This is a genomic window from Hallella seregens ATCC 51272 (assembly GCF_000518545.1).
GTDB classification, from domain to species: domain Bacteria; phylum Bacteroidota; class Bacteroidia; order Bacteroidales; family Bacteroidaceae; genus Prevotella; species Prevotella seregens.
This window is the reverse complement of the sequence record NZ_JADU01000012.1, coordinates 1-57671: the sequence shown is the minus strand read 5'-3', so window position 1 is coordinate 57671 and position 57671 is coordinate 1. Positions and strand designations below refer to the sequence as shown.

The 57671-nt window shown below is 59.1% G+C and carries 48 protein-coding genes and 3 tRNA genes (1 of these 51 running past the window's edge); 26 read left to right on the top strand and 25 right to left on the bottom strand.

Annotated elements, in window-relative coordinates; genetic code table 11:
• Positions 1 to 183, bottom strand: the 5' end (the start) of a protein-coding gene (locus tag L888_RS0105550) for an AAA family ATPase (RefSeq protein WP_027952161.1). The gene continues 936 nt to the left of window position 1, outside the view; 183 of the gene's 1119 nt are visible here — the first part of the coding sequence; the start codon lies at positions 181 to 183; its stop codon lies off the left edge, out of view.
• Positions 184 to 334: 151 nt separating this feature from the next.
• Positions 335 to 1825 carry a leucine-rich repeat protein gene (locus tag L888_RS0105545; protein ID WP_027952160.1) on the bottom strand — a complete coding sequence of 497 codons (1491 nt, stop codon included), beginning with the start codon at positions 1823 to 1825 and terminating at the stop codon, positions 335 to 337.
• A 297-nt stretch (positions 1826 to 2122) separates the two neighbouring features.
• Here L888_RS0105545 and L888_RS0105540 point away from each other — a divergent pair, with 297 nt between their 5' ends.
• Positions 2123 to 3487: a UDP-N-acetylmuramoyl-tripeptide--D-alanyl-D-alanine ligase gene (locus tag L888_RS0105540; protein ID WP_027952159.1), complete on the top strand. Its 1365-nt coding sequence runs from the start codon at positions 2123 to 2125 to the stop codon at positions 3485 to 3487.
• A gap of 434 nt (positions 3488 to 3921) precedes the next feature.
• On the opposite strand, the gene L888_RS0105535 is transcribed toward L888_RS0105540, so the two are convergent.
• Positions 3922 to 3994: transfer RNA gene (locus L888_RS0105535), tRNA-Phe, on the bottom strand.
• Positions 3995 to 4143: 149 nt separating this feature from the next.
• Between L888_RS0105535 and L888_RS0105530 the strand changes: the two genes are divergently transcribed.
• Positions 4144 to 4219 (top strand) — tRNA-Pro (locus tag L888_RS0105530).
• A 48-nt stretch (positions 4220 to 4267) separates the two neighbouring features.
• On the opposite strand, the gene L888_RS0105525 is transcribed toward L888_RS0105530, so the two are convergent.
• The 10 genes from L888_RS0105525 to L888_RS13430 all read right to left on the bottom strand — a co-directional run bounded on the left by L888_RS0105525 (position 4268) and on the right by L888_RS13430 (position 13921).
• The gene (locus L888_RS0105525) at positions 4268 to 5182 is read right to left on the bottom strand and encodes a ComEA family DNA-binding protein (RefSeq protein ID WP_027952158.1); all 915 of its coding nucleotides are present in this window, start codon (positions 5180 to 5182) and stop codon (positions 4268 to 4270) included.
• Between the two features lie 26 nt (positions 5183 to 5208).
• Positions 5209 to 6552: a sodium-dependent transporter gene (locus L888_RS0105520; protein WP_027952157.1), complete on the bottom strand. Its 1344-nt coding sequence runs from the start codon at positions 6550 to 6552 to the stop codon at positions 5209 to 5211.
• 57 nt (positions 6553 to 6609) lie between these two features.
• Positions 6610 to 7968, bottom strand: coding sequence for a sodium-dependent transporter (locus tag L888_RS0105515; protein ID WP_027952156.1), 1359 nt, complete (start codon positions 7966 to 7968; stop codon positions 6610 to 6612).
• 160 nt (positions 7969 to 8128) lie between these two features.
• Positions 8129 to 8629: a CYTH domain-containing protein gene (locus L888_RS0105510; protein WP_005845763.1), complete on the bottom strand. Its 501-nt coding sequence runs from the start codon at positions 8627 to 8629 to the stop codon at positions 8129 to 8131.
• The gene (locus L888_RS0105505; RefSeq protein ID WP_027952155.1) at positions 8626 to 8817 is read right to left on the bottom strand and encodes a hypothetical protein; all 192 of its coding nucleotides are present in this window, start codon (positions 8815 to 8817) and stop codon (positions 8626 to 8628) included. The genes L888_RS0105510 and L888_RS0105505 overlap by 4 nt, the downstream gene beginning before the upstream one ends.
• Positions 8818 to 8862: 45 nt before the next feature.
• Positions 8863 to 9990: a peptide chain release factor 2 gene (gene prfB, locus L888_RS0105500; RefSeq protein ID WP_027952154.1), complete on the bottom strand. Its 1128-nt coding sequence runs from the start codon at positions 9988 to 9990 to the stop codon at positions 8863 to 8865.
• A 126-nt stretch (positions 9991 to 10116) separates the two neighbouring features.
• Positions 10117 to 11925, bottom strand: coding sequence for an AMP-dependent synthetase/ligase (locus L888_RS0105495; protein ID WP_027952153.1), 1809 nt, complete (start codon positions 11923 to 11925; stop codon positions 10117 to 10119).
• A 71-nt stretch (positions 11926 to 11996) separates the two neighbouring features.
• The gene (locus L888_RS0105490; protein WP_005845759.1) at positions 11997 to 13127 is read right to left on the bottom strand and encodes an AraC family transcriptional regulator; all 1131 of its coding nucleotides are present in this window, start codon (positions 13125 to 13127) and stop codon (positions 11997 to 11999) included.
• A gap of 165 nt (positions 13128 to 13292) precedes the next feature.
• Entirely contained in the window at positions 13293 to 13661 is a 369-nt protein-coding gene (locus L888_RS0105485; RefSeq protein ID WP_027952152.1) for a nucleotidyl transferase AbiEii/AbiGii toxin family protein, read from the bottom strand.
• On the bottom strand, positions 13616 to 13921 hold the full coding sequence (locus L888_RS13430) for a DUF6922 domain-containing protein (protein WP_044248762.1): 306 nt from the start codon (positions 13919 to 13921) through the stop codon (positions 13616 to 13618). Before L888_RS13430 ends, L888_RS0105485 begins: the two co-directional genes overlap by 46 nt.
• Before the next feature lie 154 nt (positions 13922 to 14075).
• Here L888_RS13430 and L888_RS0105480 point away from each other — a divergent pair, with 154 nt between their 5' ends.
• Positions 14076 to 15158: a M20 family metallo-hydrolase gene (locus tag L888_RS0105480; RefSeq protein ID WP_044248759.1), complete on the top strand. Its 1083-nt coding sequence runs from the start codon at positions 14076 to 14078 to the stop codon at positions 15156 to 15158.
• A 424-nt stretch (positions 15159 to 15582) separates the two neighbouring features.
• Here the strand turns inward: L888_RS0105480 and L888_RS0105475 are convergent, their stop codons facing one another.
• Genes L888_RS0105475 through dut form a run of 4 tightly spaced genes read right to left on the bottom strand, consistent with a single transcriptional unit; the run spans position 15583 to position 20533 of the window.
• Complete coding sequence (locus tag L888_RS0105475) at positions 15583 to 17349, bottom strand: murein hydrolase activator EnvC family protein (protein WP_027952150.1); 1767 nt, start codon at positions 17347 to 17349, stop codon at positions 15583 to 15585.
• Complete coding sequence (locus tag L888_RS0105470; protein ID WP_027952149.1) at positions 17350 to 18249, bottom strand: DUF4292 domain-containing protein; 900 nt, start codon at positions 18247 to 18249, stop codon at positions 17350 to 17352.
• Between the two features lie 20 nt (positions 18250 to 18269).
• On the bottom strand, positions 18270 to 20084 hold the full coding sequence (locus tag L888_RS0105465) for a tetratricopeptide repeat protein (protein ID WP_027952148.1): 1815 nt from the start codon (positions 20082 to 20084) through the stop codon (positions 18270 to 18272).
• Positions 20085 to 20095: 11 nt separating this feature from the next.
• On the bottom strand, positions 20096 to 20533 hold the full coding sequence (dut, locus tag L888_RS0105460; RefSeq protein WP_027952147.1) for a dUTP diphosphatase: 438 nt from the start codon (positions 20531 to 20533) through the stop codon (positions 20096 to 20098).
• Positions 20534 to 20663: 130 nt separating this feature from the next.
• Here dut and dgt point away from each other — a divergent pair, with 130 nt between their 5' ends.
• Entirely contained in the window at positions 20664 to 22001 is a 1338-nt protein-coding gene (gene dgt, locus L888_RS0105455) for a dGTP triphosphohydrolase (protein ID WP_027952146.1), read from the top strand.
• Positions 22002 to 22078: 77 nt separating this feature from the next.
• On the opposite strand, the gene L888_RS0105450 is transcribed toward dgt, so the two are convergent.
• Both L888_RS0105450 and L888_RS0105445 read right to left on the bottom strand, forming a co-directional pair.
• The gene (locus L888_RS0105450) at positions 22079 to 23095 is read right to left on the bottom strand and encodes a GNAT family N-acetyltransferase (RefSeq protein ID WP_005845747.1); all 1017 of its coding nucleotides are present in this window, start codon (positions 23093 to 23095) and stop codon (positions 22079 to 22081) included.
• Between the two features lie 19 nt (positions 23096 to 23114).
• Complete coding sequence (locus L888_RS0105445; protein WP_027952145.1) at positions 23115 to 24005, bottom strand: glycerol acyltransferase; 891 nt, start codon at positions 24003 to 24005, stop codon at positions 23115 to 23117.
• Between the two features lie 303 nt (positions 24006 to 24308).
• Between L888_RS0105445 and L888_RS0105440 the strand changes: the two genes are divergently transcribed.
• The 14 genes from L888_RS0105440 to L888_RS0105375 all read left to right on the top strand — a co-directional run bounded on the left by L888_RS0105440 (position 24309) and on the right by L888_RS0105375 (position 40671).
• Positions 24309 to 24767: a division/cell wall cluster transcriptional repressor MraZ gene (locus L888_RS0105440; RefSeq protein WP_005845744.1), complete on the top strand. Its 459-nt coding sequence runs from the start codon at positions 24309 to 24311 to the stop codon at positions 24765 to 24767.
• Positions 24764 to 25702 (top strand): 16S rRNA (cytosine(1402)-N(4))-methyltransferase RsmH, encoded by a 939-nt coding sequence (rsmH, locus tag L888_RS0105435; RefSeq protein WP_027952144.1) that lies wholly within the window; start codon positions 24764 to 24766, stop codon positions 25700 to 25702. Before L888_RS0105440 ends, rsmH begins: the two co-directional genes overlap by 4 nt.
• Positions 25699 to 26139, top strand: a complete 441-nt coding sequence (locus L888_RS0105430) for an FtsL-like putative cell division protein (protein ID WP_005845741.1) — start codon at positions 25699 to 25701, stop codon at positions 26137 to 26139. The genes rsmH and L888_RS0105430 overlap by 4 nt, the downstream gene beginning before the upstream one ends.
• Before the next feature lie 6 nt (positions 26140 to 26145).
• Positions 26146 to 28326: a penicillin-binding protein gene (locus L888_RS0105425; RefSeq protein WP_027952143.1), complete on the top strand. Its 2181-nt coding sequence runs from the start codon at positions 26146 to 26148 to the stop codon at positions 28324 to 28326.
• Positions 28327 to 28370: 44 nt separating this feature from the next.
• A complete protein-coding gene (locus L888_RS0105420) occupies positions 28371 to 29828 on the top strand; it encodes a UDP-N-acetylmuramoyl-L-alanyl-D-glutamate--2,6-diaminopimelate ligase (RefSeq protein ID WP_027952142.1) in 1458 nt (485 codons plus the stop codon).
• A gap of 44 nt (positions 29829 to 29872) precedes the next feature.
• Positions 29873 to 31141, top strand: coding sequence for a phospho-N-acetylmuramoyl-pentapeptide-transferase (mraY, locus tag L888_RS0105415; RefSeq protein ID WP_005845738.1), 1269 nt, complete (start codon positions 29873 to 29875; stop codon positions 31139 to 31141).
• A 110-nt stretch (positions 31142 to 31251) separates the two neighbouring features.
• A complete protein-coding gene (gene murD, locus L888_RS0105410; RefSeq protein WP_027952141.1) occupies positions 31252 to 32583 on the top strand; it encodes a UDP-N-acetylmuramoyl-L-alanine--D-glutamate ligase in 1332 nt (443 codons plus the stop codon).
• An 18-nt stretch (positions 32584 to 32601) separates the two neighbouring features.
• Complete coding sequence (locus L888_RS0105405; protein WP_027952140.1) at positions 32602 to 33876, top strand: FtsW/RodA/SpoVE family cell cycle protein; 1275 nt, start codon at positions 32602 to 32604, stop codon at positions 33874 to 33876.
• A gap of 96 nt (positions 33877 to 33972) precedes the next feature.
• On the top strand, positions 33973 to 35088 hold the full coding sequence (gene murG, locus L888_RS0105400; RefSeq protein ID WP_027952139.1) for an undecaprenyldiphospho-muramoylpentapeptide beta-N-acetylglucosaminyltransferase: 1116 nt from the start codon (positions 33973 to 33975) through the stop codon (positions 35086 to 35088).
• 30 nt (positions 35089 to 35118) lie between these two features.
• Complete coding sequence (gene murC / locus L888_RS0105395) at positions 35119 to 36498, top strand: UDP-N-acetylmuramate--L-alanine ligase (protein ID WP_027952138.1); 1380 nt, start codon at positions 35119 to 35121, stop codon at positions 36496 to 36498.
• A gap of 3 nt (positions 36499 to 36501) precedes the next feature.
• A complete protein-coding gene (locus L888_RS0105390; RefSeq protein ID WP_005845733.1) occupies positions 36502 to 37296 on the top strand; it encodes a hypothetical protein in 795 nt (264 codons plus the stop codon).
• Between the two features lie 16 nt (positions 37297 to 37312).
• On the top strand, positions 37313 to 38761 hold the full coding sequence (ftsA, locus tag L888_RS0105385; protein WP_027952137.1) for a cell division protein FtsA: 1449 nt from the start codon (positions 37313 to 37315) through the stop codon (positions 38759 to 38761).
• Between the two features lie 66 nt (positions 38762 to 38827).
• Entirely contained in the window at positions 38828 to 40186 is a 1359-nt protein-coding gene (gene ftsZ / locus L888_RS0105380) for a cell division protein FtsZ (RefSeq protein WP_084567342.1), read from the top strand.
• A gap of 32 nt (positions 40187 to 40218) precedes the next feature.
• Positions 40219 to 40671, top strand: a complete 453-nt coding sequence (locus tag L888_RS0105375) for a GatB/YqeY domain-containing protein (protein WP_005845727.1) — start codon at positions 40219 to 40221, stop codon at positions 40669 to 40671.
• Between the two features lie 130 nt (positions 40672 to 40801).
• On the opposite strand, the gene recO is transcribed toward L888_RS0105375, so the two are convergent.
• Entirely contained in the window at positions 40802 to 41524 is a 723-nt protein-coding gene (gene recO / locus L888_RS0105370) for a DNA repair protein RecO (RefSeq protein WP_027952135.1), read from the bottom strand.
• A gap of 108 nt (positions 41525 to 41632) precedes the next feature.
• Between recO and L888_RS0105365 the strand changes: the two genes are divergently transcribed.
• The 7 genes from L888_RS0105365 (at position 41633) to L888_RS0105335 (ending at position 49811) form a co-directional block, all read left to right on the top strand.
• A tRNA-Glu gene (locus tag L888_RS0105365) sits at positions 41633 to 41707 on the top strand.
• Between the two features lie 26 nt (positions 41708 to 41733).
• Complete coding sequence (gene rpsT, locus L888_RS0105360; RefSeq protein WP_005845723.1) at positions 41734 to 41988, top strand: 30S ribosomal protein S20; 255 nt, start codon at positions 41734 to 41736, stop codon at positions 41986 to 41988.
• Between the two features lie 209 nt (positions 41989 to 42197).
• On the top strand, positions 42198 to 44171 hold the full coding sequence (gyrB, locus tag L888_RS0105355; RefSeq protein ID WP_005845721.1) for a DNA topoisomerase (ATP-hydrolyzing) subunit B: 1974 nt from the start codon (positions 42198 to 42200) through the stop codon (positions 44169 to 44171).
• A 246-nt stretch (positions 44172 to 44417) separates the two neighbouring features.
• Positions 44418 to 45431: a hypothetical protein gene (locus L888_RS0105350; protein WP_027952134.1), complete on the top strand. Its 1014-nt coding sequence runs from the start codon at positions 44418 to 44420 to the stop codon at positions 45429 to 45431.
• Between the two features lie 155 nt (positions 45432 to 45586).
• Positions 45587 to 47941: a glycoside hydrolase family 95 protein gene (locus L888_RS0105345; protein WP_027952133.1), complete on the top strand. Its 2355-nt coding sequence runs from the start codon at positions 45587 to 45589 to the stop codon at positions 47939 to 47941.
• Entirely contained in the window at positions 47941 to 48897 is a 957-nt protein-coding gene (locus tag L888_RS0105340) for an alpha-L-rhamnosidase N-terminal domain-containing protein (RefSeq protein ID WP_027952132.1), read from the top strand. The genes L888_RS0105345 and L888_RS0105340 overlap by 1 nt, the downstream gene beginning before the upstream one ends.
• An 11-nt stretch (positions 48898 to 48908) precedes the next feature.
• A complete protein-coding gene (locus L888_RS0105335; RefSeq protein ID WP_027952131.1) occupies positions 48909 to 49811 on the top strand; it encodes an AraC family transcriptional regulator in 903 nt (300 codons plus the stop codon).
• Here the strand turns inward: L888_RS0105335 and L888_RS0105330 are convergent.
• The 5 genes from L888_RS0105330 to L888_RS0105310 all read right to left on the bottom strand — a co-directional run bounded on the left by L888_RS0105330 (position 49777) and on the right by L888_RS0105310 (position 56318).
• The gene (locus L888_RS0105330) at positions 49777 to 50415 is read right to left on the bottom strand and encodes a DUF3109 family protein (RefSeq protein WP_027952130.1); all 639 of its coding nucleotides are present in this window, start codon (positions 50413 to 50415) and stop codon (positions 49777 to 49779) included. The genes L888_RS0105335 and L888_RS0105330 overlap by 35 nt on opposite strands.
• Positions 50416 to 50450: 35 nt before the next feature.
• Positions 50451 to 51113 carry a uracil-DNA glycosylase gene (ung, locus tag L888_RS0105325; RefSeq protein WP_005845710.1) on the bottom strand — a complete coding sequence of 221 codons (663 nt, stop codon included), beginning with the start codon at positions 51111 to 51113 and terminating at the stop codon, positions 50451 to 50453.
• An 87-nt stretch (positions 51114 to 51200) separates the two neighbouring features.
• Positions 51201 to 52718, bottom strand: coding sequence for a 2,3-bisphosphoglycerate-independent phosphoglycerate mutase (gpmI, locus tag L888_RS0105320; RefSeq protein ID WP_027952129.1), 1518 nt, complete (start codon positions 52716 to 52718; stop codon positions 51201 to 51203).
• Between the two features lie 105 nt (positions 52719 to 52823).
• On the bottom strand, positions 52824 to 54086 hold the full coding sequence (locus L888_RS0105315) for an SGNH/GDSL hydrolase family protein (protein WP_027952128.1): 1263 nt from the start codon (positions 54084 to 54086) through the stop codon (positions 52824 to 52826).
• 12 nt (positions 54087 to 54098) lie between these two features.
• Positions 54099 to 56318, bottom strand: a complete 2220-nt coding sequence (locus tag L888_RS0105310; protein WP_027952127.1) for a M6 family metalloprotease domain-containing protein — start codon at positions 56316 to 56318, stop codon at positions 54099 to 54101.
• A gap of 158 nt (positions 56319 to 56476) precedes the next feature.
• Between L888_RS0105310 and L888_RS0105305 the strand changes: the two genes are divergently transcribed.
• Positions 56477 to 57671, top strand: a 1195-nt coding sequence (locus L888_RS0105305) for an ATP-binding protein (protein ID WP_027952126.1), incomplete at its 3' end; no start/stop codon positions are given.

Sequence of the window (57671 nt, the reverse complement as noted above, 5' to 3'; positions counted from 1 at the left end):
CTGTTCCACTTGGTGGAACACGTGCCTGATGAGCCCCGTTTTGCCCATGCGACGGGGACTGACGAGGGTCACATTGCGGCCGTTTCGCAGGGCGGAGGCCAGCTTGTCTGTCTCCTGCTCACGGTCGCAGAAATAGGCCGGCGACACATAACCGGACAGCAGAAAGGGATTGACAATGTCCATAAACACAAATCTTCAAGTCGTTGCGAAGCGTCGTTGCGAACTTCTCGTTACGAACTTTTCGCAATGCAAAGATAGGCAATTCCGGCTTATCCCGCAAGCACGGCGGGCAAAAATCGCTCCGCCGGGGCTGCATACAGACTTTCGGGGCCTCTCACTCCTCCACAATTTCGCTGGCCCGGTTCCAGCCCGGAGCCGCGCGATAGAGGGCGGCCGTGCCGCGAGGCACGCAGAGCACCGACGTCTTGTTCACGCCAAAGCGGCCCAATGCAGGCGGCACCAGCCACTTCACGTGGATGCGGCGGGCCGTGAAGTTGCCCTTGAATCCCTGGTCGGGGCCCATCTGCAACGTGGCCGGATAGCTGATTTCGTCCAGCCGCGCGCCCGTGTGGAAAGCCTCGTCGCCGAGCGTCTCCAGCTGCGAGTCGGCAGGAATATGGATTTGCGAGAGCTTGGAGCAGTTGAAGAAGGCATAGCTGCCCACACTGCGCACGGAGGCGGGGAAGTCCACCTCGCAGAGCTCCAGACAGAGATGGAAAGCGCGATGGCCGATGGCCGTGAGCCCACGGGGTAGCACCACGCGCTGCAAGGGCGTGCGGGTGATGCTGAATGCACCGTCAGCCAGCACGTCGGGCCTGCGGCTGACGTAGGCGTCGAGCGTGGTGCCGATGGCCTTTTCGGCGTATGTGCCACACGTCACGAGGCTGCACTCGCCCAAGTCCACCTGCTGCAAGTTCAGGGGAATGCCGTGGTGCGTCGACACGACATTACCCTCAGCGTTGGTCCATCGCCACGACACCTCGGGGCAAAGCAGCGTGCGCAGTGCCTGCATGTCGGCGTCGTTGAGCTGCCCCGAGAGCTTCAAGCTCCGCAGTTCACGCCACTTTCGTGGGTCGCTGCCCAGCAGCGTGCCCAGCTCTCCGGGCTTGTCCACCCGCATTTCCTCCTGCTCGCGCAGCGTACGGGGGCCCTGGTGCACGGTCACCGACACCGGCACGGCCCCGGGAGCCGCAATCGTCAGCTCGGCCGCACGGCCCAGTCCGCGGTTGGGCTCGCACCGGAGGCGGTAGATGAACGTGGCGTAGGGCCGTGTCGGGCCTCCCCACTTTTCCGCCATCCTCGACTCCACCTTGAGCCATGAGGCCTCGGCGGGCACGGTGACGGTGTGCTCCAGGTTGGCCGTGACGAAGACATAGGCATTGGTGCTGTCGGTCGCCACGTCGATGTGCGTGCTGCGGAGGCGCAGCTGCGGGGCGAAGTGCTGGCGCAGGGTCACCACGTAGCGCCGCTCGCCCTGCGTCAGCGTGAGCTGTGCCCGCCGCCACCCCATCTCCGGGTTGCGTGTCACGTGTATCTGTACGGTGCTTGTTTCGCCGGCGTTGGCCACGGTGGCGGTGCACCAGGGGCTCTCGCCCTCGGCTGTTTCGCCATTGTCCACCGTTGCCTGCCAAGGCTCGTCGCCCGACCGCAACACCAAGGCAAGGGTGGTGTCGGCCGCACCCGTGAGTACCTCCTGCTGTTCCAGTATCTGCCGCGTGGCCGGATCGGTGGTGGGTTGCGGCTGCTCGCTGTCGCTGCCACAGGCCGTAAGCAGCAGCAAGGCGCACGTGGCCAGCCAGGCGTTTACAAGTCTCAATCGTTTCATGCGTGTTTCAAGTTTACAGTCCTGCCGGTTTGCCGGCTCTCGCAAAGTTAAGCAAAATCTGCCAACCCGCGCGGATCGGAGTGCAAAGGAGTGGCTTTTTTCGTATATCTTAACAGTAGCCGCAGCTTCCGGCTACACCTTATTATATAAGGGGCACTCGGCACACGCCCCACCGCGGCGGGCCGCACATTCTGCCACGGCGGCCCACATTTCCGCCCAAAACATTTGGAGGTTTAGCCCGAAACCGCTATTTTTGCGCGCGGACAGGGGGCTCTCCCTCCACGTCCGTCAAGAATCATGAACAGCAAAGCACTATACCAGCTCTACCTACAACACCCGCAGGTAACCACCGACAGCCGCAACTGTCCGGCCGGAAGCATCTTCATCGCCCTGAAAGGGGCCTCGTTCAATGGCAACAAGTTTGCCCGCGCCGCCCTCGAGCAGGGTTGCAGCCACGCCATCGTCGACGAGGCGGACTGTGCCGACCCCGCCGACCCGCGCATCATCCTCGTGGACGACTGCCTCACCGCCTTCAAAGAGCTGGCCCGCGAGCACCGCCGCCAGTTCCGCATCCCCGTCATCGGCATCACCGGCACCAACGGCAAGACCACGACCAAGGAGCTCGTCTCGGCCGTGCTGGCCGAGAAATACCGCGTGATGCACACCGAGGGCAACTTCAACAACGACGTGGGCGTGCCCAAAACACTGCTGCGCCTCGCCCCCGAACACGAGATTGCGGTGGTGGAAATGGGGGCCTCGCACCCCGGCGACATCCGTAAACTCGTGGACTATGTGGAGCCCACCTGCGGCCTCATCACCAATGTGGGCCGTGCCCACCTGCAGGGATTCGGCTCGTTCGAGGGCGTGAAGCAGACCAAGGGCGAGCTCTACGACTATCTCAAGGCCCACGGTTGCCTCGCCTTTCTCAACACCGGCAACGACCATCTGGTGGAGATGGCCCGCCAGCGCGGCCTCGACCGCGTGCTGAGCTACGGTCAGGACAACCAGGCCCGTGTGCAGGGCCGCGTCACGGGCTGCACTCCGTTCCTGGGGCTCGAGTGGTGGCAGGACGACGCCCTGGCCGACGGCGATGCCGCCACCGACGACCCTACCGGCCCGCAGCCCGGCATGCAGACACCGAGGCATGCCGTCCGGACGCAGCTCATCGGCGCCTACAACCTCGACAACGTGCTGGCCGCCGTCGCCATAGGCCTCCACTTCGGCGTGACGCCCGGGCAGATAGGACACGCCCTGGAGCACTATGTGCCCAGCAACAACCGCTCGCAACTGGAGCAGACGGCCCACAACTGGCTCATCATGGACGCCTACAACGCCAACCCCACAAGCATGGCAGCCGCCATTGACAACTTTGAGCGTACCGAGGTTTCCATGCCCAAGATGGCCATTCTGGGCGACATGCGCGAGCTGGGCGACGTGAGCAACGAGGAGCACCAGCGCGTGGCCGACATGCTCACCACGGCCCGCTTCGACTGCGTGTGGCTCGTGGGCGAGGAGTTTGCCAAGACCCGTTGCAGCTTCCGCAAGTTCAGAAACATCGACGAGGTCAAGGCCGCCATAGCCGCCAACCGCCCCGAAGGCCACTGCATCCTCGTCAAGGGGTCCAACGGCATCCGCCTGTTCGAGCTGCCCGCCCTGCTCTAAGGGCGGAGCGTGCGGCGGCCGGGGCCATGCCGCCATACGGCCATGGCTGCCCCGCCACATGGCTGGGATTGCGCCGCTACACGGCCGGGACTGTGCCTCGACGGCCCGAACGAAAAACAATAACGGTGAAAACGCCTGGCGATTGCGGCGTAGACGCACTGCGTTTACAGCGTAATCGCCGGGCGTTTGCGGCATAAAAGACGGGCGGGCACGCGATGGCGGCAGGGCCAAGGGCCCGTCGCCGCCCGTGCCCCACGGTGCGACGACCTCTATGCCACGGCGTGGCGGCCCCTGCCCCATCCGCCAGCGGTGCAGACACGAAAGGGTGGCGGTGCATATACGGAGGGATAGCGGTGCGCGCGCGGACGGGCGACGACAACGAAAAAGTCCGGCACCGCACGAATGCAGTAACCGGACCGAATGAAAGGAGGAAGTGGTACCACCAGGAATCGAACCGGGGACACAAGGATTTTCAGTCCTTTGCTCTACCAACTGAGCTATGGCACCTTAGGCTTGTTTGCGGGTGCAAAGGTAGTGGTTTTTTGGCGAATGCCCAAATTTTTCCCTGCAAAAATGCGTGCGTTTCGGAAAAAAGGCGTACCTTTGCACCGTCAAAAGAGGAACGCCCCCAGGGGTGCCGACTCTTGAGATGGCAGCGGGATGTAGCGCAGTTGGTAGCGCACTACGTTCGGGACGTAGGGGTCGGGCGTTCGAGTCGCCTCATCCCGACCAGCCAAGAGGGTTGCTTCGTGCAGAAGCAACCCCTTTTTGTTTCCTCTTTCAAAATTCCACATAGGGCCGCAGCCGGTCAATGTCGGCCGCGGTGAAGTCGTCGAGCAGCCGCAACTGGTCCAGACTGGTGAGCGGGCCGTGCAGCCGTCGGTAGTCGACGATGGCCTTGGCCTGATAGTAATTGATGTAGGGGTGGCGGCGCAGCTCCCCCAGCCGCAGACGGTTCACCTTGAGCCGCTGCACGCCGCCGCCCGTCACGAAGTAGCCGAGGGCCTGTTCGGGAAAGTCGTCTATCTCGCGCAGCTGTTCCGTGTGGGCGTAGCCGCCCAGCCGCTGCCGGTAGTTCACGATGCGGGCGGCAAAATACGGGCCGATGCCGGGCACCCGCATGAGCAGCGTGGTGTCGGCCGCGTTCAGGTCCACACGCTCCGTGGGGCCCAGCTTGGCCGGGTGGCGGCGGACGGTGTCGGCCGTAACGGGAGTGGCGGTGGCGTAGCGCGTGGCGGCGGGCAGGTAGTCGTCGGAGATGCGGATGTAGGGCTCGAGCTCCCGATACTGCCGGCGCGTGAGTCCGTAGAGTCGGGCAAAGTCGGCCGGCCGGCGATAGATGCCGCCGGCGGCACGGTAGCGGTAGATGTTGCGCACCTGCCAGGGCTGCAGCCCGAGCCGCAGCAACTGGCTGCTGTCGGCCGTGTTCGGGTCAAAGGGGAAGCGTTCGGGAACATGGGCCGGAGCCACGGCATAGGGCTCGTAGGCCTTGGACGGGTGCGCTTCGTCCGTGTCGGCGAAACGCGGCTGCGGTCGGTCGGTCGCGGCTGTGGAGTCTACGGAACCGGCGGCACCACGGCCCCCGCCTCCGCCCAGCCAGCCCATCAGGGCGAGGCCACCCACCAGCAGCAGCAGGAAGAAGAGGAGCACGCCGCGGTCGGAACGGTTGAAGAAGAACAGGTCTTTGGGTTTCATGGCAAAAGAAAGGATATGGGGGCCGGCTAAATAACACCCAGCTGATGCAGGAACACGGCGACGATGCAGAGCGGCGAGACGTAGCGGATGAGGAAAAGCCACACGGCAAAGAGCACGCCGGACAGGGTGCCCCAATTGGTAAACTCGTCGCGCACCACGCGCCGGGGCACCACCCATCCCAGCAGGATGCAGGTGAGGAACGAGCCCAAGGGCAGCAGGATGTTGGAAGTGAGGTAGTCACAGCAGTCGAGGAAGCTCTTGCCCAGGATGCTGATGTCCGCCGCACCGCACGAAAGCGAGCATGCCACGCCGATGGCGACGGCACAGAGCGTCTCCAAAACTGCACCGCGCGGCCGCGAAATGTGGAGTTGCTCGTAGAACATGGCCGTGCCAATCTCGTGCATGGAAATGGTGGACGTGAGGGCGGCCAGGGACAGCAGGGCATAGAACAGGATACCGACGATGTAGCCCAGCGTAGGCGTGAAGGCCTGTTGGAACACTGTGGGCAGGGTGATGAAGATGAGCGAGGGCCCGCTGTCGGGGTTCACGCCTACGGAGAAAGCCGCCGGAAAGATCATCAGTCCGGCCAGGATGGCTATCAAGGTGTCGATGCCGGCAATCTGTCCGGCCGAGCGCAGCAAGTTGGTCTGACGGCTGAAGTAGGAGGCATAGGTGCACAGACAGGCCGTGCCCAGCGAGAGCGAGAAGAAAGCCTGGCCCAGCGCATCAAGCAGGACACCGCGCGAAATCTTCGTGAAGTCGGGCTTGAAGAGGAACGCCACCCCACGCCCGGCGCCGGGCTGCAGGCACGAAGCCACCACGACGATGAGCAGCAGCACGAAGAGTGTGGGCATGAGCAGGTTGCTGAACCGCTCGATTCCCCTGCGTACGCCGCGGATAACGACGAGGTGGGTCAGCAGGATGAAGGCCACTGTCCAAAGCAACGGCTTCACGGGATGCGACGAAAACTCCTGGAAGTAGCGGGCCACGTAGGCGGCATCGCCGTTCAGTCCGCCCAGCAGCGAGGCCATGAGGTACTGCAGGCACCAGCCCGCCACGACCGAGTAGAAGCCGAGAATGATGATCGACGTCACGGAGCCCATGTAGCCTACGGCCGCCCACCACTTGCCGCCCAGCAGGTGATAGGCCCGCGCTGCATTGGATGCACCGTGGCGGCCCACGATGAATTCGCCCACCATGCCCGGGATGCCCAGCAGCAGAATGCACACCAGATAGAGCACGATAAAGGCCGCGCCGCCGTCCTGTCCCGTCATGTAGGGGAAGCGCCAGATATTGCCAAGTCCCACGGCCGAGCCGGCCGTGGCCAGAATAACGCCTATCTTGGTTCCGAAATTTCCGCGTTCGCTCATGGTCTTGGGGTATTGATGGTGCGGCGGCGACAGGGTGCAGGGCCGCCGCGTTGTGTTTTAAATAATGCCGAATTGGTGCAGGAAGATGCAGAGAATGGCCAGCGGACACACGTAACGCACCAAAAAAAGGTATGCGCCGAAGAAGCGGCCGCTCAGCGTTCCCCAGTTGGTAAACTCGTCGCGCACCAGCCGGCGCGGCACAAACCAGCCCAGAAACAGGCAGGTGAGGAAGCCGCCGACAGGCAGAAACACCTGTCCGGTCACAAAGTCGAAGAGGTCGAAAAGCGACCGGCCGGCCACCTGCAGCCCATCCACAGCCCCCAGCGAGAGCGAGCAGAAGCCGCCAATGACGACGGTGGTGGCGGTGACGAGCATGGCTCCGCGCCGACGGGTGATGTGCAGCTCCTCGTAGAAGAACGAGGTGCTCACCTCGTGCAACGAAATAAGCGACGTGAGCGCTGCCATGGAGAGCAGGGCATAGAACAGCAATGAGACGATCCAACCCAGCAGAGGCATGCCTACAAAGGCCTGGTTAAACACGTTGGGCAGGGTGATGAAGATGAGCGAGGGGCCGCTGTCGGGGTTCACACCCACGGAGAAAGCCGCCGGAAAAATCATCAGTCCGGCCAGCACGGCCACGGCCGTATCGACCAGCGACACCTGCAGGGCCGAGTTGAGCAGGTTGGTTTGACGGCTGTAATAGGAGGCATAGGTACAGATGCAGCCCATGGCAATGCTCAGCGAGTAGAACGACTGGCCCAGCGCACCGAGGAAAACGCCCTTGTCCACCTTGGTGAAATCGGGCCTGAAAAGGAACTCCACACCCCGCGAGGCATCGGGCAACAGGCATGAAGCTACCACGATGACCAGCAGCAACACGAAGAGTGTGGGCATCATCAGCTTGGATGCACGCTCTATTCCGCCCCGCACGCCATGGATAATGACAAAGTGTGCAAAGAGCAAGATGGCCGCTGTCCAGAAGATGGGGCGCACGGGATCAGTGGAGAATGCCTCAAAATAGGTCTTCACAAAGGCCGGGTCGCCCCGCAGCTCGCCCATCACCGAGGCGTAGACGTACTGCAGGCACCAGCCCGACACCACGGCATAATAGCCTGTAATGAGGAAGCCTGTGAGCACGCCGAGCAGCCCTACGTACTTCCACGCGCTGCCGTCCGACACCTTGGCATAGGCCCGGAACGTGTTGGACGCACCGTGACGACCGATGATAAACTCCGAGATCATGCAGGGAATGCCCAGCACCAACACGCAGCACACATAGATAAGAATGAAAGCAGCACCACCGTTCTCGCCGGTCATATAGGGGAAACGCCACACATTTCCCAGGCCCACGGCCCCGCCGGCCGTGGCCAATATCATGCCCATCTTGCTCCCAAAATTGGATCTTTCTTCTGACATAAGCGTCCTTTCTTGTTGCTTCGGCTTGCAAAATTATAAAAAATAATCCGCTTTTGCGGGTACGATGAAAGCAAAAATCCGGAAATTCTTTGATTTATAAAGCAACAGACAGGCATGTTCTCGGCAAGCCTCCACGGCCCCGCCGCCATGCGGCCACCTGTCAGCGGTAATCCTCCGGCACGTTTTCTTTCCAGCGTTCGTAGGGATTGGACAGCAGGTGGGAGTTGTAGAAATGCTTGTCACCCGTCACTTCGGGCCCGATGAAATCGGGCTTTTCGTAAGCCTCGGCCTCGTTGCCAAGTTCCACCTCGGCCATCACCAGCCCGTCGTTGGCCCCGTGAAACTCATCGATCTCGAAGACATGCGCCCCGCTCCGCACCAAGTAGCGGTGCTTATCTATCACTCCTCCCCGGCAAAGCTGCATCAAATGGGCGGCCTCGTCGAGGGTAATCTCCTTCTCAAATTCGTAGCGAGTCATGCCGCCATTGACGCTGCGGCCCTTGATGGTCAGGAAAGCGCGGTCGTCGCGGACACGGATACGCACCGTGGCGCCGTCGGCAGGGATATAGCCCTGCTGGATATGGCTGCACGAAAAGGCGGCGCGCCTGTACGCGCCGCCCCTCTTGACGAGAAACTTTCTCTCTATTTCCAGTCCGCTCATCCTACGAGATACATACTCCAAATCATGTAAATGATGGCCAGTGCGACAAGGATGCCGAAGATCCATTTCACCACACTGTCGCCCTGGTTTTTCTGTTTCTCGTCGCGCTTTTCACGAACCACTTTCTTCTCTGCAGCGTTCACTTCGCGTACGGGGATGTGGGCGTCGTTCTTCTTTTTATTGCTCATACCATTTCAATTTTATAGGTTTAACGATTAGATTACAGATTGCTGTCATGCCTCTTCCTCGTCGGTCACGGGAAATTCCATGAGGTAAGCCTTGATGAATCCGTCGAGTTTGCCGTCCATCACACCGTCCACATCGGAAGTCTGGAAGTTGGTACGATGGTCCTTCACCCGGCGGTCGTCGAACACGTAGCTCCTAATCTGGCTGCCCCACTCTATCTTTTTCTTGCCGGCTTCTATCTTAGCCTGGGCCTCCATACGCTTTTTCATGGCCCGGTCGTAGAGCTGACTCTTGAGCAGCAACATGGCCTTGGCCCTGTTTTTAGGCTGGTCTCGGGTCTCGGTGTTCTCAATAAGTATCTCCTCTTTCTCGCCCGTATCGGGGTCTTCGTACTGATAACGTAGCCGCACGCCCGACTCAACCTTGTTCACATTCTGGCCTCCTGCACCGCTGGAACGGAACGTATCCCAGCTCACTTTGGCCGGATCGACATACACTTCAATGGTATCATCGACCAGCGGCGACACGAAAACGCTGGCGAAACTCGTCATGCGCTTGCCCTGTGCATTATAGGGAGACACACGCACCAGGCGGTGCACGCCGTTCTCGCTCTTCAGGAAGCCATAGGCATATTCGCCTCCTTCGATGGTCATGGTGACGCTTTTGATGCCCGCCTCGTCGCCCTCCTGGATGTCTGAGACGGTTACCCGGTAGCCGTGGGCGTCGCACCAGCGCATGTACATACGCATCAACATCTGTGCCCAATCCTGACTTTCTGTGCCGCCAGCACCCGAATTGATCTTCATCACGGCCTCCATCGGGTCTTCAGTCTGCCGCAGCATGTTCTTCAGCTCCAGTTCCTCGATGGCCCCGATGGCCTTGGCATAGTCGGCATCGACCTCTTCTTCGGTCACCAGCTCCTCCTTGTAATAGTCGAAAGCCAGCTGCAACTCATCGGCGTACTGCTTCACTTCGTTGTAGCCCGACAGCCATTTGCCGATGCCTTTAACCTTTTTCATCTGGGCCTCGGCCCGCTTGGGGTCGTCCCAAAAATCGGGAGCTTGCGTGCGCAATTGCTCCTCTTCGTATTCCACTTTCTTCTGGTCGATATTCAGATAATGGTGTAGCTTCTCTGTGCGCTCCGCCACATCTTTCAATTGATCTGCTGTTATCATTTCATCATTGTTTTGGGGGGAGTGAGGGCGTTAAGGAGTGATGGAGTTATGACACATGGGAAATTCACATGGCAGCCGTCCGCAAACCACTGGGCTTAACCCCATCACCTCTTGACTCCACGCCTCCTATTCCTCATACATGCGGTCGATTTCCTCCTTGTAATTCTTGTATATCACGGGGCGTCGCATCTTGAGAGTATTGGTGAGTTCGCCCGATTCCATCGAGAAATGATGGGGCAACAAGGCAATGCGCTTGATTTGTTCGTAGTGGGCCAACCCCTGCTGCAAGGTCTCTATGCGGTCCATCATCATGTCGTGCACACGCTGGTTGGCACACAAATCCTCGCGCGACTCGAAGGCAATGCCGTTGTCGCGTGCCCACTCCTCGACCAGTCGGAACTCCGGCACCACGAGAGCCGAGACAAATTTACGCTGGTCTGCAATCACGGCCACCTGGTCGACGAACTTGTCTACAAGCAGCATCGACTCCACCATCTGCGGGGCAATATACTTGCCGTTGCTGGTCTTGAAGAGGTCTTTGATGCGCTCCTTGAGGTAGAGCTCGCCGTCTTTCATGTAGCCCGAGTCTCCCGTATGGAAGAATCCATCGGCATCGAAAGCCTGTCCGTTGAGTCCGTCGCGCTTGTAGTAGCCCTTGGTGATGGTGGGGCCCTTGAGCAGCACCTCGTCGTTGGCTCCAATCTTGATTTCCAGCCCCGGCACGGGACGACCCACCGAACCCACGGTAAACGGTTTGCCCAAGCGGTCGCACGACACCGTGGCCAGGCTCTCGGTGAGCCCATAGCCCACAATCATGTTGATGCCGATGGAATGGACGAATTCCTCCACCTCGGGCGAGACGTAGGCACCGGCCGTCGGAAAGATGTGCTGGTTCTCGAGACCCAGCTGCTTGCGCACCAGGCTCAACACCGAAGCATTCACCATTTTATATTCCAGCGCCAGCGTGAGCGGCGGCCGCCGGCCGTTGGCCAGGTACTCGATGTTGTGCCGTCGGCCCACACGGAGCGCATGGCGGAATATCTTCTGCTGCACGCTGCCGGCCCGGTCTATCCTGTCTTTCACGGCCTGATACACTTTCTCCCAGAAGCGCGGCACGCTCGACATGCACGTGGGATGGGTCTCGCGCATCGAATCCTGTATCTCCTTGGGATAGGTGTTGATGATAATCTCGGCCCCCATGGTCAGTGACAGATAGGTCCATCCCCGCTCGAAGATGTGCGTGAGAGGCAGGAAACTAATGATTCTGTCCTTTTCGCTCACCGGCACGCACTCGCCGTTGGCCCGCATGGCGGCGGCATACTGCCCATAAGTGAGCATCACACCCTTGCTCTCGCCCGTGGTGCCACTGGTATAGATGATGTTGCAGAGGTCGTCGTCATTGGCTTCGGCCCAGCGCTTCTCCACCTCCGTCTGCCGCGGCAAGTCCTCGCCGAGCTTCAGGAAGTCGTCAAAATAGAGTGCGTTGGGGTCGTGGGTACTGATGCGTACACTGTCGTCGAAGACGATGATACGCTCCAGCGAGGGGCACAGTGCAAAGACACGGTGGGCCTTGTTGTACTGTTCCTGCTCGCCTACAAAGAGAAAGCGCACCTCCGCGTCGTTAATCATGTACTGTATCTGCTGCTCCGAGCTTGTGGCATAAAAGGGAATTGAGCATGCCCGCACACCGTAGGCGCCGAAGTCTGTATAGAGATAATGGATGCAGTTTTGGGAAAAAACAGCTATGTTTTCCTGCGGACGGATACCCAGGTTGAGCATGGCATTGCTCACCTGCTTGACGCGCAACGAGAACTGATTCCAAGACACGGTCTTCCACTTCAGGCTGCCGAAGTTGCGAAAAGTGAGTGCCGCCCGAGAGCCATATTTCTTTGCCTGTTCATGGATAAGGACCGAGAGGTGACTTCTGTTCTGCATGTTTTTGGGATTTATAATTGATGCAAAGATAGCGTTAATTGGCAAAGAAAACAAGAAAAATCCCCGTTTTTTTATCTTTCGGCCGCCTTGGGGCGGTAGCCTTTAAACCTGGCAAAGTTGCGATAGAACGTGCTTTTCGTGGCATAGCCGGCCCGCTGACCCAGCTCCTCAACGGTGATGCCGGGCTCTTGTTGCAGCACCCGCTCGGCATAGTCCACGCGCAGCCGGTTCACATACTCGGAGAACGTCATGCCCAGCTCCTCGTTCATGGCCTGCTGCACGTAGCGGCGGTTGGTGCCCAGCCGTCGGGCCACATCATCAACCTTAAGATCGGGCAGCAGGTAGAGCTGCTCGTCGCTCATCACCCCACGCACCTGCGCCAGCCACTGACCCATACTTTCAGCCTCGGGCGCGGCCTCCGGCCCGTCTGTTCCGAGCTCCACGTCCTCGAAAGAGAACTGTTGCCGATAGCCGCAATAGCCCAAAGCAAAGAGCAACATACTGAACATCACAAACGGAATGGCCAGCAACCACAGCCGTCCGGCAAAGTAATGGCGACCAATGGCATTAGCTGTAAACGACACGATGCACGTCGCCACCATCAACACCAAGATGGTGGTCACACCGCGAAGCCGTCGGTTGTCCGTGTCGGCATACAGCGAATCGACCAGCCGGTTGTAGCGTCTCACCTTGCGTGTGCCCACCCACAGCGTCACAACCACGCCGACGGCAAACAGCACTTTGCCTGCATGGTGCACGACCGCCATCCACCAAACCAGCCCCGCAAGGCTGTCAAAACTATTGCGATAGAGGTAAGCCTCGATGAAATGGGCCGTTTCCAACGGTGTCATCAGCAGGTAGAGGGCACCCACCACAACGCCAAATGCCACCGGAGGCACAGCCACCAGGAGATTCGTCGATCGGCTCACCCGACCCTCGGTGAGCCGGACGAGATAGCGCAGATACAGCGGGAACACGGCCAGATTGCAGACCACATAGAGCGTGTCGAAGAGCGGAAGCAGCAGCGTGTCGCGGTTGAAGAAGACGCAGTGCCCCATATATAATAAGGTGGCGGCCGCTGCCCACAACAGCAGGGCGCGGTGTGCCGCCCGGTCGCCGTGCTCCTTGACATCCAAGGCCAGCATCGCCATCCAGAAAGCACAAACCAGCATGGGGGCCACCGTAATCATTGACTGGGCCATAGATTGTCGTTCGTAGGTTATGACTTGTATTTGTACCGGCTGCAAAGATAGCGCATTTTTCCGAAACGACAACTTGTTTTCCGAAAATTGAAAGCAGGACTCCGCAGTCCGTTCCTCCTCCTTGTCGCAGCCTGTCACTGCTGCATGCATGGCTATGCACTGTCCTCAAACATGTTGCACTTCGCGCAATATCGTGGCCTTGACAGTCTCCCACGTCAACGTACTGAACATCCGAGGCATCAACTGCTCCTCGGCATCTTCAAAATAAGAAAGGCTCATCAGGGCTCGAAACTCGTTATGTTCAGGGTATTTGCGCCGGTAAAAAGTCATCAATTCACGCAACGTGTAATGTTGTAAAAGGAAGATATCGTCGGGCAGACGGCCGAACAGATCCAAATCCACCGACTGACGGTGTCCATACTGCAGGGCCAACGCCGTACCTCCTACAAGCCGCATGTCTGCAAACAGCGGTTCGGCCATGAGCCGTTTCAGGAGTTCCAGGGTGTGGGGTTCGACTGTCTGGTACGATAACATCTGTAGTCTTCCTTTCTGGTTTGCGAGATAGCGCATATATACGACAGGCATACCGGGTCGAGTGTGCGCAGTTGCTTGCACACCTCCACGATTTTGTCAAGTCCATAGTAATCCCTAATCAGGCGCCAATCGCTCAGTTCGCCGTACTCCAGCACGCGCTGCACAATCTGGGCCGGAGCCCGGTCCATGTCGGCTTGCGCCAAGTCAATGTCCCAAAACAAATGGCTCGACAACCGCCCGATACACTCTTGACTACTCATGGTTTTCTTTCCTTTTACATTCCGAGTCAACGGATTCACTGCAAAGATAGGCGTTTCCCGCCAAACCTGCAAGGGTCGGAGGATTTTTCTCTGTCCTTTCAGAATCAGAGGAACAAAGGGGGCGGATATGGGGGAATTTGCTTACTTTTGCAACATGGAACAGCACATCGAACTACAAGAACAATACCTGCGCGACGCCACCGATCTGCTCCGTCGGCTCATCGCCACGCCGTCCGTGAGTCGCAGCGAAAGCCAAGCCGCTACCATCATGGAGGCAACCATCCGCAGCTACGGCTTCGAGACCCGCCGCGAAGCCAACAATGTATGGGCCGTGGACCCACTGTACGACCCCGATCGCCCCACGTTCCTGCTCAATGCACACCTCGACACCGTGAAGCCCGTGGCCACGTGGACGCGCGACCCCTACGCCCCCACCCTCGAAGACGGCACGCTTTACGGCCTGGGCAGCAACGACTGCGGCGGCGGACTGGTGACGCTGCTGCAAGTGTTCCGCCACTTCTGCCGCGAGCGGGCCGAGAGGCCGAGGGGCTTCAACCTGGTGTATCTGGCCTCGGCCGAGGAGGAAGTGTCGGGCCGGGACGGCATCTGCCGCGCCCTGCCCCTGCTGCCCCGCGTGGACGCGGCCATCGTGGGCGAGCCCACGGGCATGCAGCCGGCCATCGCCGAGAAAGGACTGATGGTGCTCGACCTCGTTGCCCACGGCAAGAGCGGGCACGCCGCACGGGACGAGGGCCAGAATGCCATCTACGAAGCACTGGACGACATGCAATGGATTCGCGACTACAGGTTCGACCGTGTGAGCCCGTTGCTCGGCCCGGTCAAGATGACTCTCACCGTGGTCAACGCCGGCACGCAGCACAATGTGGTGCCCGACCGCTGCACCATGCTCGTCGACGTGCGCCCCAACGAGCTCTACACCAACGAAGAAATCTACGACATCGTGTGCCGAAACGTGCGCAGCGAGGTGCGCGCCCACTCGTTCAGGCTGCATGCTTCGCACATCGACGAGGGCCATCCGCTGGTGCAGCGGTGCCTCCAACTCGGGCTCAAACCCTTCGGTTCGCCCACGCTGAGCGACCAGGCACTCATGCCATTCCCCTCGCTGAAACTCGGTCCCGGCGAGTCGGCACGGTCGCACAGCGCCGACGAATTCATCCGCATCGACGAGCTGGCACACGCCCTCGACCTCTACCTGAGCCTGTTGGGCGGACTGTAAAAAGGAGAAGTGGAAAGGCTGCAAAAGCGGCGCGGCAGCGCGGCAAAAAGGCCATGGTGTTGCTGTCACGCCTCCACGCCGGTGCGATTGCACCGCAAAGGCCGCGCGATAACGGCGTAAACGCCGCATGAAAACGCCGCAAACGCATCGCGTTTACGGCGCAAAGCCAACGCCATGAAAGCGCAAAGCCGCACCGGCAGCCGCAAGGCGGGGGTGTGGCAAATGCTAAACTTGCTGTCAAATGGCAGAGACACATGCCTTGTGTGTCCGTAAATAGAGCCATCTATGTCCGTAAATAAAACCATGCCGTGGACGCGCCTTGAGCGCGTCCACGGCATGCAAATTCCAATTATATTGTTTCGTCAAAGCGCCGCTCCGCCGTCGTGCCCCTCCCATGGAAGGGGTGAGAGGAGCTGTCAGGGAGTCATCGGCGCAGCCACACCTCGGGATTGAGCTTGGTTCGCTCCTTGCGCAGCTGGAACTGGAGGATGTTGTCGGCCCCCACCGAACCGAGCGCCTGGCCCGTGCTTACCTTTTGACCGCGGCTCACGCTCACCGACTTCAGGTTGCAGTACACCGAGATGTAGGCGCCGTGGCGCACCATCACCACCATGCTGCCTCCGTAGCCGATGACCGCGCTCACCTCGCCGTCGTAGACCGAACGGGCCTGACAGCCGTTGCCGCCCATGATATTGATGCCCTTGTTGTCGAGCGTCACGCCGCGAAGTCCCTCCACATTGTACTGCCCGTAGTGGCTCACAATCTTGTAACCACCCGTGATGGGCATGGGCAGACGGCCGCGGTTGGCCTCGAAGCCGCTGTTCATCATGCGGTCCACGGTGGAGAATTTCTGCACCTCCTCGGCGTCCTGCCGTGCCTCGGCAATCTCTTTCTTGGCGCGGGCAGCGTCCACCTCTTCTTTCAGCTCGGCGGCGCGTCGCTGCGACTCGGCCTCGCGGGCCGCCTGTTCGGTGGCGGCTTTTCGGGCTTCGGCCTCGCGGGCGGCCTGCTCCGCACGGGCGGCCTTGGCAGCCAGGTCGCGTGCAGCAGCCTGCTGGGCGGCACGCTCCTGGGCCGAGGCTTGCTCGGCCGCTTTGCGGCGGGCCTCGGCGGCAGCCTGTTCGCGGGCTTCGCGGGCCTTGGCTTCGGCGGCGGCAGCCTGGCGGGCCTCCTCCTTGAGCCGGGCCTCACGGGCTCTGGCCTCGGCAATGCGGCGGGCGTTCTCGCGGGCGGCAGCCTCGGCTTCGGCTTTCTTGCGGGCTATCTCGACCTCACGCCGCTTGGCAGCCTCAGCCGCAGCGGCACGCCGCTTGGCCTCGGCCTCGGCACGCGCGCGCGCTTTCTGTATCTCGATCTCCACCAGTCGGTCTATCTGTGCATTGAGGGCGGCGTCTTTCTTGTGCTGCTCGGCAATGATGGACTGGATGGTCTTCTGCTGTTTCTGCAATCCCTGCACCACCTGCTGCTGCTCGTTCTTGCTGCTTTCGAGCCGGCTCTTCTCCTCGCGTCCCTTGGAGAGCAGGGTGTTCTTCTGCCCCTTCACCTGTTGCAACTGGAGATGCTTGGCGTTCACCTGGTTCTGCTTGGCCTTCACGGCCTCGCCCTGCGCCCGCTGATACTGCGCGTATTCGCGCACGAAACGCAGCCGGCGGTACATCTGATAGAAGTTCTTGGCCGAGAAAACGAACATCAGTTTGTCCTGCACTGAGCGGTGACGGGCCATGTAGCGCATGGACTTCACGTAGCGGGCCTGCCGCTCCTTGAGCTGCTGCTCGAGGGTTTCGAGCTGTGCATTGAGAATGCCGATGTTGCCTTCGATGTGCCTGATGTCGGTCTGGATGCCCTCGATGTTCTTCTGCCGCTGGTCTATTTCGCCGTTGATGACAAACAGATTGCGTAGCCGCTGCTCCACGTCGGCACGGTTGGCCTTGAGCGCCTGCTCCTGTTCCTTGATTTTTTTCTGGATGGCCGCCCGCTGATTTTGCAGTCCGCGGATGGACGAGTTGGTGTAGGTGGCCGTGCGGGCGGCGGGCGTCTTGGCGGGCTTGGCAGCCGGGCGGGCGGTCTTCGCCGTGCGCTTGGAGGTGGGCGCAGCCGTGGCGGGCCGCTTGGCCGGTGCGTGCTTGCGGGTCTGGGCACCGGCGGTCGAGGTCAGGGCCAGGGCCAGCACGAAAGTGATGATGCGTCTCATTTACATGTTTAATAATTTGCCCAGAATATCCTTGGCCTCTATCTGCTTGTACTTGGCCGACACGGTGGTGCGCGGTTCCCAGCCGTCGGTGGTCTTGAGGTCGCCCATTTCGAGCTTCACGATGGTCTTCTTCACCTTGTCGGTAGCCGTTGTGGTGAACGAGAACTGCTGGGTGGCGGGGAAGATTTTCGAGCCAAGCGGCTTGAAGTTGGCGTAGTCCCACGTCAGATCCGACTGGCCGTGGCCCGCACTGCTGTAGGCCACGCGGGCCTGGTCGATGCGTCCGCTCGTGCGGTCGGCCTGCCACACGTAGCTCATCGGACCGTTCTCCAGGCTCACGGGCAGCGTCTGCCCCACCCCGTCAATCGTCACGTCGAACTTCTGCAGGTCGCTCTCGCCCACCCGTGACGCGCCGGGCAACAGCAGCTGGTTCCAGAAGAGGGCCTGGAGAGAGTAGAAGTTGAGCCCGTTGTCCTGCAGGAAGTCGAGCTGCGTGTAGTCGCCCTTGACATACTGTTTGTGCAGTCGGTCGACCACGAGCACATAGTCGGGCGTGAACTCCAGCCGCCCCACCTCGGTGCCGAGCAGGGGGATGAACAGCTGCAAGCGGATGACCTCGTCGCGCCGCATGTGCAGCGAACCGGGCACGGTGACGTCGCGATCGCCCATGGTTGCGGTGAAGGTCATGTCGGCTACAATGTTCCGGGCATAGACCTTATGGTCGCTCACTTTCTGCACGAAGGCCAGTTTGCGGGCCTCTTTTGTGGCAGCGGCGTCGCCCTTGACCACCACGCCGGCCGGCCGTTCGGCCACGAGGGCTTTCTTGGCTCCGCACGAGGCCAGCAGCAAAGGCAGCCCGAGGAGCAGGGAAAACAGGGATTTCTGTATCTTCATCGTCATAGTTGCTAAATGGTTTCGGGTTATCTACGCCCTGCCTTGCGGGCCGGGCGGCGGGCGGCTGACGGACGGACGGGCTGTATCTTGCGCATGAGGGCCGTGCGGTCGGCCCCGGCCGCGATGGCCCGCTGCCAGTAGGCCACGGCCGCCGGACGGTCGCCCGTCTTGTCGTAGATGTCGCCGGCATGCTCCAGCACGTCGGCGTTCAGGGTGGAGTCGGGGGTATTGGCCAGGGCTTGGTCTATGTAGAGCTTGGCCTCGGTGTAGCGGCCCTGGCGATAGAGCACCCAAGCGTAGGTGTCGAGATAGGTGGCATTCTTGGGTTCGGCCTTGACGGCGCGCGCGCTCATCTCCTCGGCCTTCTTGAGGTCGCCGCCCTCTATGGAGAGGAAGTAGGCATAGTTGTTGAGCGTCATCACCTGGTCGGGCTTCCATTGCAGGCAGCTGTCGTAGGCGGCGTAGGCTTTCTTCAGCTCGCCTTTGTTGTGGTATATCTCGCCCATGATGGCGTAGAAGTCGCTCACGATGGCCGGATCGCTCTTGTCATTAATCTCTGCCGTACCTCGCTGAAAGGCGTCTAGGGCCCCGTTGTCGTCCTTTTGGTAGTAGCGGGCAAGGCCTGTAAAGTAATAAAACACCATTTCATCGGGGTTGTATAGCATGCCCGGCTCGCTCAGAGCAGCTATCTCCGTCCAGTTGCCCTTGCCCCATTTGTTTCGGATGAGCTGCAGGCGGGCACCTCCGTTGTCGGGTGCCAGCCGCAGCAACTGCACGAGTGCCGAGTCGGTCTGGGCCGCGGGCATCTTCTTGAGCGTGTAGTAAGCCACGCGCATCTCGGCCACCTGGGCGTCGCGCGGGGCCACCTGCTGCATGCGGTCGAGGAGCGAAATGATGAGAGTGGAGTCGCCACCCTGCTGCTCGTTCTCCTGAATGGCCTGGCGCATGAACTGAATGCGGTTGTCGGCGGGCGTGTTGCGGCCCAGCAGCACGCGTTCCATCATCTGACGAGCCAGCGAGTCCTGCCCTGCGGCCCGATAGTAGTCATACATGGAGCTGAGGGCGTAGGTGTTGTCGGGCTCCTCTTTCAGAGCCCCGGCAAACAGCGGATAGGCCTCGGCCGGCCGGCTGTTCTGCATGAGCCAATTGCCCAGCATGATGCGGTAATTCAGGTCGTTGGGGTGGCTGTCGGCCAGTTGCCGCAGGGTGCGGTAGGCACTTTTCGTGTCGCCTTTCAGCTCGTAGGCTCCCATTCGGGCCAGCGCAAGCTGCTCGCTCTCGCCCTCCACCTGCTCCAGGCGGGCTATGGCGTCGAGCATGTGGTCGTAGTCTTTCTGCTGCTTGTAGAGCTGCACGAGGATGTTGAGCACGGCGCTGCGGTCGCGGTGGAGGGCATAGAGCTGCTCGTAGGCCTCGACGGCCCGGGCGTAATTGCCCGTGCCGATATAGTATTGGGCCACCTTTTCTTGATACACGTCGTTGTCGGGACTGAGCCGGGCGGCCCGCTCCAGACGGGCCAGAGCCAGCGAATCCTGATGGAGCCGGGACAGATAGGGGGCCTGCAGGTAGTAGGCTTCGGCCGCATGGGGGTCGATACGCAGACAATGGTCCAGCAGATCGAAGGCGGCGGCGTGGTGCCCGGCATTCTGCTGGCGCACGGCTTCCAGGAAAAAGTATTGGTAGCGCAGCCGGTCTGCGGGGCTCAACGGAGCCACGGCAGAGGCTGCAGGAGGAGTGGGTTTCTGCTTCCGGGCCTTGCCCATGACGGGTGCGGACAGGGCCAACAGCAGGGCTAAGGCCGCTGCGAACGGAAACCTATGTGTGCGTTTGCTGTTCATCATGCGTACTGCGTTCACTTCACGCCGGTGTGGCCGTAGCCGCCGGCACCGCGTTCGGTCTCGTCGAGCACGTCGACGGGCTCGAGTTCGGCCTGCTCGTAGCGGGCTATGACCATCTGGGCAATGCGCTCGCCGGCATTGACCACAAAGTTTTCTTGGGAGAAATTGACGAGCAGCACCATCACCTCGCCCCGATAATCGGCGTCGATGGTGCCGGGCGTGTTGAGCACAGTCACCCCATGCTTCAGGGCCAGACCGCTGCGAGGGCGCACCTGCGCCTCGTAGCCCTCGGGCAAGGCAATGCGCAAACCCGTGGGGACAAGGCGGCGCTCCAAAGGCCGGAGCACCATGGGGGCATCGATATTGGCTCGCAGGTCAAGGCCCGCACTCTGCTCGGTGGCATAGGCCGGCAGGGGCTGGCGGCCGGTGTTGACAACTTTGATTCTTACCATAATAAGTGCAAAATTACGCATTTCCATGCAGACGGGTTCATTTTAAATATTAAAAAGACAGAAAATTGGGGAAATAGACGTATCTTTGCGCCTAAACCACAAGATAAAACGACACCAAGAACACGACGACATGAACTGGAAACAACTCATCTCCAACAGGCGGCTCGGACAGGAAGACACGCATCCGCTGCGCCATGACGACCGCTCCGAGTTCAAGCGCGACGGCGACAGGCTCATCTATTCGGCCCCTTTCAGGCGGTTGCAGAACAAGACCCAGGTGTTCCCGCTGCCGGGCAGCGTGTTTGTGCACAACCGGCTGACACACTCCCTGGAGGTGTCGTCGCTGGGCAAGTCGCTGGGCGACGACGTGGCCACGCGGCTCATCGAGCGGCACCCCGAACTGCGGGGCACGCTGTTCGAGGAGATTGGCACCATCGTGCAGACGGCCGGATTGGCCCACGACATGGGCAACCCGCCCTTCGGGCACTCGGGCGAAAAGGCCATCCAGACCTATTTCACCGAAGACGAGGGCAGCTGTCTGCGCGGCAAGGTGAGCGAGGCTTTCTGGAACGACATCACGCATTTCGAGGGCAATGCCAATGCTTTTCGCCTGCTCACCCACCAGTTTGCCGGCCGGAGACCCGGCGGCTTTGTCATGACCTATGCCTCGCTGGCCGCCATCGTGAAGTATCCCTTTGCCAGCAGCGTGGCGGGAAACCACGGCAAATTCGGATTCTTCGGCACGGAAGAACCCACTTACCGCAGGATTGCCGAGGAGCTGGGCATCGTCCGCCTGTCCGCCCCGGGCGAGCCCCTGCGCTGTGTACGCCACCCGTTGGTCTACCTCATGGAGGCGGCCGACGACATTTGCTATGAGATTATGGATATTGAAGACTCCCACAAACTGAAAATTCTCTCGTTCCAAGAAACCGAGGAATTGCTCATGGGATTCTTTGACGACGACATGAAACGCAGAATCAGGCAGCGGCTGGACAAGGAAGGCGTGACCGATCTGAACGAGCAGGTGGTGTACATGCGGGCCTGCGTCGTGGGCAAACTGGAGAACGAATGCGTGAAAACCTTCGTGGAACACGAGGAGGAGATACTGGCCGGCACCTTCCAAGGCAGCCTCATCGATAACATTGCACAGCTGCAACGCGAGGCCTACAAGCGATGCGCCGCCCTGTCATACAAGAAAATATACCGAAGCAAACCCGTGCTCGACGTGGAACTGAGCGGTTACAAAATCATGGAGACGCTGATGCAGACACTCATCGGGGCCGCCGTGCACCCTGAAAAATTCCACAGCCAGCAGCTCATCGGGCGATTCAGCAGCCAGTACGACATCCAGAGCGAAAGCCTGGAGACACGCATCATGGCCGTGCTCGACTATATCAGCGGCATGACCGACGTCTATGCGCTGGACGTTTACCAGAAAATCAACGGCATCTCACTGCCTATCGTGTAGGCGGCATGCAAGTGCGCTCTCCCACAGGAGGGGGAACTGAAAACAGAAAAGGCAAGTGTGCGAAACCCGCACACACCTTAATCGGACACATTTTGATGGGCTGCCGCACGGCCGCTCATGCTGGAGGGTGCCGGGGGGAGACTTTGGTTGACGGCTTCGGGATGCTCGTCGACAAAGCTGTTGATGTGGCGCACGCGCTTCTCCTCGAAGATTTCGTCCATCGCAATCAGGATGCCACTCTCCTCAACATTGCCAAACTCACGGTTGATGCCCGTGCCGAAGAACTTCATGGTGGGGCTCAGATTCATGTAAGCATTAATCAGCGGCGGGATGTTGAAGCCCAGATTGCGTATTTCCCGGTTCAGAATGCGATAGTCTTTCCTAAAGTCGTCTTCACAGAAAATGCGGGACAATTCTTCTTCGTTAGTGCTCGTTTTCAACGGATTCATCGGTACAACGAGCTGCTCGTGGTCGCCAAAGTGCTTGCGCAGGAAGTAGAGTATCATGTCGCGACCACGACTTACGAACGAGGGATACATCGTCATCTTACCAAAGAAATACTTGCAACGGGGGTTGATGACCGTCAGGGCGCCGAGGCCGTCCCACAAGTTGTCGAGGGCAAAGATGGACTTGGTGTTCCTGCGCACATTCTGATACTCCAGCGAAACAAACGAGCGGCCCAGCTCAACAGTATAGGGAGCATACTCGCGCATGAAGTTTTCAGAGAAGCGGAACATGTGGCTCATGGCCAAATTGGGCTGTCCATCGGCATTGAGCCGCCAATTCTCGCCGAAGAGATAACGGTAGCCGCCAATGATTTCTTCGGCTTCGGGATTCCACACCACCAGCTGGCTGCAGCCGTTTTCCATGGTGTCGAACTCGTCTATATCCGCCGACTTGCCGGTGCCGCCGCCCGAGGTGCGAAAGGCCAACTCGCGCAACCGCCCTATCTCCAACATCACATTCGGGGCGTTCTGGGCCGTCACGATGTAGATGTCGTTGTGGCTCTTGTTGGTCGTCCGCAGCAGACGTTCGTGCGTCAGCTCGCTTTTCAACAAATCCTTACTAATCGGCTGGATAATCTGTTCTTCCATAAACACTTGTTATTTAAGGTCACTCGCCTCTAAGGCCGGCAGGACCCGCTTGTTCGTACACGCGATCTTCAACGAATTTAGCCCATTCCATCGGGGTTCGACTCTTGTCGAAAGTCTGCCAGGGAATGGGCTTGCCAATGACGATTCGGAAGTCTTTGTGCACGTTGCGATACATCTCGTCCACCAGAAACAGCATGGCAAGATTCACCTTGAGCCCAAGCCGACTCTGCCATTTGGCTATGCGATAAAACCGTTCGGAATTGCGCCCGCTGAAATAAATGGGCACCACGTCGCGCTGATACTCCACGCTCTTGGTAATAAAAGTCTTTTTCCACGGCAGGTCATGGATGATACCGCCCGTCTTACGGGAATTGAGACCGGCTGGAAACATCAGCATGTGGTTGTCGCTCTGGAAGCCCGACTCGACCATTTGGGGGAAATTGCGACCTTGGCGTCCTGTCTTGTTGATGCCGATACAAACTGGCTTCAAGCCCGGGAGAAACATCAACAGGTCGTTGACCAGGTAACGAAACCGGCCGTCGTAGTGCTTGCCGATGATGGAGCCAAGGCACACACCATCCTGACCACCCAGCGGATGATTGGACACAAAGGTGTAGAGCCGACCGTCGTTCTTGTCGGGCAGATTCTCTTCGCCCTCTATCGTGACGTGCATATCAAGATAACGGACACACTCGGCAAGCCACTCGGTGCCCACCTTGTCACGACTTTTCCACAAGAAATCATTAACCTCGTCCTCGTGAACCATGCGTTTCAGCCAAGCTACGACCATTCGGGGCAAAAATTTCACCTTGTCGCCCATCTTGCTGCGCAGCACTTTCTCAATATCAATGATCTTGTCTGCGGCCCTGTCCGTAGCCTGGCTGGTCTCCTTTTCTATGCTTTCGCTCATCCTTTACGCCATACTAAACAGATGCAAAAATAGCATTTCTTTTTCTAAATTCCTTAATCTTGTACAAAAAAGTTTGTTTTTTGTGGGTTATGCAAGCAAAAAGAAGCCAAATGAAGAACTATCCCTCAATGAAGCCGAAGCGCCTCCTGAATCCTGTGCACCTAAGAAAAGCCCCTCACACAACGGGCACGTCTTGCCTTGAAACAATAAAAAACGCACATTCATAAAAATTGTGGGGCAAAGTGGCGCAAAGTGGGGAATTTTGCGTAACTTTGGGGGCGAATAGAGCTTATAGATGTACGCATGCGTTTTTTAGGTAATATTGAAGCCAAGGTTGATGCGAAAGGACGGGCATTTCTGCCGGCCTCTTTCCGCAAGTTGCTCACGTCGCCCGACGAGGAGAACCTTGTGCTGCGCCAGGACATCTTCGAGAACATTTTGGTGATTTATCCGGAGAGCGTGTGGAACGCACTGATGGACGAGATGCGCCATAAGCTCTCGCGGTGGGACCGCCGGGAGCAGATGGTTTACCGAACATTCGTGAGTGGCGTCATCAATATCAGCGTGGATGCCACGGGACGCATCCTCATTCCCAAGCCCTTTCTCCAGACCGCCGGCATCAAGCAGTCGCTGAGATTCGTGGGTATGGGCGACTCCATCGAGATTTGGGCCAACGACCCCGAGGCCTCGCAACCGTTCATGGACAAGGATGCCTTTGGCGCCGCCTTGGAAGACGTGATGAAAACGACAACCGCAGAATGACAAAGACCGCAGAGACTTACCATGTACCCGTGCTCTTGACCGAGAGCATTGATGGGCTCAACATCAAACCGAACGGCATCTACGTGGATGTTACCTTTGGAGGCGGCGGGCACTCGCGAGAGATCCTCTCGCGGCTTGGTCCGGAAGGACGGCTCTACAGCTTCGACCAGGACGCCGACGCGGAACAGAACGCCGCTTTCACGTCCAGTGCATCGCACCCGGCACCGGGGAATTTCACCTTTGTAAGGTCGAACTTCAGATACCTGAAAAACTGGATGCGCTACTACGGTGTGGAGCAGATAGACGGGGTGCTGGGCGACCTCGGCGTATCAAGCCATCACTTTGATGACGAGAGCCGCGGGTTCTCTTTCCGCTTCGATGCCCCGCTCGACATGCGGATGAACAAACGTGCGGGGAAGACAGCGGCCGACATTGTGAACGACTATGAGGAAGAACGGCTGGCCGACATCTTCTATCTCTACGGCGAACTGAAGAGCTCGCGTCGCATTGCAGCCACAGTGGCCAAGGCCCGACAGGACAAACGCATTGTCACGACACAGGATTTCATCCAGGCCGTGGAGCCCCTCTTCCGGCGGGAGCGCGAAAAAAAAGATATGGCCAAGCTGTTTCAGGCCCTGCGCATTGAGGTGAATCACGAGATGGCCGCACTCAAAGAGATGCTGGCCGCCGCCACCGAACTGTTGCGGCCGGGTGGCCGGCTGAGCGTCATCACCTACCACTCGCTGGAAGACCGCATCGTGAAGAACGTGATGAAGACCGGCAATGTGGGGGGCAAGATACAACAAGACTTCTTCGGACGCATTGAAAGTCCCTATACGCTCATCAACAACAAGGTGATCGTGCCCGGCGAAGAAGAGCAAACCAGAAATCCGAGAAGCAGAAGCGCGAAACTGAGAATTGCAGAGAAGAAATGAAAGAAGACGAAACCAAACAGGACGACAACAAGGAACTGACCGAGGGTGAGGGCCTCTCACTCAAGGAAGTGATTCAGGAACAGGCCATCGAGGGCGAGGCCCCGCTGTCGCGCACCCTCTCCCTGCGCAAGATTCTTGGTGGCGACATCCTCAACACGGCCATCATTCGACGACAAATCTGGCTCTTCGTGCTCATCGCTTTCTTTATGCTGCTCTATATCTCCAACCGTTACAGCTGCCAGCAGGACATCATCGAGATAGACCATCTGCAGACACAACTGCAGGATGCCAAGTACAAGGCACTGTCGAGCAACAGCCAGCTCACGGAAAAGAGCCGCGAGAGCAATGTGCTCAACGAGCTGAAGAACAACAAGGACAGCGTGCTGAAGATGGCCAGTCAACCTCCTTATATCATTAATGTGCCCGAAGAGAAGTAGTCGCTCATGAGCAAGTTTGACAATAAAAAGATTATCCCCCGATACCGGGCCATCGCCATTCTGATGACCTTGCTGGCTCTTGCCGTCCTCGTCAAGGCCAGCTACATCATGACGGCCAAGCGCGACTACTGGACGAAAGTGGCCAGCCGGGTGAAGAAAGACAGCGTAGAGGTGGTGCCCGTGCGCGGCAACATACTGAGCTGCGACGGCCAGCTGCTGGCTTCTTCGCTTCCCGAATTCAAGATCTACATGGACTTCAGGCAGCTACACGAGGCTGGCAACGACTCGCTGTGGCATGCCAAGATAGACAGCATCTGCAACGGATTACACGACATCTTCCCCGAACAAAGTGCCACGGCTTTTAAGAATCACTTGGCCGAGGGCATGAAGAAAGAGAAACGCCACTGGCCCATATGGCCGAAGCGCATCAACTATAACACGTTCTCCGAGGTGAAACAGCTGCCCGTGTTCCGGCTGTCGAAGTTTCAAAGCGGCTTTCATTGCGACGAGCTGAACTCGCGCGAGCGGCCCTACGGCACGCTGGCCGGGCGAACCGTAGGCGACATGTATGCCGCCATGAACGACGGCCGCACACCGCGGTGCGGCATCGAACTGTCGTACGACTCACTGTTGCGGGGCACCAATGGCATCAAGCACCGCCGGAAAGTGCTCAATAAATTTCTGGACATCATGGACATACCGCCCATCGCTGGAGCCGATATTGTGACCACCATAGACGTGAGCATGCAGGATTTGGCCGAGCGATCCGTCATCAACGAACTGCGCGAAATCAACGGTAACGTGGGCGTGGCCATTGTCATGGAGGTGCAGACGGGCGACATTAAAGCCATCGTCAACATGGAAAAGTGCGTCGACGGCGAGTACCGCGAAATTAAAAACCATGCCGTCAGCGACCTGTTGGAGCCCGGTTCGGTGTTCAAGCCCATCTCCATTATGACCGCACTGGAAGACGGCATGTGCGACACCAACAAAGTGGTAGAGACCGGTCCCGGCATCTGGCCCATGTACGGGCGCGAGATGAAAGACCATAACTGGCGGCGCGGAGGCTATGGAACAATGAACTTGCCCAAGACGCTGAAAGTGAGTTCCAACATCGGGGTGAGCCGTATCATCGACGAATACTATCACAGCAACCCGGAGAAATTCGTGCGTGGAGTGTACCGCTCGGGCATTACGGCCGACTTGCATATCCCCATTGTGGGGGCAGCATCGGGCAAGGTACGGATGCCCATGAAGAACAAGCGCGGCGAATGGACGAACTGGAGCAACACGGCACTGCCCTGGATGAGCATCGGCTATGAGACCCAGATACCTCCCATCTCGACCTTAGCGTTCTACAACGCCATTGCCAACGGCGGACGCATGATGCAGCCCCGCTTTGTAAAGGCTGCCATCAAGGACGGCGAGGTCATCGAGGAGTTCCCGCCGCAGGTGGTGAAAGGCCATGAACAGATCGCCTCGCCAAAGGTTATCAAGGACATGCAGGAGATGCTGCGCAAGGTGGTAAGCGAGGGACTCGGCAAGAAAGCCGGCTCCGAATCGTTCCAAGTGGCCGGCAAGACGGGCACCGCACAGATGTCCAAGGGCGCCGCAGGGTACAAGAGCGGCACGATGAACTACCTGCTCTCCTTTGCCGGCTACTTTCCTGCCGACAATCCTCGCTACAGCTGTATCGTGTGCATCCAGAAGTCGGGACTCCCGGCATCGGGCGGCGGCATGAGCGGCGTGGTGTTCCATCACATTGCCGAGGGCATCATGGCCCAGGATATTCGGCTCGATGTCAAAGATGCCCGCGACTCCGCATCGGTGTTCGTCCCCGACGTGAAAGACGGAAACATCCTTTCTGCCGACTATGTGCTGTCGCATCTGGGCATCAAGACCAATGCCGACTTCTCAGGTTCAGCCATCACTGCGTCCCGGAACAAGATATGGGGCATTGCCGAGAAGCGGCAGAATCTCGTGGCTCTGCTCCGCCGCAACGACCTCGGCAACCGATACATCCCAGACGTGAGCGGCATGGGCGCACGCGATGCAGTCTACCTGATTGAGAAGCGGGGCGTGAAATGCCGCCTCCTCGGACGGGGACGGGTGGTGAAGCAAAGCCTGGAACCCGGACATTTCATCAAGAAGACAAAGGGAGAAACCTGTGTCCTCACGCTGGAATGACAGCCCCGCGGCTCCATGTCAAGAACTATAAACCAAGCAAGAATATGAAGATTCAAGAGTTGCTGAAGAACATCAGGCCGCTCGCCATGGCCGGCGAGACAGATGTGGAAATCACAGGTGTAGACATCGACTCGCGCCAAGTGAAAGACGGTCACCTCTTTGTGGCCATGAAAGGGACACAGGTAGACGGCCATCTGTTTATCCCAAAGGCCATCGAACTCGGAGCCAAGGCTGTGCTCTGCGAGGATATGCCCACGGAGAAAGCACTGGGCGTGACCTACGTGCAGGTGGAATCCACGGAAGATGCAGCTGGCAAGGTGGCTACCCTGTTCTACGGAGACCCCTCGCGCAAGCTCAAGCTCGTAGGTGTGACAGGCACCAATGGCAAGACTACCATCGCCACCTTATTATATAATATGTTCCGCAAGATGGGTCACAAATGCGGTCTGCTCTCCACCGTCTGCAACTACATCGAGGATGAAGCCATCCCTGCCGACCATACCACTCCCGACCCCATCGAACTGAATATGCTGCTCGCCCGCATGGTCGAAGCCGGGTGCGAATATGCTTTTATGGAGTGCTCCAGCCACGCTATCGCCCAAAAACGCATCGCCGGACTGAAGTTTACCGGCGGCATCTTCACCAATCTCACCCGCGACCACCTGGACTATCACAAGACATTCGAGAACTACCGCAACGCCAAAAAGGCCTTCTTCGACGGGTTACCCAAGACAGCCTTTGCCATTACCAACGCCGATGACAAGAACGGCATGGTGATGGTGCAGAACACCAAGGCCGTGGTCAAGACCTATTCCATGCGTCAGATGGCCGACTTCCGGGCCCGCATCATCGAGATGCACTTCGCCGGGATGTACCTTGATGTAGACGGTCATGAGGTGGGCGTGCAGTTTATCGGCAAGTTCAACGTGAGCAACCTGCTCGCCGTCTACGGTGCAGCCCGCATGCTGGGCAAGCAGCCGGAAGAGATTCTCGTGGTGCTCAGCACGCTGCACAGTGTGAGCGGCCGGCTGGAACCCATCACCTCACCCGAGGGCTATACGGGCATTGTGGACTATGCACACACTCCCGACGCACTGGCCAACGTGCTCAACGCCATCCACGAAGTACTCAACGGCAAGGGACACGTCATCACGGTCTGTGGTGCGGGTGGCAACCGCGACAAGGGCAAGCGGCCGCTCATGGCCCAGGAAGCCGTGCGACAGAGCGACCGTGTCATCATCACGAGTGACAACCCACGCTTCGAGAACCCGCAGGACATCATCAACGACATGCTGGCCGGGCTCAATGCAGACCAGCAGAAAAAGGTCATCAGCATGGCCGACCGCCGGGAAGCCATCCGCACGGCCTGCATGATGGCCCGGAAAGGCGACGTGATTCTCGTGGCTGGCAAGGGCCATGAGAACTATCAAGAGATTCAAGGCGTGAAGCATCACTTCGACGACCGCGAGGTTCTGCGCGACATTTTCGGCATCGGGAAATAGGGCTGCAGCCTCCCCCTATCCAAAAACATCAAAAGAGTATTCGCATGCTGTATTATCTTTTTCGGTTCCTGGAACAGTTTGGTATCTCCGGCGCACGCATCTGGGGCTACATTTCTTTCCGTGCCTTGCTGGCACTCATCCTGTCTCTTGTCATCTCAGCCTGGTTCGGCGAGCGCTTCATCAAGTATCTCAAGAGCAAACAGATTACAGAGACACAGCGTGATGCCAAGATCGATCCGTTCGGTGTCAAGAAGATTGGCGTACCCTCAATGGGCGGAGTCATCATTATTGTCTCCATCCTCATTCCGGTTTTGCTGCTCGGTCGTCTGCGCAACATCTATCTGATACTGATGATTATCACCACCCTGTGGCTGGGCTTCCTCGGCGGCATGGACGACTTCATCAAGATTTTCCACCGCAACAAGGAAGGTCTCAAGGGCAAGTACAAGATCGTGGGGCAGATAGGCATCGGCTTGATTGTCGGTCTCGTGCTATGGGGATCGCCCGACGTGAAGTCCAACGAGAACATCGTGTTAGAGCGGCAAGGGCAGGAAGTGGTCGTCAAGCACCGAGCTGAGGCCCGCAAGACGCTCAAGACCACCATCCCGTTTGTCAAAGGGCACAACCTCGATTACTCCTCCATCATGTCGTTCTGCGGCAAATACAAAACAGCTGCCGGCTGGATCCTCTTTGTCATCATGACCATCTTTGTGGTAACAGCCGTCAGCAACGGTGCTAATCTCAACGACGGCATGGACGGCATGTGTGCAGGCAACTCGGCCGTCATCGGCGTGGCCTTGGGCATTCTGGCCTATGTGAGCTCGCACATTGAGTTCGCTGCCTACCTGAATATCATGTACATTCCCGGCTCGCAAGAGCTGGTTGTCTTCATGTGCGCCTTTGTCGGAGCCCTCATCGGCTTCCTCTGGTACAATGCTTACCCGGCCCAAGTGTTCATGGGCGACACCGGATCGCTCACCATCGGCGGCATCATCGCCGTGAGTGCCATCATCATTCACAAAGAATTGCTGCTGCCCATCCTCTGCGGCATCTTCTTTGTTGAGAGCCTCAGCGTTATCTTTCAGGTGTGGTATTACAAGCTCGGCAAGCACAGAGGCATCAAGCAACGCATCTTCAAGCGCACGCCCATTCACGACAATTTCCGCATCACCGAGGAGCAGCTGGACCCCGATTGCCACTATCTCATCAAGAGTCCGCACTCGCCCAAGCACGAAGCCAAGATCACCATCCGCTTCTGGATTGTCACCATTATCCTTGCAGCCCTCACCATCATCACGCTCAAAATAAGGTGACGCTCAGGCGGATGCCGACCGAAAGACATTGAAGAGGCGGCACACAGCACGCATCAGGTGCCAGGCATCCGGCATCATGAGGCAAGTTAACACGTAAAGAAGAAAGAAGAATGAAAAGAATCGTAGTATTGGGAGCCGGGGAGAGTGGCGCGGGAGCCGCCGTCCTGGCCCAGAAAGAAGGCTTTGACGTTTTCGTGTCCGACACTTCGCTCATCAAGGACAAGTACAAGAAGATACTCGATGACCACAGCATAGCTTGGGAAGAAGGCCACCACACGGAGGCCAAGATTCTGAATGCCGACGAGGTCATCAAGAGCCCCGGCATCCCCAAGGAGGCTCCGATGGTGCAGAAACTCATGGCCCAAGGCACGCATATCATCAGCGAAATCGAGTTTGCCGGCCGCTACACCAATGCCAAGATGATTTGCATCACGGGCAGCAACGGCAAGACCACCACCACCTCGCTCATTTATCACATCTTCAAGGCCGCCGGTTACGATGCCGGACTGGCCGGCAACATCGGTCACAGCCTGGCCTTGCAGGTGGCCGAGGAGCCACACGAATACTACATCATCGAGCTGAGTTCGTTCCAGCTCGACAACATGTACAACTTCCGAAGCAACATTGCCATCCTGCTCAACATCACGCCCGACCACCTCGACCGCTATGACTTCAAGTTCCAGAACTACGTCGATGCCAAGATGCGCATTCTTCAGAACCAGACCGAGGACGACAGCTTCATCTTTTGGAACGACGATCCTGTCATCAAGCAGGAGCTCGACAAGTACGACATCCGCGCCGTAAAGTGTCCTTTCTCCGAGCTCAAGGAGAAAGGTAGCATCGGCTACATGGAGGAGGGGCAGTACAAACTGGAGTTCCCAACCCCGTTTAATATGGAGCAAGAGGAACTCTCGCTCACGGGCAAACACAATATCTACAACTCGCTGGCGGCCGGTCTGGCCTCCAACATCAGCGGCATCAAGAAAGAGATTATCCGCAAGAGCCTGAGCGACTTCCCCGGAGTGGAGCACCGCCTGGAAAAGGTGTGCGACGTGGCCGGCGTGCACTATATCAACGACTCCAAGGCCACCAACGTAGACGCCTGCTGGTATGCCCTGGAAAGCATGCGCACTCCCACCATTCTCATCATCGGTGGCAAGGATAAAGGCAACGACTACTCGGAAATCCAAGAACTGGTGAAACAAAAATGCGTGGGCCTTGTCTATCTGGGTGCCGACAATGCCAAGCTGCACGCCAATTTCGACCATCTAGGCATCCCCGTCCGCGACACCCACTCCATGCAGGAGTGCGTGGCCGCCTGTTACGACATGGCCCGGCCCGGCGACACCGTGCTGCTCTCCCCCTGCTGCGCCAGCTTCGACCTTTTCAAGAATATGGAGGATCGCGGCGACCAGTTCAAGACACTGGTCCGAAACCTTTAATCCCTGCCCACAAGCCGAATGAACAAAAGACTCGGAAACATATTCAAGGGCGACAAGGTCATCTGGATGGTCTTCTTCTTCCTTTGCCTCATCAGCATCGTCGAGGTGTTCTCCGCCTCGTCTGAACTGACTTACAAGGGGGGCAACTACCTTGCGCCTATCATCAAGCACATCCTTATCCTCGGCGTAGGAATCCTGCTCATGGTGGTCACACTGAACATCAAGTGCCGTTATTTCAAGATAGGCACCTTCCCGCTGCTCCTCATTTCTTTCCTCACGCTGATATGGGTGTACTTCGCCGGACAGTCCACCAACGATGCCCAGCGCTGGATTTCCATTCTGGGCATCCAGTTCCAGCCCTCCGAATTTGCCAAGGGGGCCATGGTTTTGGCCACCGCCCAGATTCTCAGCGCTATGCAAACCGATACCGGGGCCGACCGCCATGCCATGCCCTACATCCTCTCCGTGGGCGTGTTCATCATCCCACTCATCGGAGCAGAGAACCTCTCCACCGCCGCCTTGCTCTGCGTGGTGCTCTTCTTCATGATGGTCATCGGCCGCGTACCCGGCCAGCAACTCGGCAAGCTCATCGGGGCCGTGGTGCTGCTCATCACCGGTGTCGTGACGCTGGTCATGGTGCTGGGCACCGACATCAAGGAGCAGTCGCCCGAGAACAACCTTACCGAGCAGGTGGCGCAGACCGGCGGACAGTCCGAGGGCAAGCGCAGCAGCGGAGTGCTCCACCGTTTCGACACTTGGAAATCGCGCATCGACAAGTTTCTCGACAACAAGGAAGTGGCTCCCGAAGACGTCGACCTCGACAAGGACGGACAGGTGGCACACGCCAACATTGCCATAGCCACGAGCAACGTCATCGGCAAGGGCCCGGGCAATTCCGTGGAGCGCGACTTCCTGTCTCAGGCGTTCTCCGACTTCATCTACGCCATCATCATCGAGGAGACGGGCATTGTGGGCGCCGCCTTCGTGGCCATGCTCTATATCATCCTGCTCTTCCGCACGAGCCGCATTGCCAGTCGGTGCGAGAACAATTTCCCGGCTTTCCTGGCCATGGGGCTGGCCCTGCTGCTGGTTACACAGGCCCTTTTCAACATGTGCGTGGCCGTGGGCCTGGCCCCCGTCACCGGGCAGCCGCTGCCTCTGGTGAGCAAGGGCGGCACCTCATCTGTCATCAACTGCGTCTACATCGGGGCCATCCTCAGCGTGAGCCGCTCGGCCAAGCGCGCCGCCACTATCCGCAACGAGAGTCCAAAGCCCCTGGCAGCCGAAGCATAAGTGGCTCATACTTAGCGTAAAAAATAAATAAAGTGGGGTGAAAATGGCCAAATCATATTTTTTTTGATTACTTTTGCCGAAAATAAACAAGGTCAAATGGACAACGAATTGAGAATCATCATCAGCGGAGGCGGTACCGGAGGCCACATCTTCCCGGCCGTCTCCATTGCCAATGCCATCAAGGCCAAGCATCCCGATGCCAAGATTCTGTTTGTCGGTGCACTCGGACGCATGGAGATGCAGCGCGTGCCGGCGGCAGGCTACGAGATAAAGGGCCTCCCCATCTGCGGCTTCGACCGCAAGCACCTGCTGAAAAACATCGCCGTGCTTTTCCGCATTTGGAAAAGCCAGCGCATGGCCAAGCGCATCATCAAAGACTTCCGCCCCATGGCGGCCGTGGGCGTTGGCGGCTATGCCAGCGGCCCCACCCTCAACGTGTGTGCCGAGCGCGGCATCCCCTGCCTCATCCAAGAGCAGAACAGCTACGCCGGGGTCACCAACAGGCTGCTGGCCAAGAAGGCTGCCAAGATATGCGTAGCCTACGAGGGCATGGAGCGATTCTTCCCGGCCGACAAGATTGTCATGACCGGAAACCCCGTGCGCCAGAACGTGCTCTCCACGCCGCTCTCCCGCGAGGAGGCCCGGCGCCAATTCGGTCTCGCCCCCGACAAGAAGACCATTCTGCTTGTGGGCGGCAGCCTCGGCGCACGCACCGTCAACGAGAGCATGCGCCGCCACCTGGCCGAGGTCAAGTCCTCGGAGGTGCAGTTCATCTGGCAGACCGGCAAATTCTACAATGACGAGATGAACCAGGCCGTGGCCGCTTTCGGCGACATCCCCAATCTCAAGGTTCTCGACTTCATCAGCGACATGGGTGCGGCCTATCAGGCGGCCGACCTTGTCATCAGTCGCGCTGGTGCCAGCTCCATCAGCGAGTTCTGTCTCATCGGCAAGCCCGTCATTCTCGTGCCCAGTCCCAATGTGGCCGAAGACCACCAGACCAAGAACGCCATGGCCCTCGTGAGCCACGACGCCGCCGTCTACGTGAAGGATGCCGACGCCCCCGACATGCTGCTGAGCACCGCCCTGCAGGTTGTGGCCGACGATGCCAAGCTGGCCTCGCTGAGTGCCAACATCCAGAAACTGGGCCTCAAGGATTCGGCCGACATCATCGCCGACGAGGTGGTGAAGCTGGCCCGCACCGCCCGTTAACGACACATCGCAAACATTTCGCACAATCACATGGAACTGAAAGATATCAAAGCCGTCTATTTCGTCGGAGCCGGCGGCATCGGCATGAGCGCTATTGCGCGCTACTTCATGCGCAAGGGCCTCGTGGTGGCCGGCTACGACAAGACACCCTCGGCCCTGACCCGCCAACTCGAAAAGGAGGGCATGATTATCCATTACGAGGAAAATGCAGCCGAGATTCCACATGCCTGCCGCGACCGCCACTCGTGTCTTGTAGTCTACACTCCGGCTGTACCGGCCGATCATCAGGAGCTGCAGTTTTTCCGGGCCAACGGCTTCGAGATCGAGAAGCGGGCCCAAGTGCTGGGCATTCTCACCCGCACCCACAAGGGACTCTGCGTGGCCGGCACCCACGGCAAGACCACCACGTCGGCCATGTGCGCCCACATCATGCACCAGAGCCACGTAGACTGCAACGCCTTTCTGGGCGGCATCTCCAAGAACTACGGCACCAACTACATCCTCTCCGACAGCAGCGACTACGTGGTCATCGAGGCCGACGAGTTCGATCGCTCGTTCCACTGGCTCCGTCCGTGGATGAGCGTCATCACCGCCACCGACCCCGACCACCTCGACATCTACGGCACCAAGGAGGCTTATCTCGAAAGTTTCCGTCACTACACCGAGTTCATCCAGCCCGGCGGAGCCCTCATCATCCATACCGATCTGGAGATGCGGGCCAACGTGAAACCCGACGTGAAGACCTATACCTACAGCCGCGACAAGGGCGACTTCCATGCCACGAACATACGTATTGAGAATGGCGAAATCACGTTCGACCTGGTTTCGCCCGTGGAGGCCGTGCCCAACGTGCGCCTCGGCCAGCCCGTGCCCATCAATATCGAGAACAGCGTCGCTGCCATGGCCATGGCCCAGCTCAACGGCTGCACACCCGAGGAGCTGCGGTTCGGCATGGAAACCTACCACGGTGTGGACCGCCGCTTCGACTTCAAGGTTCGCAACGACCGCCATGTGCTGCTCTCCGACTATGCCCACCACCCGCAGGAGATACTCCAGAGCGCGCGCAGTCTCAAGGAACTCTACCGGGGCCGCAAGATCACGGCCATCTTCCAGCCCCACCTCTACACCCGCACGCGCGACTTCTGTGCCGATTTTGCCGACGCGCTGAGCCATTTCGACGAGGTGATTCTCACCGAGATCTACCCCGCTCGCGAACAGCCCATCCCCGGCGTCACCTCGCAAATCATCTTCGACCGGCTTGCCCCCGGCGTGGAGAAGAGCATGGTGCAGCGGGCCGATGTGCTGGATCTCGTGAAGCAGCGCGACTTCGACGTGCTCATCATCCTGGGGGCCGGCGACCTCGACAACGACGTGCCGCAGATGGCCCGCATCATCGAAGCCAAGAAATAGCCGATGCACATCAACTGGAGAAAGGTAGTCCTGGGTGCACTCGATGTGGTGCTTGGCGCCTACATCATCGTTGCCTTCACCGCGTTCAACAAGCCGAACGAGGCCGCCTACGTGTGCACCCAGGTCAACATCAACATCCAGGACGAGGCCACCAACGGCTTTATCTCGGCCGGAGAAATCAAGTCGCGGCTGGAGCGCAACCGGCTCTACCCGCTCAACCAGCCCATGAAGCAGGTCAATGCACGCCGCATTGAGGAGATGCTCAAGCTGAGCCCCTTTGTCAAAAATGCCGAGTGCTACAAGACGCAGGACGGCCACGTGTGCATCACCCTCACCCAACGCATGCCCACCCTGCGCATCAAAGCAGACAACGGCGAGGACTACTATCTGGACGACAACAACAGCATCATGCCCAACTCCCACTACACCAGCGATCTCATCATCGCCTCGGGACACATCAACCAGTGGTATGCGCGCAACTACGTGTCCCATCTGGCCAATGCCCTTACGGCCAGCGACCTGTGGCGCAACCAGATAGAGCAGATCCATGTGCTGCCCGACCACGGCATCGAACTGGTGCCGCGCGTGGGCGACCACATCGTCTACATCGGGCGGCTGCCCGAGACACGGCACACGGGTCAGCGGAAAAAGCTCGTCACCGACTACGTCAACCACAAGATGGACCGGCTGGAAAAGTTCTACAAATACGGCCTCTCGCAGGCCGGTTGGAACAAGTATGCCTATATCAACATCGAGTTTGACAACCAGATTATCTGTAAAAAACGAAGTTTGAACTGATTTATAACACATACCAATGGCAGAATTTATAGTAGCAATAGAACTGGGTTCATCCAAGATGACCGGTATTGCAGGCAAGAAAAACCTCGACGGAAGCATCAGCGTGCTGGCTGTCGTCAAGGAAGACTCTACGACCTGCATACGCAAGGGTGTGGTCTACAACGTGGACAAGACGGTGCAGACCATCTCCACCATCGTCAAGAAACTCGAGACCGCGCTCAAGGCCAAGATAGCTCATGTCTATGTGGGCGTGGGCGGGCAATCCATCCGCAGCATCAAGAACACCACGGTCAAGGAGCTGCCCCAGGACACCATCGTCACCCAGGACATGGTCATCGAGCTCATGGATGCCAACCGCAGCATGCAGTATCCCGAGCAGGAGATTCTGGACGTGGCCATTCAGGAATACAAGATTGACAACCAATACCAGCTCGACCCCGTGGGCATCCAGTGCCGACACCTCGAGGGAAACTTCATCAACATACTCTGGCGCAAGTCGTTCTACCGCAACTTCAACAAGTGTTTCGACAACGCCGGCATCGCCATTGCCGAGGTCTATCTGTCGCCGCTGGCCCTGGTCGATGCCGTGCTCACCGATGCCGAGCGCCGCGGCGGCTGCGTGCTCGTCGACCTGGGCTCGGACACTACCACCGTCTGCGTGTACAATAAGAACATCGTGCGCCACCTGGCCGTCATCCCTCTGGGCAGCAACAACATCACGAAAGACATTGCCTCGCTGCAGATGGAGGAGAAAGACGCCGAGCAGATGAAGCTCAAATTCGCCAGCGCCTACACCGACCCCAACGACATTGACCTAACCCAGACCTACCCCATTGACGGCGAGCGCTCGGTGGAAATGAGCAAGTTTGTCGACATTGTAGAGGCCCGCATGCAGGAGATTATCGAGAATGTGTGGTGCCAGGTGCCCAGCGAATACTACGACAAACTGCTTGGTGGCATCGTCCTCACGGGCGGCGGCTCCAACATGAAGAACATAGAGCGCGCCTTCCGCAACCACACCCGCCTGGACAAGATACGCGTGGCGCGCTTCGTGTCGCACACCATCCAGTCCAACCACCCGGCCATCACGGCCAAGGACGCCACCATGTGCACCGTGCTGGGTCTGCTCGCCCGTGGCGATATGAACTGCGCCGGCGACGAATTCAGCAGCACGCTCTTTGCCACCGACGCCCCCGCGGCCGCCCCGTTGGCCGACGGCCCCAAGAGTCCGCGCCCCCTCATTGAGACCGCCGGCAAGGGCATCGTGCAGACCGAGGCCGAGAAAGCCGAGGCCGAGAAAGCCCGGCTGCGCAGACTGCAGGAAGAGGAGGAACGGCGACGCGCCGAAGAAGCCGAGGAGGAGGAGCGGCGGCGCAAGCGCGAAAACTCCCTGCTACACAAGGTGTTCACCGGACTCAAGACTTTCGGCAAGAAGATGGTCGAGGACGAGGAAGACGACAAATAAGCCGCCCCGACGGGCCACGGCAGTGACGCACAACAGAGAATCACACCCATTTAAAGACAGCCAGATATGATGTCAGACAACAGCAACAACAATTACAATACTGAAAACCAGAAGCCGTCCATCCTCGACTTCGGCGACACCGACCAGAAGGACAGCATCATCAAGGTCATCGGCGTAGGTGGTGGGGGCGGCAATGCCGTGAACCACATGTACCGCGAGGGCATCCACGACGTGTCGTTCGTGCTCTGCAACACCGACGCCCAAGCCCTCAACGACTCGCCCGTGCCCGTGCACTTGCAGCTCGGCAAGGAGGGTCTCGGGGCCGGAAACCGTCCGGCGCGCGCCCGCGAGGCCGCCCTCGAGAGCATCGACGACATCCGCCGCATGCTCAACGACGGCACCAAGATGGCCTTCATCACCGCCGGCATGGGCGGCGGCACCGGTACGGGTGCCGCGCCCGTCATTGCCCAAGCCAGCAAGGACATGGACATTCTCACCGTGGGCATCGTCACCATTCCTTTCCGCTTCGAGGGCCCCAAGAAGATAGACCAGGCCCTCGACGGCGTTGAGGAGATGGCCAAGCACGTGGACGCGCTGCTCGTCATCAACAACGAACGGCTACGTGAAATCTATCCCGACCTCACGTTGCTCGACGCTTTCGGCAAGGCCGACGACACGCTGAGCGTGGCTGCCAAGAGCATTGCCGAGATCATCACCATGCACGGCATCATCAACCTCGACTTCCGCGACGTGCAGACCGTGCTCAAGGACGGCGGCGTGGCCATCATGTCCACCGGCTACGGCGAGGGCGAGGGCCGCGTGAAACAGGCCATCGACGACGCCCTCAACTCGCCGCTGCTCAACGACAACGACGTGTTCAACGCCAAGAAGATACTGCTCTCCATCAACTTCTGCGACGAGAAGAAAGACAATCAGGGCCTCATGATGGAAGAAATGAACGACGTGAACGACTTCATGGCCAAGTTCGGCGAGGACTTTGAAATCAAGTGGGGCGTGGGCACCGACCCCGAACTGGGCAAGAAAGTCAAGGTGACCATCCTCGCCACCGGCTTCGGCGTGAAGGATGTAGAGCCCATGAGCCACCGCGGCCGCCACTCGCAGGAGGAGGCCAACCGCATTGCCGAGGCCGAAGAGCGCGCTGCCGAGAAGCGCGACCGCCGCGACCGCTACTACGGTAACGACGTGAGCAACACGCAGCACAAGCGTCGGCCGCACATCTTCCTCTTCAGTCAGGCCGACCTCGACAATGAAGACGTCATCCTGGCCGTGGAGAACACACCCACCTACAAGCGCACGCGGCAGACGCTCGAGGCCATCCGCAACCAGGCCAACGGCGTGAAACTCGAGCCCGAACCCGAGGAGAATACAGACCCCACGCCGGGCATCATCAACTTCGGCGTGTAGTCTTCACCAGCATTGACAGAAAGGAAACAGCCATGGCAACACTATTCGACCAAGTGAGCAGCGACATCCGCACGGCCATGAAGGCGCGCGACAAGGTGCGCCTCGAAGCCCTGCGCAACATCAAGAAGTATTTCATCGAGGCCAAGACGGCCCCTGGGGCCAACGACACGCTCGACGATGCCGCCGCCCTGAAGATTTTGCAGAAGCTCGCCAAGCAGGGCGAGGAGAGCGCAGCCACCTACAACGGCGCGGGCCGCAGCGAGCTGGCCGACGCCGAACTGGCCCAGGTGGCCGTCATCAAAGCCTATCTGCCCCAGCCGCTCACCGAGGCGGAGGTCGAGGCCCAGGTGCAGGCCATCATCGCCCAGACCGGTGCATCCGGCATGAAAGACATGGGCAAGGTGATGGGCCAGGCCGCCCAACAGATGGCCGGAAAGGCCGACGGCAAGGCCATCTCCGCCATCGTGCGCCGGCTGCTGGCCTAAGCCCGCGGCCCGCGAGGCCTCCAACGCGCTACGTCCACGGCCTCATCGCATCGCCTTTACGCCGTAACCGCCGCGTCATTACACCGTAATGGCGCGGCGGTTACGGCGTTTTCGTAGGCCCGTTGCACCGTCAGAACAACTCGCGCAGCACGTCCAGCGACTTGAGTTCCGGGAAGCCGGCCACGTGAAGCCTGTAATAATAGAGGATAATCTCCGTGCAGCGGTTGCGCTCCTGACGCGACATGCGGAAGAAACGCATGTTGTCAAAGTCCATGCGCATGAGCAAACCGATGCGCGAGGCCTCGTCGGGACGCAGATAGTCGGGGTGGCCCGGCTGGCGCAGCACAAAGCAACCGTTGCGCAGATCGAACCATGCCCCGCGCACATTGTCGGCCAGATTGGGAAAGAAACCGATGAAGCGCGAGAGCCTCATCATGAAAACCAGATGGAAATTGGCGTAGCCCGATGTCACGTTGTCCAGCCAGGCGATGCTGCGCTCCACGTAGTCGTAGAGCTGTTCGTTCTGCAGTTCGCCGCGCGTGGCGTGCGTCAGGAACTCGGCAGTAAAGAGCGAAATGGAGAGCTTGGCCGCGTCGAACGGTATCGACACAAAGGGGGCGGCCAAGCGCAGGTCGCGAAAACGCTGCAGCTGCAGCGCCGGCCGGTGGTCGAACACCAGCTCGAGCACGGTGAGCGGCTGGAACAACTGCTTCTTCGTGCGGCCGCGGCCGGAGCGGCTCAGATGGCAGATAAAGGAGAGGCGGCCCTGCACGCGCGTCAGCACATCGACGATGAGCTGAGACTCTCCATATTTGAGCGCATGGAGCACAACAGCCCGGGTTCGGATTTCCATACGGTCGCAAAAATACGAAAAACCAAGCAATTAGCGAAAAATTCCGTCTGGAAATTTGGCCGGATAAAGAAAAAGTACTAACTTTGCACCCGCAAAATTAAAGCCGACGGTCCCTTCGTCTATCGGTTAGGACGAGAGATTTTCATTCTCTAAAGAGGAGTTCGACTCTCCTAGGGACTACCATTGAGAAAAATAAAGTAGAAACAAAGATGGCAAATCACAAATCATCACTCAAGAGAATCCGCCAGACCAAGGCGAGAACGCTGCACAACAAGTATTACGCAAAGACCATGCGCAATGCCGTTCGCAAGCTCCGCTCGCTCACGGACAAGGAAGAGGCCGCTAAACTGTACCCTGTAGTTCAGAAGATGCTGGACAAGTTGGCCAAGACCAACATCATCCACGCCAACAAAGCAGCCAATCTGAAGTCGAGTCTGGCCCTCCACGTCAACAAGCTCGGCTAAGCGCCGCTTGCACCGGTTCATACCATACAAGGTCGCATATCCTCGTGATACGCGGCCTTGAATCGTTTCGGTCCACAGGCTTCGCAGGGACGCGGCCCGTCGTCGGCCGCCCGTGACAATCCGCCGTTTGCACCGTAATTTCGGCGGCAAAGTTTTCTCGGTATGCCGATTTTTTAGTATCTTTGCATCAAACAATCGCAAAACAACAAATGGCAGACATTCTCAATTCGGAAGATAATTATTCAGCCTCCAACATTCAGGTGCTGGAGGGCCTTGAGGCCGTGCGCAAACGCCCGGCCATGTACATTGGCGACATCAGCGAAAAGGGTCTGCACCATCTCATCAACGAGACGGTGGACAACTCCATCGACGAGGCCATGGCAGGCTTTTGCCAGGACATCGAGGTGACGCTCAACGAGGACGGCTCGTGCACGGTGCAGGACGACGGCCGCGGCATTCCCGTGGATGAACACGAGAAACTGCACAAGAGTGCACTCGAAGTGGTCATGACCGTGCTGCATGCCGGCGGCAAATTCGACAAGGGCTCCTACAAAGTGAGCGGCGGTCTGCACGGCGTGGGCGTGAGTTGCGTGAACGCTCTGTCCAGCCACATGCTCTCTCAGGTCTTCCGCGACGGCAAGATTTACCAGCAGGAATACGAGAAAGGCAAGCCACTCTACCCCGTCAAGGTCATCGGCGAGACCGACCGTCGCGGCACGCGCCAGCAGTTCTGGCCCGACGCCGGCATCTTCACCACGACCACGTTCCAGTGGGACATCGTGGCCCGCCGCATGCGCGAGCTGGCCTTTCTGAACGCCGGCATCCGCATCACACTGACCGATCTGCGCCCCAACGACGAGGGCAAGACGCGCCGCGAGGTGTTCCACGCCAAAGATGGACTCAAGGAATTCGTGCGCTACATCGACCGGCACCGCACGCATCTCTTCGACGACGTGATCTATCTGAAGACCGAAAAGCAGGGCCTCCCCATCGAGGTGGCCATCATGTACAACACAGATTACTCGGAGAATCTGCACTCCTACGTGAACAATATCAACACCATCGAGGGTGGAACCCACGTCACAGGCTTCCGCATGGCCCTCACCCGCGTGCTGAAAAACTATGCCGACAACGACGCGCAAATCTCCAAACAGATAGAGAAAGCCAAGATTGAGGTGGCCGGCGAAGACTTCCGCGAGGGGCTCACGGCCGTGATTTCCATCAAGGTGGCCGAGCCGCAGTTTGAGGGCCAAACCAAGACCAAGCTGGGCAACAGCGAGGTATCGGGGGCCGTGAACCAGGCCGTGGGCGAGGCTCTGACCAACTATCTGGAGGAGCATCCCGTCGAGGCCAAGCAGATTTGCGAGAAAGTGATTCTGGCCGCCACGGCCCGCGTGGCCGCCCGCAAGGCCCGCGAGAGCGTGCAGCGCAAGAGCGTGATGAGCGGCGGAGGGCTGCCCGGCAAGCTGGCCGACTGCTCCAACAAGGACCCCAAGCAGTGCGAGATATTCCTGGTCGAGGGCGACTCGGCCGGCGGCTCGGCCAAGCAGGGCCGCGACCGCTACACGCAGGCCATACTGCCACTGCGCGGCAAGATTCTGAATGTGGAGAAAGTGCAGTGGCACAGGGTGTTCGAGGCCGAGTCGGTGATGAACATCATCCAGAGCATCGGCGTGCGCTTCGGCGTGGAAGGAGAGGACGACCGCGAGGCTAACATCGACAAACTGCGCTACGACAAGATTATCATCATGACCGATGCCGACGTCGATGGCTCGCACATCGACACGCTCATCATGACGCTCTTCTTCCGTTTCATGCCGAAAGTCATCGAGGAAGGACACCTCTACATTGCCACCCCGCCCCTCTACAAGTGCACCTACAAGGGCAAGGTGAGCGAATATTGCTACAACGACCAGCAGCGACAGGCCTTCCTCGACAAGTATGCCGGAGGCGTGGACGACGGCAAGAGCATCCACACGCAGCGTTACAAGGGTCTGGGCGAAATGAATCCCGAGCAGCTGTGGGAGACCACCATGGACCCGGGCCAGCGTCTGCTCAAGCAGGTAACCATCGAGAACGCAGCCCAGGCCGACGAGATATTCTCCATGCTCATGGGTGACGACGTGGAGCCGCGCCGCGAATTTATCGAGGAGAATGCCGCCTACGCCAACATCGACGCATAGGCCACGGGCCGGCGACCAAGGCCGGCCGTGCGCTCCACGGAGCACCCGCACAACGCTTGTCCCCCGGCAGCCATCCCCCGGCAGCCGGGGGACAAATGTTTTCCGGAGGGGCCGCCGGCATGATTTTTAAGGGAAGAACCATAAAAAGCAAGGCTTTTGCGTCCGAGTTATAGATATTCTCCGTATCTTTATCACAAGCTCAAATCTAAAGTGAAAACATCTATTTCCATTCTTAAAAGCAACACTATGAAAACAAGAAGACAGCTGCTCGTGCTGGCCGCATGGGTCATCGGCGCGGCAGCAGCACACGCCCAGCTGGGCATCATCAAGAAAATCAAGCAAACTGCAACGACTGCCCAAGGGGTTGTAGACATGGCCAACGGCGACCACAAGTTCAGCAACACCTTGGGACCGGAGGGCGTCTACCGCAGCCGGACGCGCCAGGTCATTCTCGACAAGACCCACGAGACGGGCGAGCTCAAGGGCAAGAAGGTCACCTACACGTTTGAAAAGAACGGCGATGTCGTGCTCGACGACGGACAAAAAGTGGGCCATATCCACGACAACGGCACGATCGACTGCCACGGCACCGCGGGCTACATCAAGCTGGAAAGCAACGGCGCGGTGAGTGTGGGCGGAGACAACATTGGCCATATCGACGACGGAGGCCATGTATATATGTTCGGAGTTGTCGAGGGCATGTACGAAGGCATGAGCAAACCACAGGCAGCTTTCCTCTATTATGGCATCTGCCAAACCAAGGAAAACATGGCCAAACTCAAACAGGAACAGGCCGAACGTGCCAGACAACGGGAAGAAGCCGCCAAAAGACGGGCCGCCATGGAAGCCTCGAACAATGCAGCGGGCCGCGGCGGCGGCTCCTCTCAGGGCAAAGCCCGCGAGTATAGCATCCAGAAAGGCGGTGCCCGCGGCTTCGTTGACGAGAATGGCGTGGTCTACAACTGGGCGCACAAAGTGGTGGGATGCCTGCCCAAGGGCAACGGCGACATCACCAACGCCAGCGGTTCGAGCATCGGCCGCATCTGGTCGGGCGACATCAAGGATCGTTCGGGCAACCTCGTCTGCCACGTTACCAGCGGCGGCTCCATCTCGGTGAGTGGCTCCAATGCCACCGTGGCCGAGGTGAGGGGTGGCGGACGCGTGGACACCACACAGGGCTCCAAGACGCTGGGCTACTGCGACTGCCGCAATCCCGTATGGACGGCAGCCATCATCTTCTGCAATTTCTTCGGCTTCTAAACACCGCGCGCACCCATCGCCGCGCCAGTCGGCACCATGACAGTCTGAACGGAAAGGGATTCCGACTCTTTCCGTTCAGACTTTTTTATGCCTTTAACTTTGGAAAATGGCGAAAAAAACGTACTTTTGCATCATTATCATGTAAAGGCTACGAAATGAAAACAATCCACTGCCTGACGTTCCTTTTCTTCCTGTCGTCCACCCCGCTGGCCGCCCAGACCCGACACCAACCCCTGCGCCTGTGGTACGATCGCCCGGCCACATGCTTTGAAGAGTCGCTGCCCATTGGCAACGGCAAGCTCGGAGCCATCATCTACGGCGGGCCCGACGACAACGTGATACACCTGAACGACATTACTTTCTGGAGCGGAAAGCCCGTGGATCTCACCATCGACAGCGACGCGCACGTGTGGATTCCCAAAATACGCGAGGCCCTCTTCCGCGAAGACTACCGGCTGGCCGACTCGCTGCAGCACCGTGTGCAGGGAGCCAACTCGCAGTATTACCAGCCGTTGGGCACGCTCCGCATCCGCGACCTGCAGCCCGGCGAGGCCTCCGGCTACTACCGCCAGCTAAGTCTCGACAGCGCCGTGTGCCACGACCGCTACGTGCGCGGCGGCGTGACCTACACGCGAGAGTACTTCGCCTCGGCCCCCGACAAGGTGATTGCCGTCCGTCTGCGGGCCTCGCGCCCGGGCATGCTGAGCTGCAGCATCGGCCTCGGCTCGCAGGTGGACCACGGCACAAAGACCTCCGACCGCCAGATCATCATGACCGGCAACGCCGCAGGAGACCCGCAGGAGACCATCCACTTCTGCACCGTGCTGCGAGTGAGCAACGACGGCGGCTCAGTGGAGCGCACCGACAGCAGCCTCATTGTTAAGGGGGCCAACGGAGCAACCATCTACTTGGTGAACGAGACGAGCTTTAACGGATACGACAAACACCCCGTGACCCAAGGGGCTCCCTACATCGAGAACGCCATGGACGACGCCTGGCATCTCGCCAACTACAGCTGCGACAGCCTGTTGAGACGCCACCTCGACAACTATCAGCCCATCTTCCACCGGGTGAGCTTCACCCTCGACGGCAGTCGCTACAACGCCACGCAACCCACCGACAGCATGCTGCGCGCCTACGGCAGCCAGCCCGCCTACGACCGCTACCTGGAGGCGCTCTACTTCCAGTTTGGCCGTTACCTGCTCATCAGCAGCTCGCGCACGCCGGGAGTGCCGGCCAATCTGCAGGGATTGTGGAACGAAAAGAAGAAAGCCCCATGGCGCGGCAACTATACCATCAACATCAATCTGGAAGAGAATTACTGGCCCTGCGACGTGGCCAACATGCCCGAAATGTTTGCACCGCTGGCCACATTCTGCCAGAATCTGGCCCAAACAGGCGCGCACAACGCCCGCAACTACTATGGCATCGGCCGGGGATGGAGCTGTGGCCACAACTCGGACATCTGGGCCATGACCAACCCCGTGGGCGAGAAGAGAGAGAGCCCCACGTGGAGCAACTGGAACATGGGCGGGGCATGGCTCATGCAAAATGTGTACGACCACTATCTCTACACCCAGGACCGCGACTACCTTTCCGGCACGGCCTATCCACTGATGAGGGGTGCCAGCGACTTCATACTGGACTGGCTGGTGCCCAATCCCCGGAATCCCGAGGAACTGATAACGGCTCCCAGCACGTCGCCCGAAGCCTACTACGTGACTGACAAAGGCTACAAGGGAGCCACCCTGTACGGCGGAACGGCCGACCTGGCCATCATCCGCGAGCTCCTCACCAACACGCTCGAAGCCGCGCGCACGCTGAACCGCGACAGGGCCTACCAAGACACGCTGCGCCACACGCTGGCCCGGCTGCATCCTTACACCGTGGGCCGGCAGGGCGACCTGAACGAATGGTACTACGACTGGGCCGACGAGGACACCTGCCACCGGCACCAAAGCCACCTCATCGGGCTCTATCCGGGTCACCAAATCACCGTGGGTGCCACGCCCCAGCTGGCCCAGGCGGCGGCCCGCTCACTGGAAATGAAGGGCGGGCGCACCACGGGATGGAGCACCGGATGGCGCATCAACCTGTGGGCCCGGCTGCACAACGCCAGCCAAGCCTACCGCATCTATCAGAAACTGCTGGCCTATGTAAACCCGGCCCACACCCAGAAACAGCACGGCGGAACCTTTCCCAACCTCTTTGATGCGCACCCGCCTTTTCAGATTGACGGCAACTTCGGCGGCACCGCCGGCGTGTGCGAGATGCTGATGCAGAGCGACGGCAAGACCATCGAACTGCTCCCGGCCTTGCCCGAAGCCTGGCCGGCGGGCGAGATTTGCGGCTTGCGGGCCCGCGGCGGCTTCGAGGTGAGCATGGGCTGGAAAGACGGACGCGTGACGTGGGCCGAGATTTCGAGCGGCAAGGGCGGCAAGGTGAACGTGAGCTACAACGGCCGGGTAAAGCCGATCAGCGTGGGCAAGGGCAAAACCAAGACGCTCTGATGCACCGGCTGACGCCTTTTCTGGCCCTGCTCCTGTGGGCGATGCCATCGGCCGCACAGGGGTTCGACACCCATTGGATAAGGATGCCGCAACCCGACAGCACGTCGCACGTGTGGTTTCGGCAGACCTACCTGCCCGCAGGCCGTGCGCGCGATGCCAGCATCACCGTCGTGACCACGGGCTTTTTCAAGCTCTACGTGAACGAGTGCAACGTGGGCCGGGCCCTCTATTACCCAGCGCGGGCCACGGGCGACGACGCTCCTGTGGCCATGACTTTCAACGTAACGCCCTACCTGCGCAGCGATACCGACGTGGTGGCCATTGCCTATTCGCCCGCCTGGCCGCATCTGAACTCCAGGCAAATCTCCGTGGCGTTCCATGGCCGTGCGGCCGACGGCACCCCGTTCTGCCACTGGAGCGACGGCAACTGGCTCTGCAGAAAGGCCAATTCCTGCCTGACAACCGACGGCCGCGAGCGGGTGGACGGTCGGCGGCACAACGCCGCATGGCGGACGGCATGGTTCGATCCGGCCTTGTGGGTCAGTGCCGAGACACAGGCCGACAGGTCCGACGAGCAGCCAGAAAGCAGTCTGCCAGCCGACAAGCACCGGCCAACCGACGGCGTTGCCCCACACATCGTACGCCGACGCGGCTGTTCCTACATCGAGACCGTGGGTAAGGGCGTGGAGCTGGAGTTCGGGCAGGGGTTCCACGGACGGCTGCGACTCACCCTGCGCAACGCCCTGCCGGGCGAACGTATCTGCATGGACGGACTGGAATATATCTGCAGCGGGGAAATGGACGAACAGGCCTGCCCGGTGTTCCTCACCCACAACTACCGGCGTCCACGGCTTACCGGCGACAGCCGCTTCCGGCGCGACCAAGTGACTGAAGCGGAAGCACTGGAGACTTCCTGCGCTTCCGATTCTCAAAGAAATACGTTACCTTTGCACTGATGACAGGGAAAATGACCAATCAGACAGAACTCAAGGAGATTACCGTAGAGAGTACACGGATAGCCAGCAACGGCAGCTACATCGATGATGACCTCGCGCTCGTGGACGATATTGCCCGGCTTCCTTTCCCCCAAGAGCCACGCCGCGTGCGCGCACTCATCCTGGCTCTCTGCACGAGTGGCAGCATGGAGTACAGCGTGGACACCATCAAACACACGGTATTTGCCGGCGACATCATCATCATCAACAGCGGACAGGTGACCGACGACTACCATAAGAGCCCCGACTGCACGGGCATTGCCTTGGTGATTTCAGACCAGTTCTTCTACGAAGTCCTCTCGGGCGTGCACGAAATTTCCTATCTCTTCACTTTCTCGCGCACGCATCCTGTATTCCATCTCACCGAGGAGGAAATGCAGAACACCGGCAACTACTTCCATCTCATCAAGCGCAAGGTGGACGACACGGGCCATCGGTTCCGACGCGACACGGTTCGCTCGCTCATCCAGGCCCTGATCTACGACACTGGCGATACTATCTCACGCATACAGGCAACCAGCCAAACCCTGGGAACGAGGGCTGAACACATCTACATTGAGTTCATGCGGCTGGTGGAACAAGAGTTCTATCATGAGCGGCGGGTGGGGTGGTATGCCCGCCAACTGTCCATCACGGCGAAATATCTGTCCGAAACCGTGAAGCAGGTGAGCCATCAGACGCCCAACGAATGGATAGACTACTACGTCGTGCTGGAGCTGCGCACGTTGCTGCGCAGCACCACAAAGAGCATCAAGGAAATCACGGAAATGATGCACTTCCCCAACCAAAGCTTCTTGGGGAAATACTTCAAGGAGCATGTAGGCGTAAGCCCTTCGGTGTTCAGGAAGAAGCCTCTGAAGACACTCTCCGCCTGATTTCTTCGCCCACCTCACACAATTCTTCATACCATGCCCGCCCAAAACGCCGGATGAGCGGCTCTTTCAGAAACTCGTAGATGCGCAAGTCGAGTTCCCGTCCTTTCTTCACGGCATCCCGACAAATGTCCCAACGATGATAGTTGAGCCCGACAAGGCCGCCACCGAACTGCTTCTCGCGAATGGGATAAAGGGCACACGAGATGGGCTTGCACCACGAGGTGCGCCCGTCATGGCACGCTCGTTCCAAGGCGCAAAGGCAGCAATTGTGGATGGTGTGGCCGTCTGTCCTGTCGTCCAAATCCTCATAACAAGTGAACACGCAATCCTTGCCGTTCACAATGCTCGTCACCAAGTCGCCGTCACGGTCGGCATAAGCCACGCCCTGTCGGTCGACCACGCTTTGGGCCGAAGCCGAAAGCTGGGGCCAAACCTCGTCGAGACAGGACTCAATGCTCCCTATCTCGTCGAGCGTTACCGGTGCGCCGGCATCGCCCTCAACGCAGCACCGTCCCTTGCAGGCATCGAGATCACAGCAGAATTTTTCGGTGAAAATATCGGGGGAAACCAATACGTCCCCTATCTGAAGAATGTGAAGTTCCATAAAACGCTATTCCAAACTCCCGCCTCATGTGGTTCCTACCACTCGATTTCAGCCGCTCCGTGCGCACGGAGATAGGCATTGCAGCGGGAGAACTGATGCTGCCCGAACCATCCGCCACGGTTGGCCGAGAGTGGTGAGGGGTGTACCGACTCAAGCACCAGGTTGCGCTGCTGGTCAATGAGATAGCGTTTGCTGCGTGCATAGCCGCCCCAAAGCATGTAGACAAGGTGTTCCCGATGGGTGCTCAAGGCCTTGATGGCTGCATCGGTAAACGTGTCCCAGCCCAGTTTCTGGTGGCTGTTGGCCTGATGGGCACGCACGGTGAGCGTGGCATTGAGCAGCAACACGCCCTGCTCGGCCCAGCGGCTGAGGTCGCCCGACTGGGGCATGGGCCGCCCGAGGTCGGTTTCTATCTCTTTGAAAATGTTGAGAAGAGAGGGCGGCATCATCACCCCCTCGGGCACGGAAAAGCTCAGTCCCATGGCCTGCCCCGGCTCATGATAGGGATCCTGTCCGATAATCACCACCTTCACCCGGTCGAAAGGACAGAGATTGAACGCGTTGAAGATCAGCCGTCCGGGAGGATAGCACGCTCCCCGGCGGTACTCTTCGCGCACCGCCGAGGCAAGCGCGGAGAAATAAGGCTTGGCAAACTCGGGCTCAAGTTCCCGATGCCACGATGTCTCGATGTTGACCATACGGATTGGCAAGCATATAAAAGATAACAGATGCGCGGCGACGCACACCGGGTACATCCGCCGCGACATCTGCAAAGAGCATGCTAATTAGTCCTTAATCAGGTTTTCACCCGTCATGTCGGACGGCTGTTCCAGCCCCATGATGTGGAGGATGGAGGGGGCCACATCGGCCAGACGGCCGTCCTTCACCGTGGCCGAGTTGTTGTTGGTCACGTAAATAAAGGGCACGGGATTCAGAGAATGGGCCGTATTTGGCGAGCCATCGGGGTTGATGGCATTGTCTGCATTGCCGTGGTCGGCAATGATGATGGCCTCATAATCATTGGCTTTAGCAGCCTCGATCACGTCGTGTACGCATTGGTCCACCGCCCAAACGGCCTTGGCAATAGCGTGGTAAACACCGGTGTGCCCCACCATATCGCCATTGGCAAAGTTCACCACAATGAAGTCGTACTGCTGGGTATTGATGGCCCCCACCAGCTTGTTCTTCACCTCGAAAGCACTCATTTCAGGCTTCAAGTCATAAGTAGCCACTTTCGGCGACGGCACCAAGATGCGGTCTTCACCGGCAAAAGGCGCCTCGCGTCCACCGTTGAAGAAGAACGTGACATGGGCATATTTCTCGGTCTCAGCCGTATGGAGCTGGCGCAGTCCATGCTTGGAGAGGTACTCGCCAAGCGTGTCTTCCACGTTCTCCTTGGGGAAGAGCACGCCCACGCCCTTGAAGTTGGCATCGTAAGGAGTCATGCAATAGAACTTCAAGTCCTTGACGGTGCGCATGCCCTCCTCGGTCATGTCCTGCTGGGTGAGCACCTGCGTGAGTTCCTTGGCACGGTCGTTGCGGAAGTTGATGAAGATAACCACGTCGCCTTCCTGAATGGTTCCGTCCACGTTGGCGTTGCTGATGGGCTTGATGAACTCGTCGGTCACGCCCTCGGCATAGCTTTCTTCCATGGCCTTCACCATGTCGTCGGCCTTCTTTCCCTTGCCCTCGACGAGCAGGTCGTAGGCTTCCTTCACACGGTTCCACCGCTTGTCGCGGTCCATGGCATAGAACCGACCGACGATGCTGGCGATGTGAGCATCGTTGGCCTCGCACACTTTCTGGACATCCCCAATGAATCCTGCACCGCTCTTGGGGTCGGTGTCGCGGCCGTCCATGAAGCAATGCACGAAGACATTCTTCAGTCCATACTCCTTGCCCACCTCGATGAGCTTGAACAGATGGGCGAGCGAGGAGTGCACGCCACCCGTCGAGGTGAGTCCCATGAGGTGGAGCTTCTTGCCCGTTTTCTGGGCATAGCTGTAAGCCTCGACGATTCCTTTGTTCTTCAGGATGTCGCCACTCTGGCAGGCCTTGTTGATTTTCACCAAGTCCTGATACACGATACGGCCGGCGCCAATGTTCAGATGGCCCACCTCGGAGTTGCCCATCTGCCCGTCGGGCAGCCCCACATCTTCGCCGCAAGCCATGAGTTGAGAGTGTGCGCTCACTGCGTACAGATAGTCGAGATAAGGTGTCGGTGTGTTGAAAATCACATCGCCCTTACCATGCTTGCCGCATCCCCATCCGTCGAGGATCATCAATAAAGCTTTCTTTGCCATAATATTCTTTTGCTGTTTAATGTTTTAAAACTGTCGTTAACCCAAAGGGTTATGCAAAGTTACCACCTTTTCGCCTACTGGCAAAATCTAAATCCATAAATTGATTTAAAGCTGCGGTTTTGCCGCAGACACCACTTCGGCAGCCAGCCGCCCCATCTCTTTGTATCCGGCTGCATTGGGATGCAGACAGTCGGCCAGCCGCCACTCGGGGCGCAAGGCCTGTGAGTCGGACGGATCGCGCATGAGCCGGTCGAAGTCGATCACGCCGTCGGCCTCTTTCTGCGTGCGTATCCACTCGTTCAGCCACTGTCGGCCGGCCTCGTGGTTGGCCGAAAAATAACCCGCCCCCTTCATGGGCGTGATGGTGCCAAGGTAGACTCGCAAATGGGCCCGCCGGCATTTCTCCATCATCTGCCTGTATTGCTCGGCCAGTTCACGAGCCGTGACCAGTGCGTCACGGCTGTTGCCCAGGTCGTTGATGGCCTCAAAGATGATGACGTCTGTCACGCCGGGCTGCCCCAAAATGTCACGGTCGAACCGGTCGCGGCCGGGCTGACCGTAGCCCACGGACAGCACCCGATTGTTGCCTATCCCCAGATTGAGCACCCCAAACTGCTTGCGAACGCCGTCTTCCTGCTGCTGCCGGCCGGCCGGTTCACCGTTCAAGTTGAAGCTCATCTCGTCGGGCCATCGGTTCTGGTGGTCGGTGGTGGAGCCCTTGCCGTCGGTGATGCTGTTGCCCAGAATGGCAAACGTGCGCACATCGTTGGCATAGACGGCCAGCGAGGAGATGTTGAACCATTTCTCATAACGGAATGCCCGCGAGAAGTCGGTATGCGGCTTGCTGCTGCCTCGCAGGATATACGAGGTGGTGCGCGACCCCATGTGCACCGTCGGCACCTTGGGGGCCCGGCGGTAATTGATGGTAATGGCCACACGCTCCAGCGGACTCAAGGCAAACCGCTCGGCATCCGAGCAGACGCGCTTGCCGGGTGCCAGCGTCACCTCCTCGCGCCCCTCGAAGTGCAAATACTGCGCCGTGGCGGGGTCGATGCGAAAGGAGTCGAGGGCATGGGCAATGTAGACGGAGCGTATCTCGACGGGCTCCGTGGAGAAGATGTTGGACAGTTCGAGACGCAGGATGTCGCCCCCAGCCGACACTTTCACGATTTGCCGCACCGAACGGTTGGTCATCTCGTTGTTGTAAGGCATGTAGGCCTTCACCGGAATCTGCATGGCCGTGGCCCACGTGCCTGTCCAATGGCCGGTCAGGCTGGGCAACGGACGGGGACGAACAGGTAGTGGCGGTTGGGCCGTGGCCGCTACAACCACGACCGACAGCAGGAGCAACAACAGTTTTCTTTTCATAAGACGGGCATGCTATCTCACCACCTTCCGGCCGTCCTGTATATAGACTCCGTGGGGCAGACGCTGCAAATCGACGCCCACATACTGGCCGCCGAGTGTATAGATGCGGCCGTTGCGCAAGCCGTCCTGCGGCCTACGCTCCACGGCACGGATGCCCGTGGCCAGCGGCCGCTCCACCAACACGTCGTCCAGGAAGAAGCGATTGCTGGGCGAGAACGTGAGCGAGGCGCTGCCCTTGCCGGCCAGCCTGAACTTGTAGACCTCCCACTGCCCCTTGGCCATGGTCAGCACGGTGTCCGTGGCGTTGCTGCCCACGAAGCGGGCATTGCCGCCATTGAGCGTGAGCAACAGCTGCATGCCGTCGCGGCGGGCGTCCCACCCGGCCGCACGGAAACTCAGGGCCACCGTGTCGCCGGGCAGGGTGAACGCGGGCGAGGTGACCATGCCGCTGCCCACCGAGGCCGAAGTGCCGAAGCGGGCACACTGCTTGCCGCCATAGGCGTGGACATAGTCGGTCCAACCGGACAGGTCAGGCGTGAACATGGCCGAAGCCACCTGGCCGTTGAACTGGTTGTCGTTGCCGCCATTGCCGGCACACTGGTCGAACGTTTCGTGCAGCAGCACCTCGGTGGACGGGTCAACGACCGTGCCTCCACCCGACGCCCCGTTGGCGCGGAAGCGGAACGTCATGAGGCCCCCACCCTGCTGCTGGATGCCGAGCAGCGCGCCGTCCATCAGCTTTTTGCCGGAGGCATTGCTGTGATAGAGCCGGGCGGCGGGCACCGAAGTGGCCGTGAGCGAATCTTTCTGGCCGTAGGGATAGAGGTCGGTTTGCTGACTGGTGTAGGTTGTACTGTTGTCGGCATGGAAGATGGTGAGCCGCTGGTGGTTGTTCTTGGTGTAGGAACTGCTGCCGGTGGTGTTCACCTCATTGTAAAACCATATCTTCTCATCATAGTCTACATGGGTCACCAGCAGTCCGCGGCCGGGCAACGCTGTGTCCCAGCCCGTGCGCTGGCGGTTCTCCACCAGGTAGTATTCGTCATCGTGGCCGTCGTTGCGGATGATGTAGCTGGCACCATGCTCGCTCATCGGCTTCATGTCGGCCACAAGGGTGTCGGCTTTCAGCTCCACGGGCTGCAGCCATCCGGCCACCATCTTCTCGTAGGCCGTGTAGCCGGCCGGTCGGTAGCTGTCACCGTTGTAGCTGCCGCTGCACATCAGGTCCCAGTCGCCCATGCCGAAGTTGCTGCCTTGGCTGGAGGTGTCGTAGAAGTCGGGCAGCCCCAGACAGTGGGTAAACTCGTGGCACATGGTGCCCACGCCCGCCGTCTTGCCGGCGTAGTCGAGTTCGTTGGAACAGGCATAGGTGTCCACCTTCACGCCGTCGAGTTCGAGCGGCTTGCCCATATGCTGGATAAGTCCACGGCTGTCATAAACGGTCGTGGCCGAGCTGATGGTCCACTCGTGGGGCCACACCACGTCGTCGTCGCCTTGGGTTCCGACAGAGCCCGTACCGTAGTCGGCCTCGCCATGACCGGCATAGAGCACGTAGACCTGGTCCACATAGCCGTCGCCATCCCAGTCGTACCGGCCGAAGTCCACCGAGTCGGCGGCCGCCTCACAGGCCTCTTTCACCATCTCCACGGCATGGGGCTCGTTGCCCTCGCCGTCGTTCTTGCCATAATAGGCATAGCCGTTGGGCAGCTTCACGGGGCCAACCACATCGAAGTCGAGCACAAACCGACCATTGCTCTGGGCGAGAAAATAGTCTTTCACCGAGCCTTTGAAGTTGCCCTCACGGAATCCCAGCTCGTTGGCCACCCGCGTAAAGAAGACCTTGTCGTTGGCCGTCTGGAAACTTTTGTCCGCAAACTCCACCAAAATCACCAGTCCACGCCGGTTGCCCTCGTAGAGTCCTTGGTTCGTCTTGACCCGGCGCAAGGCAGCCCGGCGGCGTGTCTGCACCCCCTCGCGGCGCACCTGCGCCCGGCGGCGCATGGCACCCATGGCCTCTGTGTCTATTTCGCGGAAACGGCCGTCGCCGTCGGGCAGGAACCGCCGGCCGTCGGCCGACTGCCAGTAATGCAGGTGTTCGTCGCCGCGTAGCTCCACGCGCACGGTGTTTCCGTCGCTGAGCGTGGCCGTGCGCCACACACCCCGGCGGGCGGGCACGGCATTCAGGGCCAAGGTCGCAAGACTCAAGACCAGTGTCATGAGTATCTTTTTCATCTGTATTTCTGAATAAACATTCGTTCGATTCGTTCTCCTTGCAAAATTACCACTTTCCGACGAAAGCGCAAAGAACGCGTGCAGGAAAATAAAAAACGGGCTTTTCTTTTGCCAATACACCGCTTTTCGCTATCTTTGCCCCATAAGCACAACGAAGCATGGATACACAAAAATACCCCATCGGCATACAGAATTTTGAAAGTCTCATCGCTGACGGCTACACCTACGTGGACAAGACCGAGATGGTTTACCGGCTGGCCAGCATGGGCCGCTACTATTTTCTGAGCCGTCCGCGCCGCTTCGGCAAGAGTCTGCTCATCTCCACCTTCGAGGCTTACTTCGCAGGACGCAAGGACTTGTTCCAAGGACTGGCCATCGAGAAGCTGGAACAGGAGTGGACACAATACCCTGTGCTCCATCTCGACCTCAACTCGCGGAACTACGATTCCGCCCATGCACTGCGCGAAGAGCTGGCCAAACACCTGGAGCTTTGGGAGAAAATCTATGGCGATCAGCACCAGTCCAAAGCCTTGGAAGAGCGGTTTTACCACATCATACGGATGGCTTTCGAGCAGACCGGCCAGCGCGTGGTGGTGCTCGTGGACGAATACGACAAGCCCTTGCTGCAGGCCATCGGAAACGAAAACCTGCAGGCCGAGTTCCGTGCAACGCTCAAGGCCTTCTACTCCGTGCTCAAGACGCAGGACCGATACATCAGGCTCGGATTCCTCACGGGCGTTACCAAGTTCGGAAAGGTCAGCGTATTCTCAGACCTGAACAACCTATTCGACCTCTCCATGGACGAACGCTACCAAGCCCTCTGCGGCATCACCGAGGAGGAGATTCACCGCTACTTCGAGCCCACGCTCCACCAGCTGGCCGGGAAAAACCGCATCACCTATGAAGAGGCGTGCGACAGGCTCAAGCGGCGTTACGACGGATACCACTTCGTCGAGGGGGGCGTCGGCATCTACAACCCCTTCAGTCTGCTCTGCACGCTGGACACGCTCAAGTTCGGAAGCTACTGGTTCGAGACCGGAACACCAAGCTATCTCGTCGAGTTGCTCAAGCAGGACGGATACCCGCTGCCCAACCTCACCGAGGAACAGGTGTCGGCCGACTTCCTCAACAGCATCGACTCCGTGTCGCAAAACCCCATCCCCGTCATCTACCAGAGCGGTTACCTCACCATCAGGAGCTACGACGAGGAGTTCCAGCTCTACCGGCTCGGCTTCCCCAACCAGGAAGTCGAGGAGGGGTTCATGCGCTACCTGCTGCCGTTCTACACGCACGTGACAGCCGGGGAGTCGGTGTTCAGCATCGCCAAGTTCGTGCAGGACGTGAGGCAGGGAC

Coding starts and splice junctions, on each gene's coding strand:
- L888_RS0105545 (WP_027952160.1), bottom strand. CDS start 1,825: ATGAAACGATTGAGACTTGTAAACGCCTGGCTGGCCACGTGCGCCTTG.
- L888_RS0105540 (WP_027952159.1), top strand. CDS start 2,123: ATGAACAGCAAAGCACTATACCAGCTCTACCTACAACACCCGCAGGTA.
- L888_RS0105525 (WP_027952158.1), bottom strand. CDS start 5,182: ATGAAACCCAAAGACCTGTTCTTCTTCAACCGTTCCGACCGCGGCGTG.
- L888_RS0105520 (WP_027952157.1), bottom strand. CDS start 6,552: ATGAGCGAACGCGGAAATTTCGGAACCAAGATAGGCGTTATTCTGGCC.
- L888_RS0105515 (WP_027952156.1), bottom strand. CDS start 7,968: ATGTCAGAAGAAAGATCCAATTTTGGGAGCAAGATGGGCATGATATTG.
- L888_RS0105510 (WP_005845763.1), bottom strand. CDS start 8,629: ATGAGCGGACTGGAAATAGAGAGAAAGTTTCTCGTCAAGAGGGGCGGC.
- L888_RS0105505 (WP_027952155.1), bottom strand. CDS start 8,817: ATGAGCAATAAAAAGAAGAACGACGCCCACATCCCCGTACGCGAAGTG.
- prfB (WP_027952154.1), bottom strand. CDS start 9,990: ATGATAACAGCAGATCAATTGAAAGATGTGGCGGAGCGCACAGAGAAG.
- L888_RS0105495 (WP_027952153.1), bottom strand. CDS start 11,925: ATGCAGAACAGAAGTCACCTCTCGGTCCTTATCCATGAACAGGCAAAG.
- L888_RS0105490 (WP_005845759.1), bottom strand. CDS start 13,127: ATGGCCCAGTCAATGATTACGGTGGCCCCCATGCTGGTTTGTGCTTTC.
- L888_RS0105485 (WP_027952152.1), bottom strand. CDS start 13,661: ATGTTATCGTACCAGACAGTCGAACCCCACACCCTGGAACTCCTGAAA.
- L888_RS13430 (WP_044248762.1), bottom strand. CDS start 13,921: ATGAGTAGTCAAGAGTGTATCGGGCGGTTGTCGAGCCATTTGTTTTGG.
- L888_RS0105480 (WP_044248759.1), top strand. CDS start 14,076: ATGGAACAGCACATCGAACTACAAGAACAATACCTGCGCGACGCCACC.
- L888_RS0105475 (WP_027952150.1), bottom strand. CDS start 17,349: ATGAGACGCATCATCACTTTCGTGCTGGCCCTGGCCCTGACCTCGACC.
- L888_RS0105470 (WP_027952149.1), bottom strand. CDS start 18,249: ATGACGATGAAGATACAGAAATCCCTGTTTTCCCTGCTCCTCGGGCTG.
- L888_RS0105465 (WP_027952148.1), bottom strand. CDS start 20,084: ATGATGAACAGCAAACGCACACATAGGTTTCCGTTCGCAGCGGCCTTA.
- dut (WP_027952147.1), bottom strand. CDS start 20,533: ATGGTAAGAATCAAAGTTGTCAACACCGGCCGCCAGCCCCTGCCGGCC.
- dgt (WP_027952146.1), top strand. CDS start 20,664: ATGAACTGGAAACAACTCATCTCCAACAGGCGGCTCGGACAGGAAGAC.
- L888_RS0105450 (WP_005845747.1), bottom strand. CDS start 23,095: ATGGAAGAACAGATTATCCAGCCGATTAGTAAGGATTTGTTGAAAAGC.
- L888_RS0105445 (WP_027952145.1), bottom strand. CDS start 24,005: ATGAGCGAAAGCATAGAAAAGGAGACCAGCCAGGCTACGGACAGGGCC.
- L888_RS0105440 (WP_005845744.1), top strand. CDS start 24,309: ATGCGTTTTTTAGGTAATATTGAAGCCAAGGTTGATGCGAAAGGACGG.
- rsmH (WP_027952144.1), top strand. CDS start 24,764: ATGACAAAGACCGCAGAGACTTACCATGTACCCGTGCTCTTGACCGAG.
- L888_RS0105430 (WP_005845741.1), top strand. CDS start 25,699: ATGAAAGAAGACGAAACCAAACAGGACGACAACAAGGAACTGACCGAG.
- L888_RS0105425 (WP_027952143.1), top strand. CDS start 26,146: ATGAGCAAGTTTGACAATAAAAAGATTATCCCCCGATACCGGGCCATC.
- L888_RS0105420 (WP_027952142.1), top strand. CDS start 28,371: ATGAAGATTCAAGAGTTGCTGAAGAACATCAGGCCGCTCGCCATGGCC.
- mraY (WP_005845738.1), top strand. CDS start 29,873: ATGCTGTATTATCTTTTTCGGTTCCTGGAACAGTTTGGTATCTCCGGC.
- murD (WP_027952141.1), top strand. CDS start 31,252: ATGAAAAGAATCGTAGTATTGGGAGCCGGGGAGAGTGGCGCGGGAGCC.
- L888_RS0105405 (WP_027952140.1), top strand. CDS start 32,602: ATGAACAAAAGACTCGGAAACATATTCAAGGGCGACAAGGTCATCTGG.
- murG (WP_027952139.1), top strand. CDS start 33,973: ATGGACAACGAATTGAGAATCATCATCAGCGGAGGCGGTACCGGAGGC.
- murC (WP_027952138.1), top strand. CDS start 35,119: ATGGAACTGAAAGATATCAAAGCCGTCTATTTCGTCGGAGCCGGCGGC.
- L888_RS0105390 (WP_005845733.1), top strand. CDS start 36,502: ATGCACATCAACTGGAGAAAGGTAGTCCTGGGTGCACTCGATGTGGTG.
- ftsA (WP_027952137.1), top strand. CDS start 37,313: ATGGCAGAATTTATAGTAGCAATAGAACTGGGTTCATCCAAGATGACC.
- ftsZ (WP_084567342.1), top strand. CDS start 38,828: ATGATGTCAGACAACAGCAACAACAATTACAATACTGAAAACCAGAAG.
- L888_RS0105375 (WP_005845727.1), top strand. CDS start 40,219: ATGGCAACACTATTCGACCAAGTGAGCAGCGACATCCGCACGGCCATG.
- recO (WP_027952135.1), bottom strand. CDS start 41,524: ATGGAAATCCGAACCCGGGCTGTTGTGCTCCATGCGCTCAAATATGGA.
- rpsT (WP_005845723.1), top strand. CDS start 41,734: ATGGCAAATCACAAATCATCACTCAAGAGAATCCGCCAGACCAAGGCG.
- gyrB (WP_005845721.1), top strand. CDS start 42,198: ATGGCAGACATTCTCAATTCGGAAGATAATTATTCAGCCTCCAACATT.
- L888_RS0105350 (WP_027952134.1), top strand. CDS start 44,418: ATGAAAACAAGAAGACAGCTGCTCGTGCTGGCCGCATGGGTCATCGGC.
- L888_RS0105345 (WP_027952133.1), top strand. CDS start 45,587: ATGAAAACAATCCACTGCCTGACGTTCCTTTTCTTCCTGTCGTCCACC.
- L888_RS0105340 (WP_027952132.1), top strand. CDS start 47,941: ATGCACCGGCTGACGCCTTTTCTGGCCCTGCTCCTGTGGGCGATGCCA.
- L888_RS0105335 (WP_027952131.1), top strand. CDS start 48,909: ATGACCAATCAGACAGAACTCAAGGAGATTACCGTAGAGAGTACACGG.
- L888_RS0105330 (WP_027952130.1), bottom strand. CDS start 50,415: ATGGAACTTCACATTCTTCAGATAGGGGACGTATTGGTTTCCCCCGAT.
- ung (WP_005845710.1), bottom strand. CDS start 51,113: ATGGTCAACATCGAGACATCGTGGCATCGGGAACTTGAGCCCGAGTTT.
- gpmI (WP_027952129.1), bottom strand. CDS start 52,718: ATGGCAAAGAAAGCTTTATTGATGATCCTCGACGGATGGGGATGCGGC.
- L888_RS0105315 (WP_027952128.1), bottom strand. CDS start 54,086: ATGAAAAGAAAACTGTTGTTGCTCCTGCTGTCGGTCGTGGTTGTAGCG.
- L888_RS0105310 (WP_027952127.1), bottom strand. CDS start 56,318: ATGAAAAAGATACTCATGACACTGGTCTTGAGTCTTGCGACCTTGGCC.